This window comes from Rothia sp. HMSC076D04 (assembly GCF_001814645.1).
Taxonomy (GTDB): Bacteria; Actinomycetota; Actinomycetes; order Actinomycetales; family Micrococcaceae; genus Rothia; species Rothia mucilaginosa.
Genome location: NZ_KV817365.1, coordinates 57672 through 103228 on the forward strand (window position 1 = coordinate 57672; position 45557 = coordinate 103228).

A 45557-nucleotide genomic window follows, 5' to 3' on the forward strand; every position below is an offset into this window, starting at 1 on the left:
TATATGGCAAGGCTCCAAAGCCTGCGGCGGGTCAAAAGTGGTAAATACGTGCCAGCTCTGGCACTCTTAAAAGGTGACTAACGAAAATATTGCTCAGACCTTCGCCCTCGTCGGCGATTGGGTAACCATCCCCGAAATTGCGCAGGCACTCGACCTGAAGGTGACCCGCGTTCACAACCTGATTTCTGACGGTACGCTCATCGCTCTGCGCGACCCGGAAACCAACGTGCGCAAGGTACCCGCACTGTTCATGAACGGTTCGCGAGTACTCGAATCCCTCAAGGGCACCCTCGCTGTCCTGAAGGACTCCGGCTTCAGCGATGAAGAAGCTATCGTGTGGCTGTACACCAACGACGACTCTCTGCCCGGCCGCCCCATCGACGCGCTGATTGACGGTCGTAAGACCGAGATCCGTCGCCGTGCGCAGGCACTGGCTTGGTAATCTGGCTTGGTAATAGCGGCTCAGTACTATAGCTAAATAGGTTGAGGCGGCATACTTCGGTATGCCGCCTCAACTTGTTTAACGTTCTAACTGCGTTGAACCTCTACGCCTTACGACGCAGGGCATCTATGCCTTGCGGCGCAGAGCACGACCCACGATATCGGTCAGCGCCGCATGCGTCAGCTCGTCCAGGTTCATCGCTTCCAGCGCCTCAAACACAGCCTGAGACTTCTGCTCAATCAGCTGCTCATGCTTGGCGAAAGCGCCCGAAGAAACCATCAGCTCACGGATGCGCTCCACCTGCTCATCGCTCAGCTCGGGGTCGCCCAAGCTATTGTGCAGAAGCGCCGCGTCCTTCTTGTCGAGGGCGGCGGAGGTGAGCGCCACCAGCACGGTACGCTTACCCTCACGCAGGTCATCGCCAGCAGGCTTGCCGGTCACCTCGGGCTGGCCGAAGACGCCCAGCTCGTCATCACGCAGCTGGAAACCCTCACCCAGCGGCAGGCCGAACGCACGGTAACCGGCAAGTACCGGGTGCTGCTCGCTCACGGCACCGGTGCCGTTCTCCAGCGCGGCAGCCTGCAGAGCCAGAGCACCACCAATCGTGAAGGGGTGCTCGCACGAGTACTTGGCGGACTTGAAACGAATCACGTTCAGGGCACGCTGCAGAGCTGCCTGAGCGTCCTCGGTTTCGAGAACCTCGGAGTAGACGTCCAGGTACTGACCCGCCAGAACTTCGGCGCGCATCCGGTCAAAAATGGTACGCGCAGGAGCGCCATAAATCGCTCCCTCACCCAGGGACGCGAAAACCTCGGCAGACCACGCCAGGGTCAGATCGCCGGCAAGAATGCCGCCGGTCAGACCGTAGTTGAAAGCATCACCGCGCCAACCATTCTGCTCGTGCGCCGCCTCGAAACGCTTGTGCACGGAGGGAGCGCCGCGGCGGGTATCGGAGCGGTCGATAATGTCGTCGTGAATCAGTGCGGAGGTCTGGAACAGCTCCACCGCCATGCCGGCCTTCACAATAGACCAGGACGCGCGGTTCTCGGTTACGGGTGCACCGCCGGCACCGCGCCAACCCCAGTAGCTCAACAGGGCACGCAGGCGTTTGCCTCCGGTGGAGAGGGACTCAATAGCCTCCAGCAGAGGCAGGGTTTCGGGAGAAATACCCTCGAGCAGTTCGCGCTGGCGGGCAAAAAACTCAGCCATGAGGGTGTCAAAAGCGTACAGGTAGGCTCGCTGCTCTTCAGCAATACGCTCAGCGAGGTGCGCAGAATCCGCCGGGATATTCGGTGCCGCTACGGTGAGGCTCTCGGTCGCCTGGGGAGTGGGTGCTCCGGAAGGAGAAGGGGGAGTCATACTATCCTCGCTGATGGTCGCTATGTACGGTCCTGATGCCGTGCGGTGTGCACTTCTTCTAGCTTAGTGGAGAAAAGCCCAAGAGAACGCATTTACGAACACGTTTACGATATATTACCCCTATTGTTCGTAGAAATGTGCTATATTTTCGGTAGGTGGGCGTAGAAGTTATGAGAGGAGGCGACATGGGGCAGATGCGAATCAGCAAGAATAGTGGCGTAAGGAACGGCCGCGTCATTATGCACCTGGACATGGACGCCTTCTTCGTCAACGTCGAACTCCTCGAAAACCCCGCTCTGCGCGGCGAGCCCATTATCGTGGCGCCCCTGGGCCCCCGCTCGGTCGTATGCTCCGCCTCCTACGAGGCGCGGGCTCACGGAGTACGCTCCGGGATGCCGCTCAGCCGCGCCCGGAACCTCAGCCCCAACGCCACCGTCCTGCCGCTGCGTGGCGACTACCGGCACTACTCCCGCGCCGTCATGGCAATCCTTCATGACCTGAGCCCCTACGTTGAGCAGGTCAGCGTGGATGAAGCCTTCGTGGACCTCACCGGCGCCTACCTGCACGGCCAAGACCCCGTCGCCCTGGCGCAGCGCGCTCGCGACCGCATCGCACAGGAGCTCTCCCTGCCCTCCTCCGCAGGGGTGGCACCCAATAAACTACTCGCCAAAATGGCGTCCACCGGCAGTAAACCGAATGGGCTGTGGGTCATTCCACCCGAGCGCGTTCAAGAATTTCTTGACCCGAGAAAAGTCTCCGACCTGTGGGGAGTGGGTGCGAAGAGTACCGAGCAGCTCTCCCGATACGGTATTCACACCATCGCCCAGATGAGGTCCATGAGCCTGGACTGGCTCAAAGAACGCTTCGGTACCGCCCAGGGCGAGCACCTCTGGGCCATGGCGCGCGGCATTGACGAACGCCCCGTAATCACCGAACGTGAAGAGAAAAGCATGGGTGGCGAGCACACCTTCGAGACGGATACGACCGATGCCCAGGAGGTGAGCGCTGCTATTCGGGAGCTGAGTCTCAAACTGGGAAAGCGCCTGCGATCCGCGGGGAAACTCGCCGGAGGGCTCAGCCTCAAAATTCGCTACAGCACCTTCGAAACGCACACCCGCGCTATCCCACTAAACGTGCCCGTGGACTCCGGCATGCAGATCGCTTCCCTGGTGGTGGAAGCCCTGCGAGCAGATGAAATTCTGGTGGGTCAGGAGGCGCCACGCGCCCTGCGACTCATCGGAGTGCGCGCCGAAAAGCTCGCCCGCGCAGAAGACGGGGTGCAGCAAACCCTCTTCGACTCCATCGAGAGCGGGGCAAACTCACGGTCCGCACAAACTGCCTCCTCGCAAAACGCCTCCGCACAACGAGGTGGCGGGGGAGTGGACAATAGCCCGCAGAACGGTACTCGCTCGGGAGCTGGCGCTCACTCGGGGTCTGGTGCCCGCCTCGTGAAGAGCGGCAGATGGTCCGAGGTTGAGCACGTCATGGACGCGATTCACCGTAAGTACTCACAGGAAAGCCTCAAGCCAGCCTCCGGAGTTACCGCGCCCGAGAAGAGCATTGACGAAAAGAGGTCATAAAGAGCTTCTGCCCGAAAAAAGGATGCGCCAACCCCACCCCGCGCGGTACGATGGGAAACATACGACCGGAAACATACAGCGGGAAGAAGCGCTCACCGCGCCAGCTGATGCACTAGCTAACCCGGCTGATACCGACGTCATCTTGAGCAGAGACACCTCAAAGGAGAAAACGATGGCACTGTCCGAGCGCGAACAGAAGGTTCTGGACCAGCTTGAAGAACTCATGAGCAATGAGGATCCGCACTTTGCCTCCTCCATGTCTTCAACCGGCAATACTGCGCCGGTTTTTAGTGCTCGCCATTTGGCTCTCGGTATTCTCTTCGTTCTCATCGGCCTGGGCATCATTATTGGCGCGGTCGCATCTAACATGATTTGGCTGGGCGTATTCGGCTTCCTCTTCGCGGCCGGTGGCGTGTACTTCGCAACCACCAGCAAGAAGACCCCGGTGGATTCCTTCCTCGGCGGTAAGGCAGAAGGCGCAGCCCGTGTGCGTCAGCGCGAGCAGAAGGATCAGTCTTCCTTCATGAACCGCCTGGAGAACCGCTGGGACGAGCGTAATAACGGCCAGCTCTAAAGCATTTAGGGTGCAGAAGCTTCGCGGCTTAGCTCATAGAGCTGACCCCCGATGCGAACATCTCAAAACTCAAGACTGATTAAGCGGAGGTAAGAATTCTCTTACCTCCGCTTTCTTGTGCCCATTTTCTGCACTCAGTTCCCGGTGCCGGGTGTTGTGCCCCGAACCGTGAACAGACCCGAACGGTGAACAGACCTGAGCCCCCTCGAAGCAGGCAATCTGAGGGTTGCACACTGAGCGGGAATACGCCCGAAGCTGTGTAGAAGCTGTGCGTCAGCGTTAAAAATGCAGGAGAGAGCATAAAAACACTAAAAGATGCTCTGCCGGGTGGGGTGGGTGGTGGAAAGTGGGGTAAAGTGGAGGGGAAAGCTGAAAGTCAGTCCTATCGTCGTGCCCTCAAACACGCGGCGGAGGCACCGGCCCGGCACACCCCGCCACCGGCACCTACAGGATGTGTGGAGCACCCCCGCTCCCGCAGACTTCAGCACATCGGCATACATCAGGGGCACACATCGGGGAGGTGAAGTGAATGTTCTTAGGTACCTACTCACCACGAATGGACGCCAAAGGACGCATCATCCTTCCCGCCAAATTCCGTGAGGAACTCTCAGCAGGCCTCGTTCTGACCCGCGGTCAAGAACGATGCCTGTACGTTTTCCCCGCCGCAGAATTTGAACGCATCCACGAACGGATGCGCACCGCGCCCCTGCCCGGACGAGCCGCCCGAGACTTCCTGCGAGTTTTCCTCTCCGGAGCCTCAGACGAACTGCCCGACAAGCAGGGACGCATCCCCATCCCGCCGATACTGCGCCAATACGCAGGACTGACCGACAACCTCGTCGTCATCGGATCCGGTACCCGCGCAGAAATCTGGGATGCCGCCGCCTGGGAGGAATACCTCGCCCGCACCGAAGCTGAATTCGCCTCCCTCGACGAGGACCCGTTCAGCCCGCTGCTCTAACCGGCATCCCGCCGACGCGACGGCTACCGCCCCGGCATCTCTAGCACCCGCACCACTCTTCCGTAAGCCTTCCCGCAGGACAAACTCTCACAGGAGCACCCATGAGCGTAGAACACGCCCCCGAAACCGGTACGACCGACTCCGGTACTGCCGCCAAGGCCCCCGGCGCATCCATTGAGAACCTCTCCCAGCGTGAAGCCAGCGAACGCCACGTGCCCGTCATGCTGGACCGCTGCATTAACCTGCTGGCGCCCGGTATTGAGCGCGCCGTTGAGGAACGCGGCACCGCCTACGTTATTGATGGCACCCTCGGCATGGGTGGCCACTCCGAGGCGCTGCTCGAACGCTTCGAAAACCTTGTTTTGATCGGTATTGACCGCGACCTGCAGGCGCACGCCATCGCCGGTGAGCGTCTGGCACGCTTCGGTGAGCGTTTCGTGCCCGTCCACGCCGTCTACGATGAAATTGACCGCGCCATGGAAACCGCCGGCGTGCAGGGCATCGACGGCATCCTGATGGACCTGGGCGTCTCCTCCATGCAGCTGGACGAACGCACCCGCGGCTTCGCCTACTCCTACGACGCGCCCCTGGACATGCGCATGAACTCCGAAGATGAGCTCACCGCCCGTATTGTTGTCAACGAATACAGCGAAGACCAGCTGCGCCGCATTATCCGCAACTGGGGCGAAGAGAAGTTCGCATCGCGTATCGCCCGCGCCATCTGCACCGCCCGCGCCAACGCGCCCCTGGAAACCACCGGTGAGCTCGTACGCATTATTCAGAAGGCTGTGCCCGTCGCCGCGCAGCGCACCGGCGGCCACCCCGCCAAGCGCACCTTCCAGGCGTTGCGCATCGAAGTGAACCACGAGCTTGAAGCCCTCGAACGCGCCGTGCCGGCAGCCCTGGAGGCGCTCAACCTCGGCGGCCGATTTGTCGCCATGAGCTACCACAGCCTCGAAGACAAAATCGTCAAGAGGGCACTGACCGCGGAGGCAACCTCCAAGGCACCCAAGGGCTTCCCGGTAGAGCTTGAAGAGCACAAGCCCACCATCAAAATCATTACCCGCGGCGCCGAACCGCCTACCGACGAGGAAATTGAACAGAACTCCCGCGCCGCCAGCGCCAAGCTGCGCGCCGCCGAGAAGATCCGCATCCCCGCCAAGTAGAAGACAGAAAGCGAAGAAGAGTGAGCACCCAGCACGCATCCCCGCGCCCCACCCGCACCCAGGGCGCCCCGCGGAGTCGACGCGCCGGTTCCTCGCGCCCTGCCGCCGGCACCCCCAGCGCCGTTGGCTCTACCCGCGCATCCTCTACAGGTGGCTCCACCGGGGCGAGCCGCGCCTCCACCCGAGCTCACTCCGGTCGTACCCGCACCGCGCGTCTGGAGCCGGTCACCGCAGCCCAGCCGGTGGTTCGTCCCGCCAGCACCGCTGCATCTCACGGTGGTAAGCGCACCTCAACGAACGCGAGCCGTGTCCCCTCGAGCGTCCGTGCGGCAGCACGCACCGAAGAAGCACGCGAAACGAAGCCCAAGCAGCGTAACCCGCTGTCCACTGTGCGCCGCCGAGCCCGTAAGCTCAGCCCGCCCACCATGCTCGCTGTTTTTGCGGCAATTCCGCTGACCCTGATTTTTATTCTGCTGCTTAACGTGCTGATTGTGACCCGACAGTACGACATGGTGGATTTGCGCGCGCAGGAACAGCGCCTCGTGCAGGAGAACCAGGCGCTGCAGCAGGAGATTGGTTTCAAGGAAGCCCCGCAGGATTTGGCGATACGCGCCAGTACCCTGGGCATGTTTGTGAGCTCTTCGCAGGCGACCCTGAACCTGCAGACTTCCACGATTGAGGGCACCCCCGCCCCGGCTGCAAGCCCCACCGGTATTGAAGGATCCAAGCAGGAGAACCTGATTTCGCCGCCGGCAGCGGGTTCGGAAGAAAGCTACGCCAAGGGCATTGTGGATGCTGACAAGTCTGTTCAGCAGCGACACAGCCAGGCGAGCGCTACGGCAAAGGCATCTGCAAGCGCCTCGGCAAGCCCCGCGCAGCAGGCTAACCCCGCCCAGCAGGCCAACCCCGCTCAGCAGGCCAACCCTGCACCGAGCGCGCCTGCTAGCCCGGCTGCTTCCGCCGCCCCGAGCGCCGCTCAGCAGTCCAGCCCTGCCGCTAGCCCCGCGGCAAGCCAGCCCGCACGATAAACAACATTGACCACAGGATGCGTAGCATCACCGATAGACCAGACCAGCGAAAGGACCACCGCATGAGCTCCGACGCGCGTAAGAACGCGAACGAATCGGCATCCGGTCAGCCGGACCTGACCCGCCGTGGCTTTGTCGCCGGCGCCGCTGCCACCTGTGCTCTGGGCGTCATTGGTGCGAATCTGTTTATCCGCCAGGGCTTTGATCCCGGTGCGGTGGCGAATGCGTCCCGTCAGAAGCGTTTGCGCTCCCAGGTGCTGCCTGCTGTGCGCGGTCAGATTCTCGATATCAACGGCAACGTCATGGCGCGTACTGTGCAGCGTTATAACCTGACTGCTGACCAGAGCGCCGTGGCGACCTTCAAACGCTACAACGAGGATCGCACCCAGAAGGTTGAGGTCACCCCCAACCAGCTGGTGTACGAGATGGTCGATATTCTCAAGACCGTTGACCCGGGCATTACCGACGAGTTCATCAAGTCCAAGCTGGACGGCACCTCAAAGTACTCGGTGATCAAAGCAAATATCACCCCGGAAATTTTCAATAAGATTGATGCCCTGGGTGCGCCCTTCATCTACGGTGAGGCGTTCTCTCAGCGCCTGTACCCCAACGGTAGTGTGGGCGGTTCCGTGGTCGGTAAGTACAACATTGTTGAAGAGGCAGACGGCAACGGTACGGGCGGTACGGTGTCCCGTAACTACTCCGTGGGCATTGAGCGTGTCTTTGAGAAGGAGCTTGCCGGTACCCCCGGTGAGCGCACCTACGAGATTAGCGCTGATGGCGTGCGTATCCCCGTAGCGAAGGAAGAGCAGCGCCTGGCGGTGGACGGTAAGAATATTCGCCTAACCATTAACCGTGATGTGCAGTATTTTGCGCAGCAGGTGGTGCGTGCCCGCGCCGAGGAGCTGAAAGCTGAATGGTGTACCGCCATTGTTATGGATGTGCGTGACGGCTCCATTTTGGCTCTTGCTGATTCCTCCACGATGGACCCGGGCGCGGCAACCATTGAGGACGCGGCGGACATGACCCCGCGCGCTATTTCGCAGAGCGTGGAGCCCGGTTCGACCGAGAAGATGCTAACTGCTTCGGCGCTGATTGAGCAGGGCCTGACCACCCCGACGAGCGTGTATGACGTGCCCGCGACCCTCACGATTGACGGCCAGACTTTCAAGGATGCGTTTGAGCACGGGGCGCAGCGGCGTACTTTCTCGGGCATTATTCATGACTCGATGAACACCGGTACGGTGCTGGTCGGTCAGAAGCTCAGCAAGGAAGAGCGCTACAACTGGTTGAAGAAGTACGGCGTCGGCGAGTTTACCGGCATTGAGCTGACCGGTGAGGAGCAGGGTATAATCGCTGATTGGCGTGATTGGGATGGCCGTCAGCAGTACACTGTGCTGTTCGGTCAGGGTGTTGCGCAGACTCCGCTGCAGACCGCCATGATTTTCCAGGCGCTGGGCAATAAGGGCGTTCGTCTGAAGCCGCGCATTGTGGACGCGATCATTGACGCCGACGGTACCGAACATAAGCGTGCCGTAGAGCCTGGCGAACGCATGGTCAGCGAGGAGACTGCCGCTTCCTGCCTGACTCTCATGGAGAATGTGGTGGAGCAAGGCCACGCCCGTCCGGCGAAGGTGACCGGCTACCGCGTGGGCGGTAAGACCGGTACTGCGGAAACTCCGAGTGAGAAGGGCGGCTACGACGGCAACACGACGTCCTTTATTGGTGTGGCGCCGATTGAGAACCCGCAGTTCTTGGTGGCGGTGACCATGCAGCGTCCTGAGGGTAGCGTGGGTGCGAACGGTACGACGGCTGAGTTCTCCAAGATTATGGAGAAGACCCTGCACACCTATAATGTGCCGCGTTCTACCGGTGAACCGGAGTTGATTCCGCTTTTTGCTGAGGATAGCCCCAATAAGACGAGCTAAAGGCGAGCGGGGGAGAGGTTCCCGGTAGCTGATTCGTGATGAAGAAGCCCCGGGACTGAACACCTGTCGAAGCCTAAAGCCCGTAGAATATTGAATGACCCTGTGTGCCTTGAGCGCATTGACCATACAGAGCTCACCGCTTCGGACAGCGGAGAGGAAAGAAGGACGATGGATACCGCATCTCACGCACCCGGCCAGAACCTGCTGGGCGGCGACGCTCAGACTCTGCGCCCGAATTCTGTGCGCCCGGTGAGTTTGGCGCACCTTCGCGAACATCTGCAGGGATTGGGTGCTCAGGTGAGTTCCCAGCTGGCTAGTGGCGTTCAGGGTTCTGAATCCGGTGATTCTGTTGAGGTTACCGGTATTAGCATGGACTCCCGAGGTGTTCGCCCGCAGGACCTGTACGTGGCTCTGCCCGGTGCGAAGGTGCACGGTGCGCAGTTTGCTGAGGCCGCGTTGAATCTGGGTGCTTCCGCTATTTTGACGGATGCTGCCGGTGCGCAGCTGCTGGGTGAGGCGCCGGTGCCTGTCCTGGTGACTGAGAACCTGCGCGAGTATGTCGGTCCGTTGGCTGCGCTGATTTATGGTTCGGCGTCGTTCCCCGCTACCCACCGTTACGCGGTGACCGGCACGAACGGTAAGACCACCTCCACCTATATGCTGGAGTCGGTGTTCCGCACCGGCCTGGGTGTGAAGACCGGTCTGATTGGCACGATTCAGATTCTGATTGATGGTGTGTCGGTTCCTTCGAAGATGACCACCCCGGAGTCTCCTCACGTGCATTCTCTGCTGACGATTATGGGTCAGCATCAGGTGCGTTGCGCCGCAATGGAGGTTTCCTCACACGCGATTGATTACCACCGTGTGGACGGCGTGAAGTACGCGGTTGCTGGCTTCACGAACCTGACTCAGGATCACCTGGATCTGCACGGCACCATGGAGCACTATTTCGACTCGAAGGCTCAGCTGTTCACCCCCGAACGTGCCGAGCTGGCTGTGATTACTGCTGATGACGAGTGGGGCGAGAACATGTTCTCCGCCGCTTGCGAGCAGATGGGTGCGCAGCAGGTGCACCGCCTGGTGACTGCGCGCGGTGCCGGTCTGGCTGAGGTACCCGCAGAGTTTGGTGCCCGCGACTGGGCTGTGGTGAAGGTTCAGCGTGAGGGCCTGGGCCACCGCTTCCACGTGGCTAACGGTGCCGGTGAGAGCGTTGAATGCTACACCGGTCTGCCCGCTGATTTTAACGTTTCGAATGCTGCGCTGGCGGCGCTCATGGCGTACCTGGACACTGACTCCGCTGAGCGTGAGCGTCTGTTGCCCGAGCTGGCGTCCGGTTCGGCTCTGACTCCGGTGGTGCCGGGTCGTATGCAGCTAATTTCTTTGGCTCCGCACGCGATTGTGGACTTTGCCCACAACCCTGACGGCCTGACCCGTGCCCTGGAGGCGATGGATCGCCCCGGCGACGGCAAGGTCATGATTGTTTTCGGTGCGACCGGTGAGCGTGACCAGCTCAAGCGCCCGATTATGGGTGCGATTGCGGCACAGTACGCAGATATTGTGGTTGTGACTGATGACGATCCGCACGGTGAGGCGCCCGAGCCGATTCGTGCCGCCGTTGAGGAGGGCGCGCAGAAGGCTGAGAACCGCCGAGCCACCCAGATCCTGAATATTTCTCCGCGTGCCGCCGCTATTGATGCGGCAATTGCCCTGGCGGGCGAGCATGACGCCATCCTGATTGCTGGCCGCGGCCACGAAACCGAACAGGATGTTGACGGCGTGGATATCGCCCTGGACGACCGCGTTGAAACCGCCCGTGCCCTGCGTGCGCACGGTTTCGAGATCCTGCCTGACTACCAGCGCATGCTCGATGAAAGTGACTCTAAGACCGCTGAAGGTATGGTGAAGAATGATTAAGCTCAGCGCCGCCCAGATTATTGAGGCAACCGGCGGCACCGCTATCGGCCTGGAGGGCCGTGAGGAGCAGGTGTACGCAGACTTCGCCACCACCGACTCCCGCGAGGTGCAGACCGGTACCCTGTTCGTGGCGAAGCCCGGTGCGGTCACTGACGGTCACAGGTTCATCCCCATGGCGTTTGAGCGGGGCGCGACCCTGGCGCTGGTCGAGCGCGAAGTACTCGACGAGCAGGGCGTGCCCTACCCGAGCATCCAGGTGCCCGATGTGGTGCTGGCGATGGGTGATTTGGCGCGCTACTCCATTGAACAGATGCGTGCTCAGGGTGAGCTGACCGTTATCGGTATTACCGGTTCTGCCGGTAAGACCACCACCAAGGACCTTCTTGCCGCCATTTTCACCCCGGAGGGCCCGACCGTTGCACCGGTCGGCTCCTACAACAGTGAGGTGGGCGTGCCCCTGACCGTTTTCCGTGCGGATGAGTCTACCCGCTACCTGGTCATTGAGATGGGGGCCGACCACGTGGGCAACATCGAGTACCTGGCGAATATTGCGCACCCCGATCACGGTGCAATCCTGAAGGTCGGTACCGCGCACGCTGGCGAGTTCGGCGGCGTGGACAATATTGAGCGCACTAAGGGCGAGCTGGCTGAGGGTGTTCAGCCGACCGGTTCCCTGGCGCTGAACGCTGACGATGAGCGCGTGCTACGCATGGCGTCGCGTTCGGTTGCCCCCATTACTTACTTCGGCGTGGGTGAGAAGACCGGCGCGAACGGTCAGCCCTACGAGCGTTACGTGGCGGCGCTGAATCTGCGCACCACCGACGCCGGTTGCCCCGAGTTCACTCTGCGCCTGCCTGACGGTAGCGAGTACGAGATTTCCTCGCAGCTGATTGGTGAGCACCACGTGCACAACCTGCTGGCTGCGGCGACTGTCGCCTACAACAGCGGTATTTCCGGTGAGAAGATTGCTCGCGCGCTCAATAAGGCAGCGGCGGCTTCGAAGTGGCGTATGGCGCGCACCGACCGTGCCGACGGCGTGACCGTCATTAACGACGCGTACAACGCGAACCCTGAGTCGATGGCGGCGGCACTGCGCACCCTGGCGCAGCTGGGCCGCACCGTTGACCCTGCGACTGGTCAGCCGCACCGCACCTGGGCTGTTCTGGGCGCCATGCTGGAGCTCGGTGACGCCTCCGTGGAGGAGCACGACCGCATCGGACGCCTCGTGGTGCGCATGAACATTTCCAAGCTGATTGCTGTGGGCGACGAGACGAAGCCCATCTACAATGCGGCTCACCTGGAAGGCTCCTGGGGTAACGAGGCGACCTGGGTGAAGACCCCGGAGGAGGCAGAGCAGATTCTGCGCGCTGAGGTTCGCCCCGGCGACATTGTGCTCTTCAAGTCCTCGAACGGCGCGAAGCTGGGCATTCTGGGTGACCAGGTTGCTTTCGCCGAGTACACTTTCGGCGCTGAGGAAGAGCAGGCACCGACCTGGCTTTCTGCCGGTGACTTTGTTGAAACCACCGATTTGAGCGACCACCTTGCCGCTCACCTGGACGGCGCCGCTAACGGCGACCGTACTTCGACCGAACAGACCACGAACGAAGGGTAGCGCTTTATGATTACCGTGCTGATTGCTGGAATCTTCGGATTCCTCATCTCCCTCACCGCGCTGCCGGTGTTCATCAAGAAGATGTCGGCCCTCAACCTTGGCCAGCTCATCCGTGAGGAAGGCCCGGCAGCCCACCAGCACAAGGCGGGCACCCCCACCATGGCGGGTCTGATCTTCATCCCCGCGGCGATTCTCGCCTACTTCTTGACCCTGGCGGTGAGCGCACTGCTCTTCGGAACCGCGCCGGTACCGACCGCTACCGCGTGGCTGACCATCGCCTTCACCCTGGGCATGCTCGGTGTGGGCGCGGCGGACGACATCATGAAGTTCCGCAATAAGGGCAACGAGGGCCTGACCGAGAAGCAGAAGACCATTGGTCTTCTGGGCGTGACCCTGCCCTTTGCGTACCTGGCGTTCCAGTTCCCGAATGAGTCGGGTGCTCGTCCGGCGTCGACCGCCATCTCTTTCGTACGTGACCTGCCCATTGACCTGTTCGCGGCGGGCGCGGTCTTCGGTTCCATCCTGCTGGTTGGTTGGATTACCCTCATCTCCCTGTCCGGTACGAACGCGGTGAACTTCACCGATGGTCTGGACGGCCTGGCTGGCGGCATCATGATGACCATCTTCTCCGGCTACCTGACCATCAGCATCTGGCAGTACGTACACGCCTGCTCCGCTGGCGCTGGCACCGCCTGCTACGATGTGCGCGACCCCGGTTCACTGGCGCTGATTGCCGCATCCCTGGTGGGTTCGCTGGCTGGCTTCCTCTGGTGGAACGTGTCGAAGGCACAGATCTTCATGGGCGACTCCGGTTCCCTGGCGCTCGGTGGCGCAATGGTTGCTTTCGCGCTGTTCACCCGCACCGAGCTGCTTCTGCTGGTCATCGCTCTGATTCCCGTGCTGGAAGTGTTCTCTGTGATTGTGCAGAAGTTCGTGTTCAAGACCAGCCGTAAGCGTTCGGTCGCAGCGGGGGAGAAGCCCCTGCACGCGCACCGTTACTTCCGTATGACCCCCTTCCACCACCACATGGAGAAGGTCGGCGTCAACGGCAAATACTCAATTGATAAGCGAGGCATTGCCCCCGGTACCGTCAGCAGCGGCGAAGTGAACTCCGTGTTCCGCCTCTGGGTTGTTAACGCCCTCTGCGTGCTCGTTGCCCTGGCGCTGTTCTTCGGTGACTGGTTCTCGCAGACTTCTGGAGTGATTCACTAATGTCAACTAATGAACAGCCGGATACAGCTCGCATTGAAGCGAACGCCGCCGCTATTGCGGTGAACCCGGTGTATGAGAACGAGCGCCTCGCGGAGCTGACTCACTGGGGTGCGCCCTGGGCTAACCTGCGCGTGGTCGTGGTGGGCATGGGTACCAGCGGCGACGCTGTGACCGATGTGCTCGCCCAGCTGGGTGCGAAGATCGTTGTCATCGACGGGGCTGATACCCCGGAGAAGCGTGAACGCATCGACCTGTACGCTAACGCCTACGGCAACGTTGAGGGCCTGTTCGGTCCCGAGCACATGCGCGCACTGCCCCCGGTGGACGGTCAGGAACCCGAGCTTGTGGTGACCTCCCCGGGCGTGCGTCCCGACCACCCGGTCATGCTGGACGCGTATGAGCGTCGCATCCAGATTTGGGGCGATGTGGAGCTGGCGTGGCGCCTGAATGAGCGCAACGACCGCCCGACTCCCAAGTGGCTGTGCCTGACCGGTACGAACGGTAAGACCACCACCGTGGGCATGGTCGATTCCATCCTGAAGGCTGCCGGTAAGAAGTCTATTCAGGTGGGTAACGTGGGCATGCCCATCGTGTACGCCATTGCAGACGATGAGCCCTATGAATTCTTCGCGGTGGAGCTGTCCAGCTTCCAGCTGCACTGGACCTACTCGATGTCCCCGTACGCTTCGGTGGTTCTGAACATTGCTGAGGACCACGTGGACTGGCACGGTTCGTTCGAGCGTTACAAGGCTGATAAGGCTCGCGTGTATGAGCACACTCAGGTTGCCTGCATCTTCAACACCGACCACGTGGACACCCTGCGCATGGTTGAGAACGCGGACGTTATTGAGGGCGCTCGTGCGATTGGCTTCAGCTCCACTGAGATGCCCGCCGTGTCGATGCTCGGCCTGGCTGAGGACATCATGGTGGACCGCGCCTTCTTGAAGAACCGTTACAACGAGGCGTATGAGCTGGTGGTTCTGGAGGATTTGGCTCCGGCTCCCGGTAAGATGCCTGCGAAGCACACCGTGGAGAACGCTTTGGCGGCTGCGGCTCTGTGCCGTGCGGCTGATATTGACCCGAAGGCTGTGGGCGCTGGCCTGCGTTCCTTCAAGACCGGTGCGCACCGCAACCAGCTGGTGGGTTACGCAAACGACATCATGTGGGTGAACGATTCGAAGGCTACGAATCCTCACGCCGCGAACGCGTCGATGAGCGGCTACCCCTCGCTGGTGTGGATTGCTGGCGGCCTGTCGAAGGGCGTTGAGTACGATGAGCTGATTGCTGCCCACGCGCAGCGTCTGAAGGCTGTGCTGATTATCGGTACCGATACTGCGGCGTTGAAGTCGGCATTGGCTAACCACGCTCCGCAGGTTCCGACCTACAATATGACCGCCGCTGTGGCTGATTCTTCGGACGGCATTGCCGTGATGAACGCGGCCGTTGCGAAGGCTGCTGAGCTGGCGCATCCGGGGGATACCGTGCTGATGGCTCCCGCGTCTGCGTCGATGGACCAGTTCAAGAATTATGCGGTGCGCGGTGATGCGTTTGCGAACGCTGTTGCCGCCCAGCTGGCTGACTCTTAGGAGGTTACCTGCAGGGGCGTCTCGGGTAACCGGGGTGCTTTCTGCGGGTTCTTCTCGGGGGTGGGATGGTAACGGTGTCCCACCCCTGAACCTTTTTCGTGTATTCGCCACGACGGATCCGTGGCAGTTGAGGCCTATAGGAGGGCATGTGAGTACCAGCGCATCTTCGGAGCGTTCGGCTTCTTCGGCGCGTTCGACCGCGAGTGGTCGTTGGGCGTCTTTGCGAGCCGGTTTGGAGGATTTCTCTGCGCCGTTCCGTACTCGTGCCGATAGGCTGTACCGTCGTGGTTTGAAGGCTGACCTGTGGGATGTGCCGGTGATGCTGCTGGTCACGACCCTGGGTCTGGCTATTTTTGGCTGCATTATGGTGCTGTCGGCGTCGAGCGTCACCATGATTTCTCAGGGGCAGTCGCCGTTCTCGCAGGTTTCGTCTCAGGTCATGTTCTTGGTTCTTGGCGTGATTGCGATGGCGGGTATTACGCGTATCCCTGTTGGGTATTACCACAAGAAGTCTGTGGTGTACGCGATGCTGGTTGCCGCCTTGGTCATGCAGCTTGCTGTGGTGGTCGTTGGCGTTGAGGTGAACGGTAACCGTAACTGGTTGAAGCTCGGCCCGGTGCAGATTCAGCCGTCGGAGTTTTCGAAGCTTGCGATTATTATGTGGCTGGCGTGGGTGTATAGCCGCCACGGCGATATTTCTCGTAGTATTTGGCGCACGCTGTTCCCCTCGATTTATGGTGTGGGTGCCCTGGTGCTGCTGATTATGCTCGGTGGTGACATGGGTACCGCCATGGTGTATGGCTTCATCTTTGTGGGCATGATGTGGCTGGCGGGTGCTTCTCGCAGCTCGCTGCTGAAGATTGGCGGCGCGTTTGCGGTGTTGGCGCTCGTGGGTGTGCTCAGTAGCGCGAACCGTGTGGCTCGTATTTTCGGTATTTGGGGTTCGTGCACGAACGCTAACTGTGACCAGGCAAATTCTGGTGAGGTGGCGCTGACGACCGGTGGCTTCTTGGGTGTTGGTCTGGGCCAGTCGCGCCAGAAGTATAACTACCTGGCTGAGGCGCATAACGACTATATTTTCGCCATTATTGGTGAGGAGCTGGGTCTGCTGGGTACGCTGGCGGTTCTGCTGCTGTATGTGGGCCTGGTGTACTGCGCGGTTCGTATTATGCTGCGTACTACTGATCCGCTGGTGCGTTTGGCTACGGGCGGCATCATGATTTGGCTGACTTCTCAGGCGATTATCAATATGGGCATGGTGTCCCGTATCCTGCCGGTGATTGGTGTGCCTTTGCCGTTTGTCTCCTATGGTGGTTCGTCGCTGTTGTCCTCGTTGTTTGCAGCGGGTTTGTTGTTGGCGTTTGCGCGGCAGACTCCGTTGCGTGGCGCGACGAAACCGTCGAATATTGAGACCCAGAGCGCGCGTGAGGTTCGTCGTGAGAATGCTGAATGGCAGCGTCGTACGCCGTTGCAGGATGTGCTGAATCAGGAAGAGGCAGCTCGTGCGGCTGCCGGTGGTCACCTGTTGAAGGAACATAATCCTTTGAAGGTTGTTTTCGGCCCGGAGAGCACGTTGCGCCGATGGTTGGGTTTTGCGCCGGATCAGCAGCGCGAGTTGTCTCGTATGGCTCGTGAGCAGCAGAAGGAGCAGGAGCGCCAGGCTCGGGAGCAGGTTCGTCGCAAGGAGGAACAGGCTCGCCAGGAGGCGGCGCAGGCTCGAGAAGAGGCGCGTCGTGCTCGCGAGGAGGCGCGTCTGGCTCGTGAGGAAGCTGCCCGTGTGAAGGCGGAGCAGAAGGCTGAAGCTCAGAAGCAGAAGGCCTCGCAGAAGCCTGCACCGCAGAAGGTAGCTCCGCAGAAGGCTCCTGCTCAGCCTCGTACCGGTCAGCAGACTCGCCCCGCTCAGAAGGCTACCGCTGCGAAGCCTGCAGGTCAGAAGCCCGCGGCTCCGAAGCAAGCTGTACAGCAGCGCGCCGCTCAGCCCCGTACCGCTCAGAAACCTGCTACTCAGAAGCGAGTGCAGCAGCCTCGTGGCGCTCAGCCCCGTAGCGCACAGCACCGTCCGTCGGGTTCGCTACCTGCGGGTCTGCAGCCGCTGCATCCGGAGGACCGTCAGCGTCGTGCCCAGCGACAGGGTAATCCTCGACAGGGCGCTCAACGTCAGGCAGCGCCGCGACAGGGCACTCAGGCAAAGGGTACTCAGGCCAAGGGTGCTCCGAAGAACAGCGCTCAGCAGGCGCAGCGTCCGGCTCAGGGCGCGGCTCGGAACTCGGCTCAGCGCGGCACCCGTAAGCAGGGCTAAACCCCGCGGAACCCGCTCCGCGAAGCCTGCATATCGGGGGCTGGCAATCGGGGAAGTGAGCTGCGGTTCGCACCTCTACCCGTGATGAATATGTGCTGAATATAAGATAAAGCCCTCGCTATTGAGTTGTAGCTCAATGGCGGGGGCGCTCTTTTGAACAGGTGCGATAGCGTAAAATGATGCTGTACCGATGTGTTGGGAGAAAGACCTATGACGAAGAAGGCGCCCTCTATAGTCTTCGCCGGTGGTGGCACCGCCGGTCATATTAATCCGATGCTCGCGATTGCGCGTGCGGTTCGTGATCTTGAGCCGAATGCTAAGATTCTGATGCTGGGCACCGCCGACAAGATGGAAGCCGAGCTGGTTCCGGCAGCTGGTTTCGATATTGAGTTCATTCCTCGTGCAGCGTTCCCTCGTAGCATTAACCGTGCCGCTTTGGCTTTCCCCGCTAAGTTCTTTGGTGGCCTGTCGAAGACCCGCCGCATCCTCAAGGATGTAGATGCGGATGTGGTCGTTGGCGTGGGCGGCTACGTGTGCCCGCCTGCGTATTTGTCGGCGTTGAGCGCTAAGATTCCCGTGGTGATTCATGAGGCGAACGCGAAGCCCGGTTTGGCGAACCGCCTGGGTGGCACGTTTGCGAAGTTCACCGGTGTTGCGTTCCCTAATACTCCGTTCCCGCGCGCGACCCTGGTGGGCATGCCGATGAAGGATGAGATTGCCTACCTGAACCGTGAGGCGCACCGTTCGAAGGCTCGCCGTAACCTGGGCCTGGACCCGCAGAAGCCGACCGTGATTGTGACCGGTGGTTCGCTGGGCGCGCAGAGCCTGAACAATGCGGTGGCGGCGTGCCGTGACCACTTTGCTGAGTGGGACTTCCAGATTCTGCATATTACCGGTAAGGGTAAGGCTGTTCTGGATGAGAATGGTGAGCCGTTGAGCGCGCCGAATTACCGTCAGATTGAGTTCAGCAACGGCATGCAGGATGTGTATGCTGCCGCTGATCTTCTGCTGGTGCGTTCGGGCGCGGCGACCGTCAGTGAGGTTGCTGCGGTGGGTGTTCCCGCGATTTTTGTGCCGCTTCCCATTGGTAATGGTGAGCAGGCTCTGAATGCTCGTTCTCTGGTGGAGGCGTCTGCGGCTCTGCTGGTGAAGGATGCAGAGGTCACCGGTGAGTGGTTTGCCCGTGAGATTCCGGCTCTTATGGCGAACCCGGAGGAGCTGGAGCGTATGGGCGCTGCGGCGTATGAACTTGGTATCCGTGACGCGGCGCGCGTTATGGCTGAAGCAGTATTGAAGGCAGCTGAGAAGTAATGACTGAATTGATGAATCTTGAGATGGTGTTGCCGGCACCGCTGAACCCGCCGTTCCCTGAGCGTGCGAAGATGAGCGAGTTGGGCCGTGTGCACTTCATCGGTATTGGTGGCGCGGGTATGAGCGCTATTGCCGCTCTGATGCTGCAGGCTGGTGTGACGGTGAGCGGTTCTGACCGTGCCGAGTCGGCTACTGTTGAGTCTTTGCGTGCTGCGGGTGCTCGTGTGGGTGTTCCTCAGCAGGCTGAGAACATTGTGGACGTTGATACCGTGGTGATTTCTACTGCGATTCGTGAGGATAACCCGGAGCTTGTTGCCGCTCGTGCGCAGGGTCTGCGTGTGCTGCATCGTTCTGAGGCGCTTGCCGCTGTGATGGGTGAGGCTCAGGTGGTTGCTGTTGCCGGTACTCACGGTAAGAGCACGACCAGTTCCATGATTTCTGTGATGTTTGATCAGCTGGGGGCTGACCCGTCGTTTGCGGTGGGTACTGTGATTGCTGGTCGCGGCACGAACGCTCACCTGGGTGCTCAGGGCCCGGAGTCGATTTTTGTGGCTGAGGCTGATGAGTCGGACGGCTCGTTTGTGCGTTACCGCCCGGCTATTGCTGTGGTGACGAATGTTGAGCCGGACCACCTGGATTTCTATGAGACGGATGAGCGTGTCTTTGAGGCGTTCAACCGTTTTGTGGGTTCGCTGGCTCCTAACGGTGTTGTGGTGACTTGCGCTGATGATGCGGGCGCGGCGGCTTTGGCGGCTCGTTCTCGTGCGGCGGGTGTGCCCGTGGTGACTTACGGTGAATCGGCGGATGCAGACCTGCGCATTAGTGAGATCACCAGCGCTGGTTCTTCCTCGTCGTCGCACCTGTCGTGGTCTTTTGAGTGCCGCGGTGTGCGTTATGAGGGTGAGCAGGATCTTGCTCTGAAGGTGCCCGGTATCCATAACCAGCTGAACGCTTCGGCTGCTTTTATCTCGGCGCTCATTTCTGGTTACGAGGCTGCTGATATTGCTCGCGCGCTGGCTGATTTCGTGGGTGCTGACCGCCGCTTCACCCTGCGCGGTGAGGTTGCCGGCGTAAAGGTCTTTGACGACTACGCGCACCACCCGACCGAGGTGTTCCGTGCCCTGGAGACCGGTCGTACCGTGGCTGATGGCCATAACCTGTACGTGATTTTCCAGCCGCACCTGTTCTCGCGTACTCGCGAGTTTGCAAAGGAGTTCGCTGAGGCCCTGTCGATGGCTGATCGTGCTCATGTACTGGATATTTACCCGGCTCGTGAGCTGCCGATTGAGGGTGTGACCAGTGAGCTGATTACCGGTGCTGGTTTCTCTGAGGTTCGTTACGCTACCGCTGAGGACGCTATTGAGGATATTGTGACGTGCGCTCAGGATGGCGATATCGTGATGACCGTTGGCGCTGGCGATGTGACCGCTTTGGGTGCGCGTCTGCTGGAGTCCCTGGAGGTCCGTCACGGTGGCGAGTCGAAGAAGTCGGAGGCTTAGGCTGTGCCGATGAGTTCTGGTCTCTCTTCGGAGGGGCATTCCTCCTCGCGCGCGCCGAAGGCTCCGCGTTCGCGTACTCGTTTGCGCGCCCAGCAGGTAGCTGAGAATGCGCAGGTTGAGGCTAAGCATGCCGAATCCGCGCAGGCTGAGTCTGCCCAGTCTCAGGTGGCAAAGACGACCAAGGCTGCGGAGGCTACGAAGTCTGCGGAGGCGGTGAAGCCCGCCAAGGCGACCGCTTCCGAGGGCTCGGCCCAGGCAGCCGCTACTCAGTCTTCGAGCTCTGTTCGCCATGCGCCGCGTAAGCCCGTGGCGCATAAGGCTTCCGCTCAGCACGGTGCTGATTCTTCGTCTCGTAAGAGCGCTGCGGCGGTGCATTCTTCGGCGCAGTCTCTGAAAGATTCGGTGCGTTCGGCTCTGATGACCGGTCGCACCGTGTCTGAGGTTGAGCATGCCCCCGAGCTGTTTGATGTTGAGGCGTTTGAGGATTCTTCGTCTAAGGCAACGTCTGCTCAGAGTGCCTCTGCTCAGCCTGAGAAGAGCACCGGCAAGGATAGCGATAAGGGCGCCAGCAAGAAGTCTGCATCCGCCTCCGGTAAGGCATCTGCCCAGTCAGATGCTGCCGGCTCTCGCGAAGAGCCTGCCGCCCAGAAGGCTGAGGAAAGCGCCGACAAGAGCACTGATAAGGCGGGGGAGAAGGCTGTTGAAGAGCCTCGCCCCACGAGTCGTTTTGGTCGTTGGCGTGCAGAGCGTGAGCAGCAGCGTGCCGCGGAGATTGAGAAGGAGCGCGAGCGTGCGAGCCGTCAGGCTCAGCGTGAGCGTCTGCGTCAGGATCCGGGCTTGGACGGTCTGCGTGCTGAGGAGCGCCCCCGTAAGGAGCGTGCGCCTCTGACTCGTGCCCGTAAGCTGCTGTACACTGCCTCGGCGCTGGCTATTATCGCGGTGCTGTATGTGGTGCTGGTCTTCTTCTCACCCCTGTTGGCGACTCAGAAGATTACGGTGCGCGGCGCGTCCCTGCTCGAAACCACCCAGGTGGAGCAGAAGCTTGAGCCTCTGCGCGGTGTTCCGCTCACTCGCATCGATGAGAAGAAGGTGCGTGAGCTGCTCGGGCAGGATAATGTGATTCGTAGCGTGCAGGTGGAGAGCCGGCCGCCGCATGAGCTGGTGGTGACTCTGAAGGAGCGTACCGCGGTTGCGGTTGTGAAGCAGGGCGATACGTACCATACTGTTGATAGCGATGGTGTGAGCCTTCTGGAGTCGGCAACTCAGCCCGATACGTCGGTGCCGCTGGTTCGTTTCAGCGGTGATGACCCGCAGACTTCGGCTGAGTTCCGCACTATTTCTACCGCGCTTTCGGCGATGCCCTCTGAGCTTCTAGCTCAGGTTAAGGAAGCCGGCGCTACATCAACCTCAAGTATCACTCTAACCTTGAGGGATAATACTACGGTGCAGTGGGGAACCGCTGAAGAGAGCGAGTTGAAGGCTAAGGTCCTGCTCTCCCTGCGCCAGGCTATTGCTAAGCGTGCCCAGGAGGAGACCTCCTCTGAGGCACAGACGCAGAAGGTGACCGTCTATGACGTGTCCGCCCCGCGCGTACCGGTGACCCGTTAGGGGAACCATTCAGGCGCTTTATCCTCCCTTTTTGTGTGAAATCCGCAAAAAGAGGGGGTAATTGCGCTGTGTGACTAGGAACCGACAAAAACAGTTTGGTATCCTAGCAGATAAAGTCATTCTTTAGAGGAAACCTTCAGGCTTAGATTAAGCTGCGGGTCTTCCGAAGCTGGAACACGGAACAATCGAGGAATACATGGACGCTGGAACTCCCCAGAACTACTTGGCAGTCATCAAGGTCGTTGGTATCGGCGGCGGTGGCGTCAACGCAGTCAACCGCATGATTGAGGTTGGTCTGCGCGGCGTTGAGTTCATTGCTATCAACACTGACGCTCAGGCTCTGCTGATGTCCGATGCAGACGTTAAGCTGGACGTTGGTCGTGAGCTGACCCGCGGTCTTGGCGCGGGCGCAAACCCCGAGGTTGGCCGTCAGGCAGCCGAGGATCACGCGCAGGAAATTGAGGAAGTCCTCAAGGGCGCAGACATGGTCTTTGTGACCGCAGGTGAGGGCGGTGGCACCGGTACCGGTGGCGCACCCGTCGTGGCACGTATTGCCCGCTCCCTCGGCGCTCTGACCATTGGTGTGGTGACCCGCCCCTTCACCTTCGAAGGCCGTCGCCGCTCCAACCAGGCTGAGACCGGTATCGCTGCTCTGCGCGATGAGGTTGATACCCTGATCGTTATTCCGAACGACCGACTGCTGTCGATTTCGGATCGTAACGTCTCCATGCTGGACGCATTCAAGTCCGCTGACCAGGTTCTGCTCTCCGGTGTGCAGGGCATTACCGACCTGATCACCACCCCCGGCCTGATCAACCTTGACTTCGCTGACGTTAAGTCCGTCATGCAGGGTGCAGGTTCGGCTCTGATGGGTATCGGCTCGGCATCCGGTGAGGACCGTGCCGTGAAGGCAGCTGAGCTGGCTATCGCTTCGCCGCTGCTGGAAGCATCCATCGACGGTGCACACGGCGTTCTGCTGTCCATTCAGGGTGGCTCCGACCTGGGTCTGTTCGAGATCAACGAGGCTGCACGCCTGGTTCAGGAAGTTGCTCACCCCGACGCAAACATCATCTTCGGTGCGGTTATTGACGACGCACTGGGCGATGAGGCTCGCGTGACCGTGATTGCTGCTGGCTTCGACGCAGTGAACCCGGAGACCAACTCCAACGCTTCCACTGCTGCGGCTACTCAGGCTCAGCGCACCCAGGCATCCTTCGGCGGTTCCACCGCTCCGGCTGCTAACGGCTACGGCCACAACGCACCCGCTGCTGCTCCGGCTTCCACCGGCGCTGCTGGCTTCGACGTTGACCTTCCCCCGGTTGTGGAGGAAGCTCCGGCTCGCCGCGACACCCTGGACGTCCCTGACTTCCTGAAGTAGTCTGCCCGGCTGTGAACGCCTAAGCGCGTTGCACGGCTGAGAGTCTTATGAAGCTATAGGGGAGCTGAGAAACACGCACATTGTGCTGTTCTCGGCTCCCCTTTGCTATACCCGCCGTTATACCCGCTGATATCTGATGAAGGAATAGAAGATGAGCGATACCCCCAACACTTCGCTACTTGCCTCTGCCGATACCCGAACCCTGGGCCCCTGGCGTGTGCGGGTGGGTTTCACCTCCCGCGCGGCGGGCAACCTGGGCTTGCACGTGGACGATGAGCTTGGCGGCGGTATGGATGCCTCCCTGGTGCGTACCCTCAACCACCGTGCCGCTCTGGAGGAGGCGCTGGGTACCGAGCCGTTCTTCTACCTGAACCAGGTGCACGGCGTGCAGATTGCCTACCCGGAAGACTACGAAGTGGAATCCTACGCGCCCGGTGCACCGCAGGAGCGTACAGTTGAGCGTGCCCGCGCGGTGCTGGAGAGCTCCCCGGTCGCCGATGCGGCGATTAGCAGTGAGGGCGTGCCCCTGGCGATTATGGTGGCGGACTGCATTCCCGTGGTGCTGGTGGGTGAGCGGGTCGCGAACTGGCAACCTATCCTGGCGGTGGCTCACGCTGGCCGCCGCGGCCTGCTTGACGGCGTGCTCCAGCAGACCGTGCAGCGGATGCGTCAGCTCGGTGCGGAGAAAATTACCGCCTGGCTGGGTCCGAGCATTTGCGGTAGCTGCTACGAGGTGCCCGAGGCGATGCGCACCGAGTCCACCGAACTGATTCCGCAGGTGCATTCGGTGACCAGCCAGCAGACCCCCGGTCTGGATCTTCCCGCCGGTGCCCGCGCGGTGCTGGAGGAGGCGGGTGTGCAGGTGAGCATGGACTGTGCACAGTGCACGTTTGAGGAGCCCGAGGTGTATTCGCATCGCGGGTTCACGAACCGCGGTGAGAAGCCGGGCCGCATCGCGGGTCTGGTGTGGATCGAGAAGGCGGAAGAGCCTGCCGCCTAGAGCCGCTAAAGATAGAGCCGCTGAAGGAGAGAAGATGTCTGAAATGAACGTAGAAGAGAACCTGCAGTACACTCCCGAACGTGCCGAGCAGCTGCTGCAGAACTACCGCCGAGTGCTTGAGCGTATCCGCGCCGCGGAGCAGGACCACAGCGCTGTGCGTACCGAGGCGAGCGCCCCGGTGCAGCTGGTGACGGTCACGAAGTTCTTCCCCGCCTCCGACGCGGCGGCACTGCTGGATGGGGGAGTGACCCTCTTCGGTGAGAACCGCGACCAGGAGGCGAGCGCGAAGGCTCGCGAGCTTGCCGCCTACTGCGCCCAGCGTGAGGTGCAGCCCCCGCACTGGGCGTTTATTGGCCAGCTGCAGACGAACAAGGCGAAGTCTGTGGTCAAGTACGCCTCCAGCGTGCATTCGGTGGATCGCCCCTCCCTGGCGGATGCGCTGGCGAAGGCGTACGCAAACCAGCTGGCACGCTTCGAGGCGGGGGAGGCGCCCGCACCCGCGGCGGCGGAGCAGGGTGCGCTGACCTGCCTGGTGCAGGTGTCCCTGGCGGAGGTCGCGACGGCTGGCCACGCCGCTGAGGGTGCGCGCGGAGGTACGAGCGCCTCCGAGCTGCTGGAGCTGGTGGAGCGCATCGAGAACCACGAGCACCTGCGTTGTGGTGGTGTGATGGCGGTGGCGCCGCTGGGCATGAACCCGGATGAGGCCTTCGAGAAGCTCTACGGGCTGGCCTCGCTGGTGCGTGAGCAGGTGCCGCACGCGACCGAGATTTCCGCCGGTATGAGCGGTGACTTGGAGGCTGCGGTGCGTTGGGGCTCGACCTGCGTGCGCGTGGGTAGCGACATCATGGGTAAGCGCCCGGCGCTTTAGCCTCGCCCAAGCTACGCGCCGTGCGTAGCCTTTTCGAGCGCTGGGCTACTTTCGAGTGCTGGGCTGCTTTCGGTGCAGACCGGCGGCATAATCATCGGTGCCCTTGACCGCCTGCGCGGGGTGGGCGCTGGTAATATATACATGCCGGTGCATGACGTACCGTCACGCACACACCTTCTGACGAAGCACCACGGCAGCCCCTGTACACCACAAGCAAAGAACAGCGAGAGAATCATGGCGAAGCAAAGCCGTCTGGCGGGTTTCCTCGGCCTGGAACGATACCAGGGCGCTGAGACGACGCCGGAAGAATCCCCGCAGGCTGTGCAGGCTGACTCCCGCCGGGAGGCAAACGCCTCCGCAGGGCAGGCTGCTACGGCACAGAAGACCGACAGCTCTCACAGGCTCTCAGCACTGCCCGGCTCGGCACAGTACAGCGTCGCCGAGTCGCATGCCGGGTCTCAGGGCGAAACCTACCACCTGCAGGACGAACCCGCCTATACTGAACAGGAAGAGTACCTGCAGGCTGATAGCTACGATGACGGTACAGAAACCGAGTATCTGGACGCAGAAGAATCTGCCGACGGACGAGCAACCGTAGATGCAGCGGCATACGCCACCGCTCATACACCTGAAACCACAGCTGATCTGGCAGAAACCGAGCAGACTTGGGACGATGCCAGCGCAGACAATTGGGAGGACACCCCGGTGCCGAATACCGAATACACCGAGCAGTACGCCGAGACGTACTCCAACGACGGCTACTACGACCAGGGCTACGAGCCCGAAGAAACCAACGGATATACCTACGGTTACGAGGAAGAAGAGGACGAATTGCGTCGCATCACCACTATCCACCCCCGCTCCTACAATGACGCAAAGATCATTGGTGAGGCATTCCGCGAGAACATCCCCGTGATTATGAACGTGGAAGAAATGCCTGACGCAGACGCAAAGCGCCTGGTAGACTTCGCCTCCGGTCTGGCATTTGCGCTGGAGGGCCGCATTGAGCGCGTCACCGCTAAGGTGTTCCTGCTGACCCCCTCCAACCTGGAGGTTCTGGGTGTGGCTAACTCCGAGGTTCCCGCCGGCTTTGAGACCGACGGCGAATTCCCCTTCGACCAGGGCTAAGGACTGATAGATGGGTTATATTTTCGCCCTCATTACGATCGTTGTCTACGTTCTCTACATTGCGATGCTGTTGCGCATGCTCTTTGACTGGGTGCGCATGTTCGCTCCCGAGTGGCGACCCAAGGGCATTGTGTTGCTCTTCGCCAGCGGCGTGTATGCGGTGACGGACTGGCCGATGAACCTGTTGCGTCGTCTGATTCCGCCGGTGCGTGTGGGTAACGTTGCGTTGGATACCGGTTTTCTGATTCTGATTGTTCTGCTGTCTTTCCTGCTGAACATCATGATGACGATTACCGCGAAGCTGTCCTAACGTAGCCCCTCCATCGGAGAGATACGAGAACTAGGCATGAGAGCCCCGCTTGCGCTTGGCATCCTGACATGGGATGACGTGCTGGCGGGGTTTTCTGTACCCAATTTCTGGGCCGAGAAGAACCTCCCGCGAGGGGGGAGAGACGAATACAGCCGGCGTCGAATCATGCGAAATGCACCCGCGAGCAGATATCGAGCTTGATTACGGCGGGGATAGGGATAAACGCAGCGCGTGGTGAATCCCACCCTTGCGCAGAGCGAATATTTTACGATTCAACCGACGTATAACCGGGCACAGAAACCAAAGAATAGTAGAATTGGTGCCAACGACTGCATCGCGGCATAACCATGCCCTGAATCATCGGGACCCTAAAATATTGGGGCCACGCCCTATCTGGCTGGTGAATCCGCGGCACTCAACATCACCACCAAACCCCGTAGGGATACCCAGAGGAGAAGCCCATGGCAATCACCCCCGAAGACCTGATCACTAAGAGCTTCAAGATCGTCACCGAAGAGTCCGGTTACGACCGCAACGAGGTCGACGACTTCCTGGACGAGCTCGTTGTCGAACTGCGCGCACTCTACTCCGAGCGTGATGCCCTGGAGCGTCAGGTTGAGCAGCTCTCTGCAAACGCACCCGATTCCCCCGCAGCGGCTGTAGCGCCCGCACAGTCCTCCGCGGCATCGGCTGCACCTCAGGATGCGGCGGCACTGCTCGCCATGGCACAGAAGGTTCACGACGACTACGTGGCACAGGGCGAGAAGGCTAAGGCTGAACTGATCGAAGAGGCAGAGAAGAAGGCAGACGCTATGGTGAGCGAAGCTCAGCAGCAGCGCGAAGAGGTTCTCTCCCGCCTCACCGACGAGAAGGAAGAGCTGGAGATCGCTGTTGAGGCTCTGCGCGGCTTCGAGAGCCGCTACCGCTCCAAGCTGCTGCAGCACCTGGACGCACAGGTTCAGGAGCTGAAGAACCTCAAGTCCATCGAGGCTTCCGCATAAATCAGCGTGCCTAAATAAGCTAACGACGCTGCTAAGCTAACGACGCTTTGAGGCGTATGCCGCCCGGATTCTTTCTCTTCCACCGCTATTCACCGGGGAAGATCGAGAGAACCGGGCGGTATTCTCATGCCCGCCCGGCACGGCCTAAGAACCCAGCATGCAAAGCGAGGGAGAGCACCCGCCACATCACCACCGAATACTCGATGCACTACCCCGATTTGCTAAGCTAGAGGGGCACTATCGAACGCGAGCGCGCCCTGCCTCCGTACCGTAGGGGCACCAACCGGCACAGACTAGAGGAGAGCTATGACCAACACCCCCAAGACTGCTGAATCCTCAGTCGCACAGGCTAGCGATAACGCCGCTGAAAACACCACCGAAGAAGCTACTGGACACCGCGTGCGCATCCTTTCGGCTCGCTCCGCGGGGATCCTCGCGCTCGTGCTTGCCGCCGTCGTGTTCGCTATCGACCAGGGCACCAAATACCTGGTCGTTACCCAGATGCAGTTGGGGGAGCGTATCACCGTCATTGACGGGCTTCTGTGGTGGTACTCGATCCGTAACTCCGGTGCCGCATTCAGCATGGGGGAGAACGTCACCTGGGTCTTCACCCTCGTCATGATTGCCGCCGCAGCCGTGGTGCTGTACCTGCTGCGTCGCACCCGCGCCCTGTCCTGGACCCTTGCGCTGGGCGGTCTGCTCGGCGGTATCTGCGGCAACCTTTTTGACCGTCTCTTCCGTGAGCCCGGCTTCGGCTCCGGTCACGTGGTTGATTTTATTTCCGTGCCGAACTTCGCGATTTTCAATATTGCAGACTCCGCAATCTGCGTGTGCATGGCGTTCATCGTTCTGCTGAACTTCAAGGGCCTGAACCTCAACGGCACTCGCGTGCAGGTGCCCGCTGACGAAACCCCGGCTGGCGACAAGAGCACCGACGAAAAGAGCGCCAAGTAGCTCCCCGTTCCGGCATACGCGCCGACGGTTACGTTGCCGACACACGTGCCTACTAAGACGTTCTCACACAGACAACCCCTCACACAGACAACCAAAGTAAACACCACCCGAAGGAGAGCCGCATGAGCGAAACCACCAACGCCGCCGAAGATACGGCCCGCATCCGCGCCGAATTCACCGTTGAAGGCGCGCTCGCCGGTATGCGCCTGGACGCAGCGCTCGCCGGTGCCCTCGATGCGCCGCGCACCCGCACCTCCGGGTGGATTCGTGACGGTCACGTGACCGTGACCAACAACGGCAAGTCCGTGAAAATCGGCAAGTCCTACAAGCTGTCCGCAGGGGACGAGGTCGTCGTGGATGCACCCGCACCGCGCGATCTGGCGGACATCCGCCCCGAGAAGGTGGATGGCTTCCGCATCGTGCACCTGGACGAGGATATCGTTGTGGTGGACAAGCCCGCAGGCGTGGCGGCACACCCCTCACCCGGCTGGCACGGTCCCACCGTCATCTCCGCGCTCATGGGCGAGGGCATTTCGGTTGCTACCTCCGGCGCGGCAGAACGCCAGGGCATTGTGCACCGCCTGGACGTGGGCACCAGCGGCCTGATGGTCGTAGCCCGCAGCGAACGCGCCTACACCGAACTCAAGCGAGCCTTCAAGGAACGCACTGTGGACAAGGTCTACCACACCCTCGTGCAGGGCCTGCCCGACCCGCTGCGTGGCACCATCGACGCACCCATCGGCCGCCACCCCGGCAACGAATGGAAGTTCGCCGTGGTCGAAGACGGACGCAACTCCATCACCCACTACGATGTGCTCGAAGCGTTCGGTCCCGCATCCCTGGTGGAGGTACACCTGGAAACCGGACGTACTCACCAGATTCGTGTGCACTTCTCCGCGCTGCGCCACCCCTGCTGCGGCGACCTGACCTACGGCGCCGACCCGCGCTTTAGCGCCGAACTGGGTTTGACCCGCCAGTGGTTGCACGCGCACCGCCTGGGCTTCGATCACCCCGGCACCGGCGAGCGCGTGACCTTCACCAGCGAGTACCCGCTCGACCTGTCCTACGCGCTGACCGCTCTGCGCGAGGGTAAGGTTCAGCTCGGCTAGACAGCTCGGTTCGGCTAGACAGCTCGGTTCGGCTAGACAGCCCAGCTAGGTAGAGCCACCCGCGGGCTGCCGCACACAGCTTCACATTCACCGCCTATCCTCCAGCCCACACCTCCAGGAGATTCCCGTGGCAACCAAAGAATTTACGCACCTGCACGTGCACACCGAGTACTCCATGCTCGACGGTGCCGCGCGCCTGGGTGACCTATTCACCCACGCTAAAGAACTCGGCATGAAGTCCATGGCGACCAGTGACCACGGCTTCCTCTTTGGTGCCTTCGACTTCTGGCGCCAGGCTAAAGCGCACGACATCAAGCCCATCATTGGTGTGGAGGCGTACCTGACCCCCGGCACGCACCGCACCGACCGTTCGCGTGTGCGCTGGGGCGACGGCTCCCGCGACGACGTCTCCGGTGGTGGCGCCTACACCCACATGACCATGTGGGCTGAAACCACTGAGGGCATGCACAACCTGTTCCGTGCCTCCTCGATTGCGTCGCTGGAAGGTCAGCTGTACAAGCCCCGTATGGACCGTGAGGTGCTGCAGACCTACTCGAAGGGCCTGATTGCCACCACCGGCTGCCCCTCCGGTGAGGTTCAGACGCGCCTGCGCCTGGGTCAGTTCGACGAGGCGGTTCAGGCGGCGAGTGAATTCCGCGATATTTTCGGCAAAGATAACTTCTACTGCGAGGTCATGGACCACGGCCTGGACATTGAACGCAACGTCCAGGAGGATCTGCACCGCCTCGCCAAGAAGCTGAACCTGCCCTTCGTCGCCACCAACGACCTGCACTACACCCGCCAGGAAGACCACACCGCCCACGCGGCGCTGCTGTGCGTGCAGTCCGGCTCGACCCTCACCGACCCCAAGCGCTTCAAATTCGACGCGGATAACTTCTACCTGCGCTCGGCAGAAGAAATGTACGCCCTGTTCGGCGACATTCCCGGCGCGTGCGAGAACACCCTCGAAATCGCTGAACGCTGCAACGTGGAGTTCAACACCAAGGCGAACTACATGCCGAACTTCCCCGTGCCCGAGGGTGAAAACGAGGAATCCTGGTTCGTGAAGGAGGTCGAGAAGGGCCTGCACTACCGCTTCCCGCAGGGCGTTCCCGACGCTGTGCGCAAGCAGGCAGAGTACGAGGTGGGGGTTATTACCTCCATGGGCTTCCCCGGCTACTTCCTCGTGGTCGCCGACTTTATCAACTGGGCTAAGCGCAACGGTATTCGCGTGGGCCCCGGCCGTGGCTCCGGTGCAGGCTCCATGGTCGCGTACGCGATGCGTATTACCGACCTGAACCCGCTCGACCACGACCTGATCTTCGAGCGATTCCTCAACCCCGACCGCGTCTCCATGCCCGACTTCGATGTGGACTTTGACGATCGTCGCCGCGGCGAAGTCATCGACTACGTGACCGAAAAGTACGGTGAAGAGAAGGTCGCGCAGATTGTCACCTTCGGCACCATTAAGGCGAAGCAGGCGCTCAAGGACGCCTCCCGCGTGATGGACCAGCCGTACTCGGTCGGCGAGCGCCTCACCAAGGCGATGCCGCCGGACGTCATGGGTAAGAACATCGCCCTGGCGAACGTGTACAACGAAGAGGATAAGCGTTACGCCGAGGCGGCAGATTTGCGCGCCCTCATCGAGGACCCGGTCGATAAGATTTACGGCCAGGTGTTTGAAACCGCGAAGGGCCTGGAGGGTCTGAAACGTCAGTGGGGCGTGCACGCTGCGGGCGTGATTATGTCCAGCAAGGACCTCGTGGACGTGATCCCCGTGATGCGCCGCGAAGCCGACGGCCAGGTCATCACCCAGTTCGATTACCCCACCTGTGAGGGCCTGGGCCTGATCAAGATGGACTTCTTGGGTCTACGTAACCTCACCATCATCTCTGATGCGGTGGAGAACATTAAGGCTAACCGAGGCATCGACCTGGACCTTGAATCCCTCTCACTGGACGACCCGGAATCGTACCGTCTGCTGGCGCGCGGCGATACCCTCGGCGTGTTCCAGCTCGATGGCGGCCCGATGCGCTCGTTGCTCAAGCTCATGGAGCCCGAGGAGTTCGAGCACATTTCGGCAGTGTTGGCGCTGTACCGTCCGGGCCCGATGGGCGCGAACTCGCACACCAACTACGCTCTGCGTAAGAACGGTAAGCAGGAGATCGAGCCGATCCACCCCGAGCTGGAAGAGCCGCTGAAGGACATTCTGGACACCACCTACGGCCTGATCGTGTATCAGGAGCAGGTTATGGCGATTGCTCAGAAGGTCGCGAACTACACTCTGGGTGAGGCAGACTTGCTGCGCCGTGCGATGGGTAAGAAGAAGAAGGCGGAGCTGGATAAGCAGTACGCTACTTTCCACGACGGCATGATTTCTAACGGCTACTCTGAGGGCGCTATTAAGGCGCTCTGGGATATTCTGCTGCCGTTCTCTGACTACGCGTTCAACAAGGCACACACGGCTGCGTACGGTCTGGTGTCGTACTGGACGGCGTACCTGAAGGCGCATTACCCGCAGGAGTACATGGCTGCGCTGCTGACCAGCGTGGGCGATAACAAGGACAAGCTCGCGCTGTACCTGAACGAGTGCCGCGCCATGGGCATTACCGTGCTCGCGCCGGACGTGAACGAGTCCACCCTGACCTTCGCCCCTGTCGGTGACGATATCCGCTTCGGTATGGGCGCGATCCGTAACGTGGGCGCGAACGTGGTCGAAGGCATGATTGCCGCCCGCGAGGAGAAGGGCCGCTACGAGTCCTTCAACGACTTCCTGAAGAAGGTGCCGCTGCAGGTGTGCAATAAGCGCACCATCGAGTCGCTCATCAAGGCGGGCGCTTTCGACGACCTGGGCCACACCCGCCGTTCGCTGTCCCTCATTCATGAGGCGGCAGTGGACGCAGCCGTAGCGGTCAAACGTAAGGAAGCGGCGGGTCAGTTCGACCTCTTCGGCTCCCTCGGCATGGATGACGCCCTGGGTGATGAGCTGACGGTGACCATCCCCGACGTGCCCGAGTGGGACCGCCGTGAGAAGCTGAACTTTGAGCGTGACATGCTGGGCCTGTACGTTTCGGACCACCCATTGCGTGGCCTGGAACGTGCGCTCTCGGATGCCGCAAGCCATTCGGTGCACGACATCATTGGTGAAGACTCGCACGTGCGCGACGGCGAAACCGTCACCGTTGCGGGCATGCTCACCGGCGTTTCGCGCCGTATTGCCAAGTCCAGCGGTAACCAGTACGCCTCCGTGGAGCTGGAAGACCCCTCGGGCGCAACCATTACGGTCATGTTCTTCTCCCGCGCCTACGAGACGATGGGCGCCGCCCTGGCGGACGACCTCATCTGCTCGATTCGTGGCCGCGTGCAGCGCCGCGACGACGGCAGCGTGAACATGAGCGCGCAGGAACTGCAGATCCTGGAAATCAGCGATGACGGCCGCGCCGCACCCATCACCATCGTGGTACCCGAGTACCTGGTGACCGAGGAGAACCTGAAGGAGCTGAAGGAGACCCTGCGCGACCACAAGGGCACCGCGGATGTGCGCATGCTCGTGCGTACCCGCGATAAGGAGCAGCTGGTGCTGCTGGATGCGAGCGTGCGCGTGGAACCGAACCCGAGCCTCTTCGGTGAAATCAAGACGATTTTCGGTCCGAGCTGCATTCGACGCTAACAACACGCCCCTATGAGGGGAATGACAGGGTGGATTCTGCATAGCAGAGTCCACCCTGAGCGTATATTCACTCACAACATACGGTGTATCCGCTGTATATCACGGTAGAATAGGTATAAATATTCTTGAGCGCTGTATACGCGGGCGCTAGCGCGCCCAGCCAAGGAGAAACGAATGTACTGCCCCTATTGCAAGCACACCGACTCGCGCGTGGTGGATTCCCGCACCACCGATGACGGCGCCGCAATTCGCCGCCGCCGCCAGTGCACCTCCTGCGCTCGCCGCTTCACGACCGTTGAAACCACCACCATTTCGGTGATTAAGCGTTCCGGCGTGACCGAGCCTTTTGACCGTTCGAAGATTGCCGCGGGCGTGCGTAAGGCATGCCAGGGCCGCCCCGTGGGTGAGGATGATTTGGCGAAGCTCGCCCAGGAGGTTGAGGAGCTGATTCGTGCTCGCGGTCTGGCGGAGATTAACGCGCACGAGGTGGGTCTGACCATCCTGGAGCCGCTGTCGAAGCTGGACGCGGTCGCCTACCTGCGTTTTGCGAGCGTGTACCAGGCGTTTGAGAACCTTGAAGACTTTGAGGAGGCGATTGCGCGTCTGCGTGAGGACCGCATCGCCCAGTAACTAGCTAGCACAGTAACTGACTAGCACAGCCACTAGCTAACCCAGTAGCTAATGAGCTCGGCCGCCGCTACATGAGCGGCGGCATACAGAAGGGACCGCCTTCCGAATGATTCGGAAGGCGGTCCCTTCGTACGTATGTGAAGCGCTATCCGAGGCGGATAGCAGGAAGCAAACCCTTACGCTTCGCCGCGGCGCTTGCGTTCCTGCAACATGCCGCCAGCCCACAGTGCCGCACCCACAATACCCGCGTTGTTACGCAGGGCAGCCATGACCATGGGGGTACGAATCTGATCCTCAAAGTAGGGCATGAACTTCTCCGGGTTCTTGGAGATACCGCCGCCAATGATGAACAGGTCGGGGGAGAAGAGCATCTGAACGTGCTCGAAGTAGCGGTACAGGCGCTTGCCGTACTTCTTCCAGGACAGCTCGTGCACCTCGCGGGCACGGGCAGAAGCCTGAGACTCGGCGTTGTGGCCGTCGAGCTCCAGATGACCCAGCTCGGTGTTCGGGATCAGCACGCCGTCGTTGATGAGGGCGGAGCCGATGCCGGTACCCAGGGTGATGACAGCGATCAGGCCGTCACGGTTACGGCCCTGACCGTAGGTTGCCTCAGCCAGGCCCGCTGCGTCAGCGTCGTTGAGGCCGTAGACGGTACGGCCGCCCAGCGCCTCGCTCATGACCTGCTCCAGGTCGGTGTTAATCCAGGAGTCGTCCACGTTCGCTGCGGAGAAGACCATGCCGTTCTTCACCACTGCGGGGAAGTCGATGCCGACAGCGGACTCGGGGTCCGGTGCCAGTTCGCGGCCCTGCAGCTCGTCGACTACGCGGCGTACAACCTCAGCCACAGCGGCGGGGGTTGCGGGCTTGGGGGTGTCGATGCGGAAGCGGTCGGACACGAGGTTACCGGTGCGCAGGTCAACGATGCCGCCCTTAATGCCGGTGCCTCCAATGTCCACACCAATCTGCAGGTCCTTGGGGGTGGGGGCGGGCAGTTCGGTGATGACGCCGGGTTCTGCGTAATCGCTCATGGTTTTCTCTCTTTCGCCCCGCCTACTGCCGTGTAACTGAGGGGAGTGGGCGGGTTTGTTAGTGGGTGAACTGATATAAAAGTGAGGTGCTGGGCTCGTACCTGCACAATACCTGCACAAGTAGGAAACCCAGAGGGCTGCGCTTAGGGCAGGGTCAGGATGTCCGCGCCGTCAGCGGTCACCACGAGGGTGTGCTCGAACTGCGCGGTGCGCTTGCGGTCGCGGGTGACCACAGTCCAGTCGTCGTCCCACAGGTCCCATTCGATGGTGCCGAGGGTCAGCATGGGCTCGATTGTGAAAATCATGCCCTCACGGATCTCAGTGTCGTAGGCGGGTGCCGCATCGTAGTGGGGGATGATGAGGCCCGAGTGGAACTCACGACCCACACCGTGACCGGTGTAGTCGCGAACCACGCCGTAACCGAAACGTGCCGCATACTTCTCAATGACGCGACCAATCACGTTGATCTGGCGGCCCGGCTTCACAGCCTTAATCGCACGGTTCAGGGACTCTTCGGTGCGCTCAACCAGCAGGCGGGACTCTTCGTCCACGTTGCCGACGAGCAGGGTCTTGTTGGTGTCGCCGTGCATGCCGTCCAGGTATGCGGTGACGTCCAGGTTGAGGATGTCGCCGTCCTCCAGCACGGTGGAATCCGGGATGCCGTGGCAGATGACCTCGTTCAGGGAGGTGCACACGGACTTGGGGTAGCCGCGGTAATCCACGGTGGAGGGGTACGCGCCGTGGTCGCAAATGTACTCGTGGACCAGCACGTCAATCTCGTCGGTGGTGGTGCCGGGTACGCAAATCTTGGATGCTTCAACGATGGCGCCTGCCGCAATCTTGCCGGCTGCGCGAACCCGCTCAACTTCCTCGGGGGTGTACATGTTCGAGTCGTTACCCTCGTTGGCGGTGGGCTTACCCACGTACTCGGGGCGAACAATGTGCGAGGGGACCGTGCGCATGGGGGTGATGCGTCCGGGAGTCAGGCAACCCACGGGTGCTCGACCGGGCTCTGCAGGAAGATTGTGCGAAGTATTCGTTTTGGTTGAAGACATAGTTTCATCTTACCGGGCGTGGGCGGGTTGTGTCCCTTGCTCAGGCGCTAAAAAGCGGCGGATACACAAGCCGTACCTTTTTTCCAGATTGTGAATAAAATTTCATGCACGCTAGAGGCAAAACTACGCGGGCGGAAAGCCGGAGTGGAAGGCAGAAGCGGAAGACCGCGGAGGGGAAACACCGCGAGAAGCTTCGCCCGCCTCATTGCCACGAACCTGGGCGCGTGAGATGCTAGACATACTGACTCAATACCGTCGAAGGAGAACCCATGAGTGAGAAGAAAAGCCACCTGAGCGAAGCCATCGAATCGGCGGTCGAAAAGACCCTGAACTCCGCGACCGAAGCCACCAGCCCGCACCCCGAAGAGTACTGGTACAACCTCAAAACCGGTCAGGTTGAACGCGGCCAGCAGAGCGCCGTCACCTCCCTGTGGGGCCCCTTCAAAACCTACGAGGAGGCGGCACACGCCATGCACCGCGCCCGCGAACGCAACGACGCCTGGGAAAAGGACGGCGGCTGGCTCTAAAGCACGAGCACCCTTAGCCTTGCCCAACGTCCTCAGCCTTGCCCAACGCCCTCAGCAACGCTCAAGGCGCACGCCGCCTAACAGACATACAGTCTGAGACGAAAGACCCCCGCACTCGGAGCACCGGATACGGGGGTCTTTCTTCATCAAGCTTTTCTTCTCAAGCTTTTCTTCTCAGCCTAAAGCCTACTCAAAAGTGTGCTCAGCCGCCGGGAACTCACCCGAACGAACCTGCTCACGATAAGCACGCGCAGCGTCCTCCATGACCTGACCGACCTGCGCAAACTGCTTCACAAAACGCGGCACGCGACCGGAACGAACACCCATCATGTCCTGCCACACCAGCACCTGACCGGTGGTCACATTCGAGGCACCAATACCAATAGTCGGCACAGTGCCCACAGCCTCATCCACCAGCTGCGCAGTCTGAGCGGTCACCATCTCCATGAGCACGCAGAACGCACCAGCCTCAGCCAGCGCCACCGCATCCTCACGAACACGCTCAGACGCATCGCCGCGGCCCTGCACACGGAAACCGCCCAGGGCATGCTCCGACTGCGGGGTGAAACCAACATGCGCCACCACCGGAATACCGGTACGCACCAGGGCACGAACCCACTCAGCCATCGAAACATCCGCCTCAATCTTGACCGCGTGTGCACCGCCCTCCTTCATCAGGCGAACAGCGCTCGCCACCGCCTGCTGCGGGGACTGCTCATAAGAACCAAACGGCAGATCGGCAACTACCATGGCGCGGGATGCACCGCGAGAAACCGCCGCAACCAGCGGAATCATCTCATCCAGGGTAATGGTCAGGGTCGATTCGTAACCGAGCACCACATTCGCCGCAGAATCGCCAACCAGCAGCATGTCGATGCCGGCACGGTCAAAAATCTGCGCCGTCAGGGCGTCGTAGCAGGTCAGCATGGAGAACTTCTGCCCGGTCGCCTTAGCCTGCGCCAGGTGAACGGTACGCACCTTCTTGACGGTGTCCAGGTCAAAAGGCTTCGATGCGTTAGCAGAAGCGGGAGCAGCCGTGGAGGTAGCGGCAGGCTGTGCCGCGTAGGGCGAAGAGATCTCGGAAGAACGCTCAGTAGTCATGCTGACTATTCTAACCCTGCACGGCTCCAACCTGGCGTACCGCTCACCACGAGGGAACAACTATGCCTAGTTCCAGATGAGGTTAATGTAGTAGGTCGGGAACGACGCAGCGGCGTTCTTATTCATCAGCTCCGGAACAGCGGAAGAAGCATCACTAAACTCACGCGGCAAATCGCGCTGAATGAGCGCCTGCTGCACCAGCGCATCCCAGTACAGCTGCATGATCGAATAGGTGCAGACTTCCTTCACGACGTCCTCCGCGTAGGACTCCCACGCCGGGAGCGCCGCATCGTTATCGAAGAAACCCTCATAGCCCTGGGACAGGCCCGTATCGCAGGCGTTCACCGCGTTCTTCGCGTACTGCAGCCAGTAGCTACGGCTCAGCTCATCGGTGGTGTTGAAAGTAAACGCCTCATAGTCTGCCTTCAGCAGGGCGTAAGACGCCTGAATAGAACCGGCAAGCGGGGCGTGCGAAGAGAAGACAATAACGTCCAGAAGAGCAGCGATGTACTCCATCTGCACCTTCTCGTACGCGATACCGGAAGGCTGAACCGGACCAGAATGCATCTGCACCAGCGCCTCCACAGCGTTGATAAAACGCTCAACGTCGGCGGTCGCCTTCACCATCAGATTCAGCAGACGCTGAACACACTGATAATCCTCAGAGATCTGCGAGAACACGCCAAAGGACAGGACGCCACGCTCCGAAGCAGCCGCCGCCAGAATCTGGCTCGTCAACCGCTGGCTCTCCGCCTCCGCCTTCGCCACGCTTACCAGCAGGGCACCGCAATACGCCAGGGCGCGGCCATCCACCAGCTGAGGCTGCTGCCGATGCAACGGCAGAAGACGCTCATGAATCTGACGGAAAATAGCGCTCTGCGTCAGAGCCTTCTTGCCCAGCTCCTCAGTCTTCAACAGCACAGTATCCGCCGAGAAATCACGCGGAACAAAACGGCGCGCATCCGGTGCAGTAAACGGCGAATAGGGGCGGCCCATCACCGGCTGCAACAGCGACATCGTGGTAAACAGCGAAAAACGAGCCGCAACCGGGTACAGCGAATCCGGGTAGTTCGGCGCATCCGGCGCGTTGACACGCTCCGTGCACAGCGTCAGCCAGGTCTGCTCCACCGCCCGATCAGACGCAATGCCAACACCCATACCCAGGATGCTCTCACCGAACGCCTCCGACGGAAGCTTACCGGGGTTCATGGCACGCGCCTGCATGAGCGCCACAGCCAGCTCCACCGTATAGTTCGCGCGGCGCTTCTTGCCCGCCTCATCAAGGTGCTGGAACGGACGCATGCCCGCAATCTTCTGTGCGCGCGCCAGCGTATGCAGCTCCTTGCTCATCGCGAACTGCTGCGGGTTACGCTGCATCATCTTCGACACCTCGTAGGCGCTCTTACGGTTCAGCTTCTCACGGCGCTGAGCACCCTCAGCCGACAGCGCATCATATTTGCCGCGGCTTGCGTGAACATACCAGGCACGAATCAGCTGAAGCGGCAGGAAGAAGAAAATGTACTTCCACGACCACGTGAAGAGCAGGATCGGAATGACCGCCATCGACCCCACGCGCCCCGTATAACCGAGCCAAAGAAGCTCTACAAACGCACCCACCACCGCAAAGAGCGCCACGGTGCGAGTCCTAAACGCCACGCGGGAGGGGCGATCCAGCAGGTAGGTCGTGCCACCAGACTTGCTGTTCTTCATGACTGTCGGGCCAAAGACCGCAACCGCAAAAAGGCAGACCAGGTACAACACCAAGAAAACAATGGGGGCGGCAATAAGTAGTAGCCACTCTAAACCGGTAGGATCAGCGGCAACGATGCTGGTCGCCAGCGGAAGCTGCGCCAATGGAAACTGCACCGACGGAAACTGCACAGTCGAGGGAAGAATGGAATGTAGCATACCCCCATTATCGCAAGGCGACCCCGCTCCCCGCCCCGAGAACCGTCATATGCTAGGTATCTGAACCTGCTTGGCATCTGAGTAAAACCCACACCGCAGAAAAAGCGGGGGAGCGCCCCTCCTCGCATCGCCCAGAATCTGAGCTACCGCGGCGCAGAAAAAGAGAATTTACACAAACGAACCCCCCCACCCGCCCGCCACAGAGCAGAACCCGATAGGCTAGATAACAACAGGACACACGCCGGGGCAAGGAGGCGCCAGCACCGCTGGCACGCAACACTGCGGAACCCCCTGGAATCCTCTGGAATCCCATGGGACATGCAGGGCTTTCCGCAGCAGGGTCTTCCACACCTCGGCAGCAAATTTAGCGCGCCTCCGCCACCCACAGACGGGTACCACACGGATGCGCGCCCGCACCGAGAGGGCAACTCATGGACCGCCAACAGGAATTCGTACTGCGCACCATCGAAGAGCGCGACATCCGCTTCATCCGCCTCTGGTTCACCGACGTGGTCGGCACCCTCAAGTCCGTCGCGCTCGCGCCCGCCGAGGTAGAAAGCGCCTTCGACGAGGGCCTGGGCTTCGATGGTTCCTCGATTGAGGGTTTCTCCCGCATCTACGAATCCGACATGCTGCTGCAGCCGGACCCCTCCACCTTCCAGATTCTGCCCTGGCGCGGTGAAGAAGACTACACCTCCCGCATGTTCTGCGACGTGCTCACCCCCGACGGCGAAATCAGCGCCTCCGACACCCGCGGCGTGCTCAAGCGCGTGCTCAACAAGGCCGCCGAAATGGGTTTCACCTGCTACACCTCGCCCGAAATTGAGTTCTACCTGCTCGAATCCTCCAAGCTCGGCGCGGACGGATTCCCCGTGCCCGTGGACCACGAATCCTACTTCGACCACACCCCCGGCGGCATCGTGCAGGACTTCCGCCGCAAGGCAGTGACCATGCTCGAAGAGGTCGGTATCTCCGTCGAATTCAGCCATCACGAAACCGGCCCCGGCCAGAACGAAATCGACCTGCGCCACGCCGACGCCCTGCAGACCGCCGACAACGTCATGACCTTCCGCACCGTCATCAAGGAAGTCGCTTACTCGCTCGGCATGTACGCAACCTTCATGCCCAAGCCCTTCACCAAGTACGCCGGCAGCGGCATGCACACCCACTTCTCCCTCTTCGAAGGCGACACCAACGCATTCTTCGAAGCCGGCGCCGAATACCAGCTGTCCAAGACCGCACGCCACTTCATCGCCGGTGTGCTCAAGCACGCCCCCGAATTCACCTCGGTCACCAACCAGTTCATCAACTCCTACAAGCGCCTCTGGGGCGGCGGCGAGGCGCCCTCCTACGTCTCCTGGGGCCACAACAACCGCTCCGCCCTCGTGCGTGTGCCTCTGTACAAGCCGAACAAGATGCAGTCCGCCCGCATCGAGTACCGCGGCCTGGACTCAGCATCGAACCCGTACCTCGCCTACGCGGTGATTCTCGCCGCCGGTCTGAAGGGTATCGAAAACGAGTACCCGCTCATGCCCGCCGTGACCGAAGACCTCGCCGCCATGACCAACGCCGAACGCCGCGCCATGGGCTACAACCCGCTGCCCGCGTCCCTGCGTGAAGCCATCAATATCACCGAAGAATCCGAGTTCATGGCGGAGGTTCTGGGCGAGCAGGTCTTCGAGCAGTTCCTGCGCAATAAGCGCGCCGACTGGGACCAGTACCAGGCTCAGGTGACCCCGTACGAGCTCAAGCACAACCTCGGAATCCTCTAACGGCTGGATTTTCTCACCTCCTCATAGGATGAGTGAGCGCTGACAGCCTCAGGGCGGTACCCGCTACCGGTAACACGCCGGCGGGTACCGCCCACAGGTCTATCAAATGCACCTATCGGCTGCACCGTTCACCGCCGATTTTTAGCCGCCGATTTTTGCTGGCGAAATTTATACTTTCCACCCCGGATCTACTCTCCACCCACAGTTCTCTAACCCCAGTTCTCTACCCACGGTTCTCACGCTATGACTGACAGCTCCCACTACCCGGCCACCGGGCTCATCCGCATTATCGACCCCGCCAAAGAACCCAAACCGCTCACCGACATCGCCCCCGACGCACTCGACGACGAGCAACGCGCCGAAGCCGAACGCAAAGCCCAGCTACGCCTGCGCACCCGCATGATCGCCACCGGCTTCCACGACCCGTCCAAGGCAGAACGCTGGCTCAACGCACCCGAACTGAAGCACGTCTCGCAGGATGCGCTCTTTGCCGGGCTGCGCCTCGCACCCTCACCGGATATTGCCCTGCCCGCCCTCGTGCGCCTCATCGAGAAGCACCCGGCGGTCGCCGAACGCGCCAACCGCGGCGAAGAAGAATTCGGCATGTACCGCCTGCTCGGCGCATCCCAGGCGATTGGCGATTTTCTCTACCGCCGCCCCGAACACATTGACCCGCTCTTCGACACGCAGGTGTACCCGGCTGAGAGCGCGCTGATTCGCTCCCAGCACCCGGCGTCGATTCTGCCAGAAACCGATGGGGAATTCCTGACCCCCATCACACCGCTGGACACCCCCTACCGCCGCGACATCCTTACCGCCCTCGGTGCCGACCCCCACGCGGAGCGTCCGCGCGCTGCCGCCGAGCAGACTGGCAAAGACGGCTACGTGACCCTGCGCGTCGCCTACCGCGCCGCCCTGGCGCGCATCGCTCTACTCGACGTGTGCTGCGAAGACCCGGTCGAAATGATGCCCACCATCGGTCGTCACCTCGCCGATTTGGCTGCCGCCGCGCTGGAGGGTGCACTCGCCATTGCCCGCACCGAAGTGGCGGAGGGGCTGGGCCCCGGCCTGGCGGCTCCTCGCCGAGGCGAAGCCGTAGACGCCCTGGACTTGGCGATTATCGGCATGGGTAAGTGCGGTGCCCGCGAGCTGAACTATATCTCTGACGTTGACGTGGTGTACGTGGTTGCGCCCGTGGAACCCGCCGCCGCTGGCGCCGCGCCTCATGCCGGGGCAGAGGGGGAGAGTGCCCCGCTCAAGCTCACCGAGAACGAATGTTCCACCATCGGCACGGAGCTCGTGCACGCCCTCACCCGCGCCATCATGGGTCCCGCACCCGAACCCGCCCTCTGGGAGGTCGACGCGAATCTGCGCCCCGAAGGCAAGGACGGCCCGCTCGTTCGTACCGTCGAATCCTACGTGCAGTACTACAAGCGCTGGGCAGAAAACTGGGAGTTTCAGGCGCTGCTTAAGGCGCGACCCATCGCCGGTTCGGCGCAGCTGGGCGCCCGCTACGCCCGCGCAATCGACCCCTTCGTATGGGAGTCCGCCGCCCGTGAATCCTTCGTGGAATCCGTGCAAGCGATGCGCGCCCGCGTGACCGACAACATTCCCTCGCACCAGGTAGACCGCCAGATTAAGCTCGGCCCGGGCGGCCTGCGCGATATTGAGTTCACCGTGCAGCTGCTGCAGCTTGTGCACGGTCGAACCGACCCCGCCGTACGCACCAAATCCACCGTGGATTCCCTCGCGGCGCTGACCGCCGTCAGCTACATTAGCCGCACCGACGCCGAAGCGTTCAGCCGCGACTACAAGAAGCTGCGCGTGCTCGAGCACCGCATCCAACTGCAGCAGCTGCGCCGCACCCACCTGATGCCCGAGAAGGACGCCGAACAGCGCGCCCTCGCCCGCTCAATCCTCTCCCCGGAACGCAACGGCACGCTCTCCGCCGAGCAGATGCTCAAGGCATGGCAGAAAATTAAACGGAATGTCCGTTCACTGCACGAGCGAATCTTCTTCCGCCCGCTGCTCGCCGCCGTCTCCACGCTCAGCCGCGACGAAGTGGTGCTCAGCGAACAGGCGGCACAGGACCGTCTTGCAGCCCTCGGCTACCGCGACCCGCGCGGCGCCATGCGCCACATCAAGGCACTCACCACGGGACTTTCCCGCAGTGCAGACATTCAGCGGCACCTCATGCCCGTACTACTGGGCTGGTTCGCCCGCGGCGTGGACGCGGATGCCGGCCTGCTCGGATTCCGTATCGTCTCCGAATCGCTCGGTAGCACCAGCTGGTACCTGCGCATGCTCCGCGACTCACCCGCAGCCGCCGAACGCCTCAGCCAGCTGCTCTCCAGTTCGCGCCCCATGACCGACCTGCTCGAGGATGCCTCCGCCTCCATCGCTTGGCTGGACAAGGTCGCCGACCTCAAACCGCTGGGGGAAGAAGCGCTCGCTTCCGAGATTTCCTCCCTGCTGGCACGCCACGCGGACGCCGCCGAGGCGATGCGCGCCGTGCGCTACCTGCGCCGCCGCGAAACCCTGCGCACCGCCATGGGCTGGACCCTGGGCATCGTCGACGTTGAGGACACCTGCGCCGGTCTTGCCGCCATCGACGAGTGCACGATCGGTGCGGCGCTACAGATTGCCCTGCGTGAACTCCAGGCGGCACCGGAAGGCGCCGAACCCGCCGAAGCTGAGGAGACAGCGGGGGAGAAGCTGCTCACCCGCATCGCCGTCATCGGCATGGGCCGCCTCGGCGGCGCCGAGAACGGCTTCGGCTCCGACGCGGACGTCATGTTCGTCCACGAACCCCTCGACGGGGCCGACGAAGACGCCGCACAGGAACAGGCGGCACGTATCGTCAATCGCACCCTGGCGCTCCTCAAGCAGCCCGTCAAGCCCGCCATTCGCGCCGAACGGCCCCTCGAAGTGGACGCCGACCTGCGCCCCGAAGGCAAGCAGGGCGCTATCGTGCGCTCGCTGGACTCCTACCGCTCCTACTACGAACGCTGGGCGGAAACCTGGGAGTTCCAGGCGCTCACCCGCGCCCGCCCCATCGCCGGCGACGAGGCGCTCGGCGAGGCATTCGTGGAGCTCATCGACCCGTACCGCTACCCGGCAACCTTCACGCCCGAGCAGGTGCAGCAGATTCGTCGCATGAAGGCGCGTGTTGAAAACGAACGCATGCCTCACGGTGCCGACCGCACCCGCCAGCTCAAGCTCGGCCGCGGCGGCCTCTCCGACGTGGAATGGCTGGTCCAGCTCGTACAGCTGCGCCACGCACACGCCGTGCCGGAGCTGCGCACCACCTCCACGCTGAAGGCGCTGGATGCGGCGGTTGAGGCGGGACTGGTCGATGCTGCGGATGCGGAAATCCTCAGTGGCGCCTGGTTACTCGCCACGAAGATCCGCGGCGGCAACGTACTGCGCGGCGTGCGCCAATCCGACACCCTACCCTCGGGACGCGCCGACTTGGAAGCAATCGCCCGCTGGTGCGGATACCCGGCCGGCAGCGCACGCGCCCTCGAAGAGGACTACCTGCGCCAAACCCGCAACGCCCGCAAGGTCTACGAACGCCTCTTCTTCGAAGAGCTCTAGAGACTCCAGAAAAACATGAGCCTGGCGTTTTTGCCGGTGCGGATTTCTGATGCAGATTTCATAGGGGAGGGGCGGGGAACCTGGTTCCCCACCCCTCCTTTCGTGTCCTTGTGAAAAATTTTGTGGACGTTCTGCAGACATCGTGGCGGACAATGTGTGCCCTCCGCTGCCCTCACGGGAACAGTAATCACCCCAAAACCCCAAAAATGTGACCGGCACCATGAAAATAAATTTTGCTCGCGCACCCCAAAAACGAGCCCAAATACCCCGTTCTGCCCCGGAAACACGCGGAACACAAGATGATCCACAAAGGATTTGGCAAACACTCAAAAACCCCGTATAGTATTTACCTGTCAGCACGACGGAGCGAAAAACTCCAACGGAATGATTCAAATTGAATACGCTGATATGCGGTTGTAGCTCAGTTGGTAGAGCACCACCT

General features: G+C 61.3%; 32 protein-coding genes and 1 pseudogene. 28 read left to right on the top strand and 5 right to left on the bottom strand.

Going from position 1 to position 45557, the window contains the following annotated elements:
* The first annotated feature begins 73 nt into the window (after positions 1-73).
* Positions 74-442, top strand: coding sequence for an Rv2175c family DNA-binding protein (locus HMPREF2980_RS02700; RefSeq protein WP_070506761.1), 369 nt, complete (start codon positions 74-76; stop codon positions 440-442).
* A 126-nt stretch (positions 443-568) separates the two neighbouring features.
* On the opposite strand, the gene HMPREF2980_RS02705 is transcribed toward HMPREF2980_RS02700, so the two are convergent.
* Complete coding sequence (locus tag HMPREF2980_RS02705) at positions 569-1801, bottom strand: polyprenyl synthetase family protein (RefSeq protein ID WP_070690042.1); 1233 nt, start codon at positions 1799-1801, stop codon at positions 569-571.
* Positions 1802-1986: 185 nt separating this feature from the next.
* Here HMPREF2980_RS02705 and dinB point away from each other — a divergent pair, with 185 nt between their 5' ends.
* The 24 genes and pseudogenes from dinB to nrdR all read left to right on the top strand — a co-directional run bounded on the left by dinB (position 1987) and on the right by nrdR (position 34127).
* On the top strand, positions 1987-3381 hold the full coding sequence (dinB, locus tag HMPREF2980_RS02710) for a DNA polymerase IV (protein ID WP_070690044.1): 1395 nt from the start codon (positions 1987-1989) through the stop codon (positions 3379-3381).
* Between the two features lie 172 nt (positions 3382-3553).
* On the top strand, positions 3554-3955 hold the full coding sequence (locus HMPREF2980_RS02715; RefSeq protein ID WP_049350360.1) for a DUF3040 domain-containing protein: 402 nt from the start codon (positions 3554-3556) through the stop codon (positions 3953-3955).
* A gap of 529 nt (positions 3956-4484) precedes the next feature.
* Positions 4485-4916, top strand: a complete 432-nt coding sequence (mraZ, locus tag HMPREF2980_RS02720; protein WP_070690046.1) for a division/cell wall cluster transcriptional repressor MraZ — start codon at positions 4485-4487, stop codon at positions 4914-4916.
* A 101-nt stretch (positions 4917-5017) separates the two neighbouring features.
* A complete protein-coding gene (rsmH, locus tag HMPREF2980_RS02725; protein WP_070690048.1) occupies positions 5018-6082 on the top strand; it encodes a 16S rRNA (cytosine(1402)-N(4))-methyltransferase RsmH in 1065 nt (354 codons plus the stop codon).
* Between the two features lie 20 nt (positions 6083-6102).
* Complete coding sequence (locus tag HMPREF2980_RS02730; RefSeq protein WP_070690050.1) at positions 6103-7110, top strand: cell division protein FtsL; 1008 nt, start codon at positions 6103-6105, stop codon at positions 7108-7110.
* 62 nt (positions 7111-7172) lie between these two features.
* Positions 7173-9038, top strand: coding sequence for a peptidoglycan D,D-transpeptidase FtsI family protein (locus HMPREF2980_RS02735; RefSeq protein WP_049345236.1), 1866 nt, complete (start codon positions 7173-7175; stop codon positions 9036-9038).
* Positions 9039-9206: 168 nt separating this feature from the next.
* Positions 9207-10952, top strand: a complete 1746-nt coding sequence (locus tag HMPREF2980_RS02740) for a Mur ligase family protein (protein ID WP_070690052.1) — start codon at positions 9207-9209, stop codon at positions 10950-10952.
* On the top strand, positions 10945-12564 hold the full coding sequence (murF, locus tag HMPREF2980_RS02745) for a UDP-N-acetylmuramoyl-tripeptide--D-alanyl-D-alanine ligase (RefSeq protein ID WP_070635142.1): 1620 nt from the start codon (positions 10945-10947) through the stop codon (positions 12562-12564). The genes HMPREF2980_RS02740 and murF overlap by 8 nt, the downstream gene beginning before the upstream one ends.
* A gap of 6 nt (positions 12565-12570) precedes the next feature.
* Positions 12571-13776 (top strand): phospho-N-acetylmuramoyl-pentapeptide-transferase, encoded by a 1206-nt coding sequence (gene mraY, locus HMPREF2980_RS02750; RefSeq protein WP_049353001.1) that lies wholly within the window; start codon positions 12571-12573, stop codon positions 13774-13776.
* Complete coding sequence (murD, locus tag HMPREF2980_RS02755; protein WP_070690054.1) at positions 13776-15362, top strand: UDP-N-acetylmuramoyl-L-alanine--D-glutamate ligase; 1587 nt, start codon at positions 13776-13778, stop codon at positions 15360-15362. Before mraY ends, murD begins: the two co-directional genes overlap by 1 nt.
* Before the next feature lie 148 nt (positions 15363-15510).
* The gene (locus tag HMPREF2980_RS02760; protein ID WP_049350353.1) at positions 15511-17661 is read left to right on the top strand and encodes a peptidoglycan glycosyltransferase FtsW; all 2151 of its coding nucleotides are present in this window, start codon (positions 15511-15513) and stop codon (positions 17659-17661) included.
* A 210-nt stretch (positions 17662-17871) separates the two neighbouring features.
* Complete coding sequence (gene murG, locus HMPREF2980_RS02765; protein ID WP_049350352.1) at positions 17872-18972, top strand: undecaprenyldiphospho-muramoylpentapeptide beta-N-acetylglucosaminyltransferase; 1101 nt, start codon at positions 17872-17874, stop codon at positions 18970-18972.
* The gene (gene murC / locus HMPREF2980_RS02770; protein ID WP_070690056.1) at positions 18972-20471 is read left to right on the top strand and encodes a UDP-N-acetylmuramate--L-alanine ligase; all 1500 of its coding nucleotides are present in this window, start codon (positions 18972-18974) and stop codon (positions 20469-20471) included. The genes murG and murC overlap by 1 nt, the downstream gene beginning before the upstream one ends.
* Positions 20472-20480: 9 nt before the next feature.
* Positions 20481-22079, top strand: coding sequence for a cell division protein FtsQ/DivIB (locus tag HMPREF2980_RS02775; protein ID WP_246823646.1), 1599 nt, complete (start codon positions 20481-20483; stop codon positions 22077-22079).
* A 196-nt stretch (positions 22080-22275) separates the two neighbouring features.
* Positions 22276-23457 carry a cell division protein FtsZ gene (gene ftsZ, locus HMPREF2980_RS02780; RefSeq protein WP_070690060.1) on the top strand — a complete coding sequence of 394 codons (1182 nt, stop codon included), beginning with the start codon at positions 22276-22278 and terminating at the stop codon, positions 23455-23457.
* 151 nt (positions 23458-23608) lie between these two features.
* The gene (locus tag HMPREF2980_RS02785) at positions 23609-24457 is read left to right on the top strand and encodes a purine nucleoside phosphorylase YfiH/LACC1 family protein (protein ID WP_070690062.1); all 849 of its coding nucleotides are present in this window, start codon (positions 23609-23611) and stop codon (positions 24455-24457) included.
* A gap of 34 nt (positions 24458-24491) precedes the next feature.
* Positions 24492-25325 (top strand): YggS family pyridoxal phosphate-dependent enzyme, encoded by an 834-nt coding sequence (locus tag HMPREF2980_RS02790; protein ID WP_070690063.1) that lies wholly within the window; start codon positions 24492-24494, stop codon positions 25323-25325.
* A gap of 819 nt (positions 25326-26144) precedes the next feature.
* A pseudogene (locus tag HMPREF2980_RS09595) lies at positions 26145-26453 on the top strand (cell division protein SepF); the annotation flags it as partial.
* A 10-nt stretch (positions 26454-26463) separates the two neighbouring features.
* Positions 26464-26763 carry a YggT family protein gene (locus HMPREF2980_RS02800; protein ID WP_070678148.1) on the top strand — a complete coding sequence of 100 codons (300 nt, stop codon included), beginning with the start codon at positions 26464-26466 and terminating at the stop codon, positions 26761-26763.
* Between the two features lie 461 nt (positions 26764-27224).
* Positions 27225-27764 (top strand): DivIVA domain-containing protein, encoded by a 540-nt coding sequence (locus tag HMPREF2980_RS02805; protein WP_070690068.1) that lies wholly within the window; start codon positions 27225-27227, stop codon positions 27762-27764.
* A 306-nt stretch (positions 27765-28070) separates the two neighbouring features.
* Entirely contained in the window at positions 28071-28718 is a 648-nt protein-coding gene (lspA, locus tag HMPREF2980_RS02810; protein ID WP_070667255.1) for a signal peptidase II, read from the top strand.
* A 122-nt stretch (positions 28719-28840) separates the two neighbouring features.
* Complete coding sequence (locus tag HMPREF2980_RS02815; protein WP_049350345.1) at positions 28841-29827, top strand: RluA family pseudouridine synthase; 987 nt, start codon at positions 28841-28843, stop codon at positions 29825-29827.
* 127 nt (positions 29828-29954) lie between these two features.
* On the top strand, positions 29955-33497 hold the full coding sequence (gene dnaE, locus HMPREF2980_RS02820) for a DNA polymerase III subunit alpha (protein ID WP_070690070.1): 3543 nt from the start codon (positions 29955-29957) through the stop codon (positions 33495-33497).
* A 174-nt stretch (positions 33498-33671) separates the two neighbouring features.
* On the top strand, positions 33672-34127 hold the full coding sequence (nrdR, locus tag HMPREF2980_RS02825; protein ID WP_005506525.1) for a transcriptional regulator NrdR: 456 nt from the start codon (positions 33672-33674) through the stop codon (positions 34125-34127).
* Between the two features lie 176 nt (positions 34128-34303).
* Here nrdR and ppgK read toward each other — a convergent pair whose 3' ends face one another.
* A complete protein-coding gene (gene ppgK / locus HMPREF2980_RS02830; protein ID WP_070688898.1) occupies positions 34304-35155 on the bottom strand; it encodes a polyphosphate--glucose phosphotransferase in 852 nt (283 codons plus the stop codon).
* Between the two features lie 143 nt (positions 35156-35298).
* Positions 35299-36210 (bottom strand): type I methionyl aminopeptidase, encoded by a 912-nt coding sequence (map, locus tag HMPREF2980_RS02835; RefSeq protein WP_070688897.1) that lies wholly within the window; start codon positions 36208-36210, stop codon positions 35299-35301.
* A gap of 269 nt (positions 36211-36479) precedes the next feature.
* On the opposite strand from map, the gene HMPREF2980_RS02840 reads away from it, so the two are divergent.
* The gene (locus HMPREF2980_RS02840; RefSeq protein ID WP_083309684.1) at positions 36480-36737 is read left to right on the top strand and encodes a hypothetical protein; all 258 of its coding nucleotides are present in this window, start codon (positions 36480-36482) and stop codon (positions 36735-36737) included.
* 186 nt (positions 36738-36923) lie between these two features.
* Here HMPREF2980_RS02840 and panB read toward each other — a convergent pair whose 3' ends face one another.
* Together panB and HMPREF2980_RS02850 are read right to left on the bottom strand one after the other, a co-directional pair.
* Positions 36924-37838: a 3-methyl-2-oxobutanoate hydroxymethyltransferase gene (gene panB, locus HMPREF2980_RS02845; protein WP_070690071.1), complete on the bottom strand. Its 915-nt coding sequence runs from the start codon at positions 37836-37838 to the stop codon at positions 36924-36926.
* Between the two features lie 66 nt (positions 37839-37904).
* Positions 37905-39746: a geranylgeranyl pyrophosphate synthase gene (locus tag HMPREF2980_RS02850; protein ID WP_070690073.1), complete on the bottom strand. Its 1842-nt coding sequence runs from the start codon at positions 39744-39746 to the stop codon at positions 37905-37907.
* Positions 39747-40177: 431 nt separating this feature from the next.
* On the opposite strand from HMPREF2980_RS02850, the gene glnA reads away from it, so the two are divergent.
* The gene (gene glnA, locus HMPREF2980_RS02855) at positions 40178-41518 is read left to right on the top strand and encodes a type I glutamate--ammonia ligase (RefSeq protein ID WP_049354867.1); all 1341 of its coding nucleotides are present in this window, start codon (positions 40178-40180) and stop codon (positions 41516-41518) included.
* A gap of 243 nt (positions 41519-41761) precedes the next feature.
* Complete coding sequence (locus HMPREF2980_RS02860; protein WP_210399284.1) at positions 41762-45115, top strand: bifunctional [glutamine synthetase] adenylyltransferase/[glutamine synthetase]-adenylyl-L-tyrosine phosphorylase; 3354 nt, start codon at positions 41762-41764, stop codon at positions 45113-45115.
* The last annotated feature ends 442 nt before the right edge of the window (positions 45116-45557 follow it).

Excerpts from the sequence above, each read along its gene's own strand:
- HMPREF2980_RS02805 (WP_070690068.1), top strand. The coding sequence starts at position 27,225 with ATGGCAATCACCCCCGAAGACCTGATCACTAAGAGCTTCAAGATCGTC.
- HMPREF2980_RS02840 (WP_083309684.1), top strand. The coding sequence starts at position 36,480 with ATGAGTGAGAAGAAAAGCCACCTGAGCGAAGCCATCGAATCGGCGGTC.
- panB (WP_070690071.1), bottom strand. The coding sequence starts at position 37,838 with ATGACTACTGAGCGTTCTTCCGAGATCTCTTCGCCCTACGCGGCACAG.
- ftsZ (WP_070690060.1), top strand. The coding sequence starts at position 22,276 with ATGGACGCTGGAACTCCCCAGAACTACTTGGCAGTCATCAAGGTCGTT.
- dinB (WP_070690044.1), top strand. The coding sequence starts at position 1,987 with ATGGGGCAGATGCGAATCAGCAAGAATAGTGGCGTAAGGAACGGCCGC.
- mraZ (WP_070690046.1), top strand. The coding sequence starts at position 4,485 with ATGTTCTTAGGTACCTACTCACCACGAATGGACGCCAAAGGACGCATC.
- HMPREF2980_RS02790 (WP_070690063.1), top strand. The coding sequence starts at position 24,492 with ATGTCTGAAATGAACGTAGAAGAGAACCTGCAGTACACTCCCGAACGT.
- murD (WP_070690054.1), top strand. The coding sequence starts at position 13,776 with ATGTCAACTAATGAACAGCCGGATACAGCTCGCATTGAAGCGAACGCC.
- HMPREF2980_RS02850 (WP_070690073.1), bottom strand. The coding sequence starts at position 39,746 with ATGCTACATTCCATTCTTCCCTCGACTGTGCAGTTTCCGTCGGTGCAG.
- murG (WP_049350352.1), top strand. The coding sequence starts at position 17,872 with ATGACGAAGAAGGCGCCCTCTATAGTCTTCGCCGGTGGTGGCACCGCC.
- HMPREF2980_RS02860 (WP_210399284.1), top strand. The coding sequence starts at position 41,762 with ATGACTGACAGCTCCCACTACCCGGCCACCGGGCTCATCCGCATTATC.
- murC (WP_070690056.1), top strand. The coding sequence starts at position 18,972 with ATGACTGAATTGATGAATCTTGAGATGGTGTTGCCGGCACCGCTGAAC.
- HMPREF2980_RS02815 (WP_049350345.1), top strand. The coding sequence starts at position 28,841 with ATGAGCGAAACCACCAACGCCGCCGAAGATACGGCCCGCATCCGCGCC.
- murF (WP_070635142.1), top strand. The coding sequence starts at position 10,945 with ATGATTAAGCTCAGCGCCGCCCAGATTATTGAGGCAACCGGCGGCACC.
- HMPREF2980_RS02705 (WP_070690042.1), bottom strand. The coding sequence starts at position 1,801 with ATGACTCCCCCTTCTCCTTCCGGAGCACCCACTCCCCAGGCGACCGAG.
- HMPREF2980_RS02775 (WP_246823646.1), top strand. The coding sequence starts at position 20,481 with ATGAGTTCTGGTCTCTCTTCGGAGGGGCATTCCTCCTCGCGCGCGCCG.
- HMPREF2980_RS02785 (WP_070690062.1), top strand. The coding sequence starts at position 23,609 with ATGAGCGATACCCCCAACACTTCGCTACTTGCCTCTGCCGATACCCGA.
- glnA (WP_049354867.1), top strand. The coding sequence starts at position 40,178 with ATGGACCGCCAACAGGAATTCGTACTGCGCACCATCGAAGAGCGCGAC.
- HMPREF2980_RS02800 (WP_070678148.1), top strand. The coding sequence starts at position 26,464 with ATGGGTTATATTTTCGCCCTCATTACGATCGTTGTCTACGTTCTCTAC.
- HMPREF2980_RS02715 (WP_049350360.1), top strand. The coding sequence starts at position 3,554 with ATGGCACTGTCCGAGCGCGAACAGAAGGTTCTGGACCAGCTTGAAGAA.
- map (WP_070688897.1), bottom strand. The coding sequence starts at position 36,210 with ATGTCTTCAACCAAAACGAATACTTCGCACAATCTTCCTGCAGAGCCC.
- nrdR (WP_005506525.1), top strand. The coding sequence starts at position 33,672 with ATGTACTGCCCCTATTGCAAGCACACCGACTCGCGCGTGGTGGATTCC.
- ppgK (WP_070688898.1), bottom strand. The coding sequence starts at position 35,155 with ATGAGCGATTACGCAGAACCCGGCGTCATCACCGAACTGCCCGCCCCC.
- HMPREF2980_RS02735 (WP_049345236.1), top strand. The coding sequence starts at position 7,173 with ATGAGCTCCGACGCGCGTAAGAACGCGAACGAATCGGCATCCGGTCAG.
- HMPREF2980_RS02740 (WP_070690052.1), top strand. The coding sequence starts at position 9,207 with ATGGATACCGCATCTCACGCACCCGGCCAGAACCTGCTGGGCGGCGAC.
- mraY (WP_049353001.1), top strand. The coding sequence starts at position 12,571 with ATGATTACCGTGCTGATTGCTGGAATCTTCGGATTCCTCATCTCCCTC.
- rsmH (WP_070690048.1), top strand. The coding sequence starts at position 5,018 with ATGAGCGTAGAACACGCCCCCGAAACCGGTACGACCGACTCCGGTACT.
- lspA (WP_070667255.1), top strand. The coding sequence starts at position 28,071 with ATGACCAACACCCCCAAGACTGCTGAATCCTCAGTCGCACAGGCTAGC.